Source organism: Corynebacterium sp. MSK071 (assembly GCF_030232125.1).
Classification (GTDB): Bacteria; Actinomycetota; Actinomycetes; order Mycobacteriales; family Mycobacteriaceae; genus Corynebacterium; species Corynebacterium kefirresidentii.
This window is the reverse complement of sequence record NZ_JASPJA010000003.1, coordinates 153,268-209,647: the sequence shown is the minus strand read 5'-3', so window position 1 is coordinate 209,647 and position 56,380 is coordinate 153,268. Positions and strand designations below refer to the sequence as shown.

The following is a 56,380-nucleotide window of genomic DNA, read 5'->3' as shown; positions in this document are numbered from 1 at the left end:
GCTGGAGACGCAGCGCTCGCCGGATACCTTCTCGGCCGCACCGCTGGTAAATCTCCGGCCGCAAGCCTTGCCCGATCCGTAGCCTACGGGACCGCGGCTGCATCCAAGCAAGGCACGCAATTTCCTCGTCCTGAAGAAATAGATATCGCTAATACCACCGTTAACTCGCTAGCCTAAGGAGCGCCCCAAAATGGCTTCCGAACTCATTACTACGGAACTTGTCGCCCTTGACGCCGACTTTGGCGACAGTGTTGACTCCGTCATTACCAACCTAGCCACGCTAGTCCACGACACCGGCCGAGCCACCGACGTCGCCGGATTGGCCCAACCCGCCATCGACCGCGAGGCTAAAGCCGGCACCGGCGTACCCGGCGGTGTTGCCATCCCGCACTGCCGTTCCGAGGCTGTCACCGAACCAACCCTCGCATTCGCCCGCCTAGGCCGCGGTGTAGATTTCTCCGGCCCTGATGGAGACGCCCAGTTGGTCTTCCTCATCGCCGCTCCGGCCGGTGGCGGCAAGGCTCACCTAAAGATTTTGTCCAAGCTAGCCCGCGCCCTTGTCCGAAAAGACTTCCTCGAGGCACTGCGCAGCGCCCCCACCAAGGAAGAAATCGTTCGCCTTGTCTTGGATGTAGTCAACGCAGAAAAGCCAAAGAAGAAACCGGCCACCGAGTCGGCTGCCCCCGCCGCTGGTGCCGCCGGTACAGGCTCCTCCGCCGCCTCCAACGGCTCGTCCTCGGCCGCGACCCCAACTACCGCGGATTCTTCGGACAACGTCACCCGCATCGTGGCCATCACCGCCTGCCCTACCGGCATCGCCCACACCTACATGGCGGCCGACGCCCTCACACAGACCGCGGCCGAACGCGATGACGTAGCGCTGACCGTAGAAACGCAAGGTTCGTCGAATAATGAGTCCGTCTCCCAAGCCGCCATCGATGCGGCCGATGCGGTCATCTTCGCCACGGACGTTGGCGTACGCGACCGGGAGCGATTCGCTGGCAAGCCGGTAATTGAGTCTGGTGTCAAGCGCGCTATCAACGAGCCTGGCACCATGCTCGACGAGGCCGTCGCCGCCGCCCGAAACCCCCACGCGCACAAGGTATCCGGCACCGCTACCCGGGCCGATGCAGAAGAAGAGGGAAAGTCTCTCGGTTGGGGCAAGCGCATCCAGCAGGCCATCATGACCGGCGTATCCTATATGGTTCCATTCGTCGCGGCCGGTGGTCTTCTGCTTGCCCTTGGCTTCCTTTTTGGCGGCGCCGATATGGCAAACGGTTGGCAGGCACTGTCGACGGACTTTTCACTAGGCAATCTTCCTGGTCATGACGTAACCGTGGACGGCGAACTTATGCATTTCGAGCGCTCCGGGTTCTTGCTGTATCTCGGCGCTGTTCTTTTCGCCATTGGCCAAGCAGCGATGGGCTTTATCGTTGCTGCTCTTTCCGGTTATATCGCCTACGCGCTCGCCGGCCGTCCAGGCATCGCCCCAGGCTTCGCGGGCGGCGCGATCGCGGTTACCCTAGGTGCTGGTTTTATCGGTGGCCTGGTAACTGGTCTTCTGGCGGGCTTCGTCGCTTTGTGGATTGGCAATTGGAAGGTACCACGCTGGCTGGGCTCGCTTATGCCAGTTGTCATCATCCCACTACTGACCTCGCTCGTCGTCGGCCTTGCGATGTACCTACTGCTGGGCGCACCGCTGGCAGCCATCATGGATGGCCTGCAGAATTGGCTTTCGTCGATGTCCGGTTCCTCGGCCGTGCTCCTAGGAATCATCCTCGGCTTGATGATGTGCTTTGATTTGGGCGGCCCTGTCAATAAGGCGGCTTATCTCTTCGCTACGGCCGGACTTTCTACCGGCGACGAGTCCTCCATGCAGATCATGGCCGCGGTTATGGCCTCCGGCATGGTTGCACCGATTGCGCTCTCCCTGGCCACGTTCATCCGCAAGTCGCTGTTTACTCCGGCCGAGCAGGAAAACGGCAAGTCCGCTTGGTTGCTGGGCCTGTCCTTCGTCTCGGAGGGTGCCATCCCGTTCGCCGCGGCCGACCCCTTCCGCGTTATCCCTTCGATGATGGCCGGCGGCGCGGTGACAGGCGCGGTTTCGATGGCCTTGTCGGTCGGCTCTCGAGCTCCACACGGCGGTGTGTTCGTCCTCTTCGCCATCGACCCGTTCTGGGGCTATCTCGTCGCTATCGCGGCCGGTGTGGTTGTCTCGACCGCAGCGGTGCTGGCAATGAAGCAGTTCTGGCCTAATAAAGCCGTCGAAGAAGCTGCTCAGAACGTGGCGGCATAAACCAAACACTCGTACACTGGATTGCAACAATCCCCATAAGAAAGGATCTTTTCCATGGCTTCCAAGACTGTAAAGGTAGGTTCCTCTGTAGGCCTGCACGCACGTCCCGCCTCCATTATCGCGGACGCAGCTGGCGAGTTCGACGAAGACATCTTCCTCAACCTCGTTGGCGATGACGATGAAGATGAGACCGATGCGGCCTCTTCTTTGATGATTATGGCTCTTGGCGCAGAACAGGGCGATGAGGTTACTGTTACTTCCGACAACGAAGAAGCGGTAGAAAAGATTGCTGCCCTCATCGAAAAGGATCTAGACGCTTCCTAAGCCCTAAAACGGTTCGCTTTAAAGCTCCCCGCCTGTGTGGTGGGGAGCTTTTCGCTTGCCGACGCCACCTATCCCCACGGTGGCACCCAGCTCACCTGCCCGTTTATCCGGGCCAGCCGTCCTCTGCGAGGTGGGGCATTGGGGGCATCGTCATTGACTCCATTATGGTAGGGACAACAAGTCGCGAGGTTGCTAATTGGTGGATTAGTGTAAACCCTTTAGGGGATAGCACCTGCCCTGCCCGGCCCCACCGCCCAAGGGTGCAAACATGCAGGTGGGAAATGCGATTTAAGGCGTTGAACGACCGCCGGTGGTGTGTGGGTAAGGGCTAACGCTTCTCAGGCGCCCGTAATCTAGCGGCATGGCCGAGATTATTTCCCTCATTGCTGCTTTATTGAATGCAGGCGTGAGCCTGTTCGACAGATTTACCAAAAACGATAAAGCCGACAACAGTGACAAAAAAGACCGATGGGCCGAGGACAAAGAACGAAACCTCGACCGTGAGCAACGCGAACGGGATCGGCGCGAACAGTTGAGGCGCGAAGATTGGGCGCGGCAACGGAAAGCGGTGAACAACTGCGTGGCAGTTTTCCGGGAGGATTTCCCTGAACTTGGTAACTTACGTATAGGCATGGGGTTTACCGTAGAAGACGCTGACGCGGGGTTTCCAAGATACATAACAAAAGGCAAGCAGTTGCTTACCTTTCATCGAAAGATAATTAGTAGCCTCGACTCAGCGTTGATTGAGGTTTCAAACCCAAGGGTCAAAAGGGCAATTGACCAACTAATGGAGGCAACCAGAAAGGACTACGCGGAACTGATTAATGCTGAACGCCATTCAGAAGGCGAGGTTGGGCATTACGCCATGACGACCAATGCAATAGGCCCTTCAATGGAAAAGGCGCTTACTAATTTGATTGAAGTTGCCAATCAGCAATTTCAAAACCACATCACCTAAGACATAGAACACCGCCCCGGTGCTCGTACGGTAAGCACCGGGGCGGTGAGGGCCTTGACAATATAGTTGGCTAACCAACTACGCCCTTATTTTATCAGTAATCAAAGCCGGGCAGGCCGAACGTGCCTGTGACGTAGTAGTTCGTGTCTCGGTTATCGGCGGTCTTAATTCCCTCTACGCCGCTGCCTCCATTGGCGATACGGGCACCGATAGCGTCGAGGTCGTCCTCTTGCCCCGCCTCGTCGAGGTGGTAGGCACCGGGGCCGGGGCGTGACTCATTTAGCCGCCACGGCCGAGACTCCTCCTCTTCATCGGCGGGGTCGTCCTGTTGGTAGCTCACAACCTCCCCGTGGGTGGGGTTGTAGACGCGGTGGCCGAGGGCGTCCAATTCATCGTTCTGGCCATAGACACGGCCGCCTAGTTGTGCCGAGTCTGTTTCGTCACAGCGACCATAAATACGGGCGCCTAGTTGTCCGGTCTCGGTGTTGGTGCTGCGCCCATAAACGCGGGCGCCAATCTCGGTTAGTTCATCTCTGTAGGCCATTAGCTGTGTTTCCTTTCTCTTTCTTCCCCAGCATGGATACGCCTAGCAATTTCACCCCGGTAGGCCTTTCGCTGTGCAATGAAAATGTCGATGTCACGTTCACGCCGGGCAAAAAAGTGGCCGGGGTGTCCACTCAAGTTGTCGATATAACGCTTGGTAAGACCGCCATAGCTTCGCCCCGGTTTGAGTGACTTCAACACGTCCACCACTTCACCCCGGGCGGGCATGTCAGGGGCCCCTGCAACCCGGCGGGCTAGTTCAAAGCACCCTACAACCTCTCGAGGCTCAATATGACTACGGGCCGCGGCTGCCACACGTGCCATATATTGCCTGTGCTGTTTTATGCGTGATTGCTTAACGTGGGCGTTCTTTCCCTCTTTATCCCACGCCGCTAGGGCCTTAGCGTCCTCGTCGTCTACAGGCAGCCCCATAGCTTTGTGAGCTAAGGCCCTCTGCCATGAGCCGTGCGGGTGGCACGGCCACACATTCAGGTCGAGGCCGTCCATGGCATTTAGTTCTCGTAGGGGTCGTCTACCGCGTCAAGGTCATAGTCGTCGGCGTTGTCGGTCTTGTACTCAAACACCGTCGGGCGAAATTCCTTGAGCGCCGCTAGTGATTCCTCGGGGGTGGACATGCCGTAACGCTCATACGGCTCGTGCCAGCCTTTTCCACGGTAGCGGCGGTCGCCAACAGTGCGCTCACGGTAATCCAGCCACGCGCCCACCGCATTAATAGCGCTAATGCGGTGTTCAAGCTCGGGTAGGTCGTCGCCAAGCGGGTCGGCCAGCGGTGCAATACGACCAAGCCCCTTGCATACCGCCTCAATATCGCCCATGCCAAGCGCGCGTAGTGCACACGTTTGAGCGTCGAACATTAAGGCAGTGTAGCGCGCCCGGTTGCTAGTCATTTCGTCCAAGCGGCGGAGCACGTCACGCTCGGGGTTAGGCGTATCGCTTACATCGTTGAAAGCCATAGCGCGGGCTAGTGGAACGTGTGCCCCATGGTTATCTACTATCTTCCATGCTCGCACGGCCCGGCGGTAGGCCGTGATAGTGGCCTCGGGCGTGGTGGCCGGGTCAATCAACTCAAGAATGGCGTCCATGTTATCGCCGGGGCTGGCGGTCTCACGGGCCTTGTCGTCTAGTGCTTCCAAGGCCTCGGTGTATTCCGTTGCCAGATTGTCGAACCACGCACGCACGTCAGGCTTGCACGATTCAATTAGCGCCTCGGTGGAATAGTCGGGCTTGTCATATTTTGCAATAAGTCCATTCAAGACGTGCTTGCGCGCTGTAGCTAGGCGGCGGGCCTCGGGGGTTGAGGCAACCTGCGGTCGCCACTCATGGCCCCACGAGGTCTTAACCGATACTGGCACGGTGGTGTTTTCGGTAGGGGTTGGGGAAAGAATGAGCTCGTCTAGGTCTTTGAAACTTGCCCTGTTGAGCTTCACCCACTTGGCGGCCGCGGCCTGTAGCTTGTCGTCGCTTGCCTTATTGGCGTAGTGGTCGTCAAAGTCGGCCATGCGGGCGGAAATTTTTTCGTCCGCTCGTGCCATAGCCTCGGCGGCGGCCGGGCGGGCACCCGTCATGCCTAGCGCGGCCGATACAGCGGCAACGCGATTAGAAAAATGCGTAACTGGCTCGGTAGCCATAGTGTCAATGTCCTTTACTCGTTAAGAAACGGTTGTTGGTCATGGCACTTTGGGTCGGGTCGGGTCGGTATCGGGGCGCACCACTTGCCTTTTATTGTGAGCTGCATTAGCGGCGTTGGCAAGAATTAGAAAAGGTACTATCCATGCTGGAAATGGGTACCTTTTCGGCATTGTCCAAGGTTAAATAACATGACTGTGTTTATGTCGCTGGCACGACCGGGGGTAGCAAACGGGGGTGTTTCACAGCTCTGGCACCAAGGCAAGCACCGCGGCGAGAGGTACTAGGCGGCCGTGGGTCGCGGCGGGTTGGCAGGTGCTTGACCAAGCTCGGCGCGGCGTGTCTGCATAGCAAAATACGCTTGGGCAGCGGCCACCTCGGGCTTATTCGGGTCGCCGTTCATGGCTACAAGGTAGGCGGCCATGCGGTCAAGGTGTACGTCTTTTCGCTCGGTGGTGCCGCCTTGCAAGCGTGGTTTGACCTCACAGACGTCTGTGAACTGGCTGGTCAAGCCGGTATTATCGGCGGTCTTTCGTACACGGGTCACGGCGTGCGGTTGGGCTAAACGGGCTGTGTGCCCCTCTCTCGCCCTGTAGGGGCGTGGCTGGATAAGTTATACCGCCGAGGCGTGAAAGGCCGTCTATGGGCGCGCTAGGCGTTGATTTCGCGCTGTTTGGCCCCTCGGCGTGGTCTACCAGTCCAACAAAGTAGGTGGATTAGGCCCGCGGCGGGAACGCCGCCCGTCGCCACGAGCGGAGTTGCACGAGCGGTGCGCGGGTTTTACCTCTCCCATGAGGTCACCGCCTTGGCTAAGGGGAACAAGGTGGTCGAGGGTGAATGCCCGGCCGTGCTTGGGCGGCAGGTTCATGTCGATAGCGCCACCGCACAACCAGCACACAGCTAAAGCGGGGTCGCGCTCAAGTTTGCGCCTCCACATGGTGACTTTTTTGCGCCATGAGTGGGAAAAGGCATAGGGGGCGTTGGTCTTATTGCGCTTTTTGCGGGGTGCTTGGGGGCTTGTCACGGCTGTTGTTCCTTTCGCGTTGGTGCTCTAGGGCCATTTTATGCACGTTTTATGCACCGCATGAGGGGGTTTATTGTGTATCGGTTCCGAGCATTTGGGTTACGCGGTACAAGTTTCCATATACCGGGGAGATAGAGAGGCCGGGGCCGAGGGGGGACACCCCCCACCCCGGCAGGAGACCGGAGATATGGCCAACGGAAATTATACGCGAGGTTTCCACTTATACATTTCCATTTTCCGTTGACGTTGCTCACTACGCGCGGCCGCGGCGTGAGACATGTTCACACAGCCGGTTCAAACCTCTTTATTTTTCCCTTTGATTTCACATCGGTTTTGGTGTCCTTGGTGTGTGTCTCTCCCCTAAAGGAGAGAGACACACGGACACAAGCGCATCATTTTTGTTTATAGACACACACCCAGACACACATCACGAGGGCTCATTTATATTGTTTGAGCTGCGTTAATGGTGTCTTTTTCTTGTGTCCCGGTGCATGTCTGTATGTAGTTAAATCTTGTGTCCCAGACACAACATCGGAAACTACATCGGGACACAAGAAATGGGTACTAATTTGAACACTATTCAAGGGCCTCGACGGCGTCCTTTTCGGCGTCCAATTTGATGTACTCAACCAAGGCTTGGGCAGGCGCGGATACGGCTGCGCCGGGGGCGCATACCCAAGCACGGCTACCGCGTTTCTTTCGGGCAATAAGGCCTTTATCCTTGGCCCGGTTAAGGGCCGTGGTAAACCTCTTCGCGCCGCCCGTGGTGCGCGGTGATAGTTCTTTCCACAGGTTCTTGAGGCGAACCTCTGACAAACCGTCGCCGTCGCCGTAGGTGGCGACAATGGCATACACAATCTCGTGCAGGCTTGGGCGCTTTTCGTCACCGAGGCCGGTTAGATAAAGGTCTACACGGCTAACGGCACCGTCGGTAGCTGTGGCCTGCTTGGCGCGCTTGGTGTCCTCATGGGGCGGGTCTACAGTCACCGAAAGACCGCCGCCTGTCCCGTCCACGGTCACTGTTGCCACGCGCGCTTGGCGGTGCTGGTTAGGGGTCTCTGCGAACTTTCGCACGCCGCCGCCTTTATCCTTGCCTATGTAGACCTCGAGGGTGCCCACCTTGCCTTGGGCAGGCGGGGTGAGCACGTCCACGGTGTAGGCGGCGCCGGTAAGCTGCCCCATCTTCTGATTCGAGCCCACTGCGAAACGCCCGCCGGTGCCATTTTTGACCACGTGGTCTACCACGACGACGGCCGCGCCGGTGGACGTGGCTAGGTAGTTGACCACTTTGCCAAACCACTGAACTACGTCGTCGCCGTCATTTGAGTTCAGCCCCGCGTCCGATAGCGCCGTGGTTACACCGTCAATTACAACGAGGCCATAAGACTGCCCGGCCATGTAGTCCAGCCCCTCTGGCTCTACGCAATTGCCGCCCGCGGGCTCGGGGTTCCAATAGTCCAACATGGATAGCGTCGCCTCGTCCGGTGTTCCCATCGCTCGCAAACGGCCGACAACGCTAAGGGCGGTGTCCTCATAGTCAAGGTAAAGCACGCGCTGCCCGGCGGTAATGAGCTTGGCGGCTAGTGCCTGCATGAGTAGAGACTTGCCAGACTCACTTTCGCCATGCACGCTGTGCGAGCGGCCGGGGTAAAGCAGATTTTCGCCGTCGGTGCGCGTCCACATGGTTGGCGTGGGAGGAGTGTAGTCGTCGGCCAAAATGACGCTTAGGTCTACCTTGCCCCGCGGCTGTGCGGTCTCTCGGCTAGTGTCGCTGCCTCGTAACTCGGTGGCGCTAAGCGCCTGCCCTCCGGTGGAATAGTCAAGCCCTAAAGCCTCAAACGCGGCCGAGGTGTCGCCGTCGTGGTGCATATAGGTCACATAGTCGAACTTGCTAACCCTCTTGCCCTTGTCCTCTATAACGTCCATAAGCTCTTGGGGCGGGTTATCTGTCCATACGGCAAGCGCGCCGCCGTTGTTGGATAGCTCGCACTGTCCGGTGTGTGCCGTTGCCGATTTAGCGCTTGCATGGGTGCCCGGTGCTGTATAGATGTCACACCCACAACTGTCGGTGTCGCCGGTGTTAATCCAATCGTCGGGGGTTAGTAGCTCTTCCCAGTCTGTTTCCTGCGCCCACTGGTCAATGCTGGTTACCGAGCTCTTGCTGGTCTCTCGCGTGGTCTTGGTCTCGGGCTTGTCCACCCGGCGTGCAGCCTCAATAACGGCACTGCCTTGCACGCTGCTATAGACGGCGCCCTGTACTACGTAGGCGGGCTGGTTAGGGTCGGCCACGTCGGTGCGCACGCTGCCTGGTAATACAACGTAGCGGTCGCCGGTCATTACAGTGGCGGTGCCTGCTTTGGACTCTTTGAGCTGCCCAGCATTCTCGGCGTCAATCCACCAATGGCCGCCGCCATGGTGCGCTTGGGCGGTGCCCGGGGTGACTACGGTAGCCCGCGGCATAGAGGTGGCGTGGTCTTTCTGCCAGTCCTGCCAATCCTTAACCTCGGCCGGAGTATCGGCGTCCACCACAACAATCCCACTGGCACCGAGGTTCATTCCCAGATTGCAGCCGGTGGAATACATGGCGTCAAAGGCTGCCGGGTCGGTCGTGGCACCATGTACGCCGTTGGGTGTCGCTGGTAGCTTTTCCCCGGCCCTAAGCGGCAGCACCGCTACTCCCTCGGCCTGTAGGGCGTGCACGTAGTCCAGCACCAAGCTACGGTCGTCTAAATCTACCCGCGCGGCGTTGGCAAGAATGTCCGTTAACCGTTCTGCCCGGCTCAAACCACGCTGTGCGGACTGTGTGGACTCAAAATTATCGGTTACCATAGTAACTGTCACTTTCTTTGTTGTTGGTGGTGGCATGGTGGCCCTCGCTGTGAGTCCTTTCGGCGGGGGTCTTTTCCATGCGTGATTTCTTGCCGTGATACCAAGGCAGGACAAGGCCTACTTCCACCCACTTTTGATTAGAGGGGGCAGGCTTGGGCCGCTGCCTTAGATTGTTGGGTAGTACTTCACCTTTTGGTTCACCGCGGTTGCCCAGGCGGCGGCGTAGTTGGCGGCGCTCTTCGAGGGTTTGCGGGCGGTCGGTCCAGAACGTCATGTGGGGCGGCGGTTCGGGAACGGTGTAATAGATTCTCGGAGGGGTGGCAATGGTGAATAAGTCTTCCAATATCCACCCGGCGCCGGTGTGCTCCCATACGCCCACGACGGTGCCGGGGTGCAGGCATATCGGTTCCATTTACACCACCGCCTTATTAGCCCGGTAGATGGACGTTAGACGGTCTAGGCGCTCGGGGCTCAAGGCAGGCGCGCGGCGTGCCTCGTCGGCGGCGGCGAGGGTGTCCATCGTGGCGAAAGAAAGACGGATATATTCGGCGCGCTGCGTAGGCGTCATTGCAGGTGCGGTCACGGCTATGCACCTACCTTGGACAAAATGGCGGCTACATCGTCAATGTGAGCTTGGGTGAGGGCAGGTGCCTCGGCCATGACCTTGTGGGCGTATTCACTGATACGGCACGCGGCAAGGTCTTGCTCTAAGGCGGTGGTGTCGGCGCCGGGGTGCCAACGCTTTTGCGCGTTGAGGCGTCCAATCCGGCGTTGAATAGCTTGTGATTCTTTGGGGGCCATGTCGGCATACCTTTCAGGCCTTTCCCGGAAGAAAGGTTGTTAGGCCACCGTTTAGGCAGGGTATGGAGGCTCCCCGCGGCTTAGTGTGGTGAATACCGTTTACCCACTCTCCAAGGTGGGGTTGGCTCGTTTAGTGGACCACGCCGATCAAGTTGTGCTTTAAGTATAGGCGATAGGCGCTTAAAGCTCAACCGAGGGGGTGCCCCCGTTGAGATAATCGCCCCACCATGCGGCTAGTTGCTCGCTATCAATGACGTGCACGCGCTGGCACTTGGTGCACTGAATACGCTGCGTTTCAATCGTCCACGGGAATGCCCCGGTAGTTGTGGTCTCAACAACCACAGCGTTGCGCACCGCCATGGTGAACGTGCCCCCGCCCCCGCGATTGTCATGGGCACCGCGCTTAAGCCACATGAGGTTGGATACCGGTCGAGGCGCCCCTTGTGGCGTAGGCCGACACTTACATTTAATTTTCAGTACGCGAGAGGCCATGGCTACACCTTCCAATCTACGGTGACAAACTTTGGATTGAACTTAGATTGCGGGCCGCCGGTGTGCTCTATGGTGATGGTCATTAGCGCTCGGATAAGTTCGCGCTTTAGCTCGAGTGTGGCTGTAACCTACCATGCTCGAACATCGGCAACCCCGGCGACCTCGGATAAGACACCGCCCGCGCCTGCCAGCTCTACAAGCTCGGCGTCGATAGCCTCGAGCTGGTCTGTTAACGCTTTGTTCATACGGCCAAACTGATCCATGCCCACGTTTCCTAGCGTGGCTTGTTGCTCAAGGTCAGCTATACGGCCTCGCACCATATCGCGTGTCGTGGTCAGCTCGGCGCGGCGATCTGTATCCACACCGGCGGCAAGCTCGCCCACAATGTCGCTTGCCGACAGGCGGGCAAGCACAAGGTCGGTTATATAGCGCTCCAGCGGCTCGGCTATACGGGTTGGGTGCCCGCCACCGCGTCCCTTGCACCAATAGACACGCTTGGGCTGTCCCTCGCCTTTTTTCTTGTACCACTTTTTACGGCAGGACATGGGCGCGCCACACTTGCCACACAGCGCAATTCCGCTAAGCAAGTGTTGCGGGGCGTTGCCTACACGGTTGGTCGTGCGAGCCGGGTTGGTCAGATGTGCCCACAACGCCTGCCATACCTCGGGGTCGAGCACCGGCTCCCAATTGCCGCGGCCAATGATTCCGAGCTTGTCCCACGCGCTCAACTTCTCCCACTCGGCGGCGGTGTAATCCTTTTTCTTTAACCCGTAATGCGTGAACCCACCCATTGTTGGCGTTAGCAAGCTCTTACGTAAGTTCTGTGCATTGGGGCGCCCGCCGCTGGTTGTGGTAACGCCCTTGTCCTCCCATTCACGGGCAATGCGACGTAGTGACTCCCCTGCCAAGATACGGGTTGCCGCGTCACGTACAAGGGCCGCCTCGGTGGGGTGAGGCTCACCGCTGCGGGTGTATCCAAACAGCCGGTTGGGCTTGGTGGGATAGTCCCCACGGCTGCGGTGCTGTGCAAAGGCCGCGGCTACACGGGTGGACTTAATCGCACTTTCCCACTGGCTCACACCCGACAACATGGTGCTAATAAGGTCGGCGTTGGGGTCGTCTAGGGCTTGCTCGCCGCCATTGACGTAGATAAGGCGGCAATGCGTGTTCTTAAGCGTGGCCTTGAATAGTTCGTACTCACCCACATTGCGGCTAATCCGGTCGGGTGCGAACGATAGCACCGCGCCTATCTTGCGTGCTTTAACGTCGGCTAAAAGGTTAATGAAGCCGGGGCGGTCTTTCCCTGAGTAGGCCGAAATTGAGTTATCGGAATATACGCGGGAGACCTCAAGGCCGTGCTCGGCGGCCAATTTACGGCACATTTCTTCTTGGCGCTCAACACCGGCGCCGTCGTGCTTGTCTAGGGAAATGCGCACGTAGATACCGGCGGGCAGCGCGGTAGGGGTGGTCTTTGTGGTCATATAGATAGTTGTACACCAATTCACCCACAAGGTTCGCAGCGTTAGTCTCACCGCCGTGCTTCCACGCCTTCAGGTGGTGGACCTGGCATTCATCCGCGGGAAAATTACAGCTCTCCCACGGGCACACCGGGTTTAGCGCAGCCGCCATCAGCCGCTGCTTGTCGTTGGCTAGCCGCGAGGTTCGATAGAGGTTTACCGGCCCCTCGTGCGGGTGAACGAGTGTGACATAGCCGTGATCGCTTAGTGTCCGCGCCACGAGCTCCGCTCCCGTCATTTGAGCGCCATTGGTCAACTGCAGGGTAATTTCTTCGCCCCCACCGTCGACTATTCGGTCGAGCTCATCGAGGGTGAGCACTACCTGTGTCGTTACCGTCGTGCGTGCTGCATTCGCTTTCCCGAAAAAGAGGTCTTTGGCAGATTCCAGCGGCTTATTGGCATCCAATGCGGCGTGCATATCTGCTACATCGGCTGAATCCCCAGTAATGGTCAGCGACCACGGGCCGCCGGAACGACGGGTAATGCGCACGCCTTTTTCCGGTGTGCGGCGCGGGCGCAGCTCGCGGACTAAGGCCCGAGCACGCTTTTCTAGTGCTGTAGCACTGCCACGAAAGGCACACAGTTCGCAGCGTAGGGTCCAGGCATCTCGCTGCGTCGGCAAGCGCAGGGCGTATTTTTCAATGAGCAGCAGCACGTCGAGGGAATGAGTAGTCTGTCGCGCTGCTCGCTGTTTGGCAGAAAAGCCGCACTTGCCAAAGTAAGTATCGCACAGTCGTAGCAGGTCACGCGCGGCAATGTCGGAAGCACCTTGCGCGATGAGCTCGCGATCACTGAGCCCTTGAGCGGCGGCGACGATATCCATTCCGGCGCTCATGGCGTCTAAGTATGCGTCCAATGCGGTCATGCCGCTGAGTTAAACAGCCTGCGCAAGCCCATGCGAGCCAGGCACAAGAGCGGTGTGGATAACCCGCGTTGCCCCGTCAACAACATAGCCCGCCGCGGGCGCGCGGCGGGCAACTATCCACAGCAGAAAAATTAGTACTTGGCGGCGTGGCCTTCGCCGACGGAATCGTATAGCTTCTTCATGATCGGATAGGCGACGATAATGCCCACTGAACCCCACGCGATGCCTTCCAGGGAAACCCCACCAACGCTGAGAGTCAGGTTGCCGATACCCGCGATGAGCGCCACTGCGGCCGCGGTCAGGTTAACCGGGTTGTTGAAATTGACCTTATTGTCCATCCAAATGCGCACACCCAACATGCCGATGAGCCCGTAAAGCACGATGCAGGCCCCACCAAGAACGCCGGTAGGAATGGTGAAAATCAGCGCGCCAAACTTCGGCACGAAAGCCAGAAGGATGGCGGTAAATGCTGCTACCCAGTACGCGGCGGTGGAATAGACGCGGGTAGCGGCCATCACTCCAATATTTTCAGCATAGGTCGTGGTGCCAGAGCCGCCGAAGCCGCCAGCGAGGGTAGATGCGAGGCCATCGGCGATAAGGGCGTCACCGGCCAAGTCATCGAGATCGCGCTTTGTCATCTCGGAAACGGCCTTGACATGGCCGACGTTTTCCGCGATGAGGACCACCAGCACGGGAAGCGCGACGGCAATGGCGGAGACGTTGAAGGAAGGTGCGTGGAATTGCGGCAGGCCCACCCACGGGGCGGCATCAATGGCCGCGACGGCGTCATCGCCGAGGTTGCCGGTGAGAGCGGCGAAAATCCAGCCCACGACCACGCCGAGGAGAATGGACAGGCGCGAGACCATGCCGCGGCCGGCGACGGTGGCCAGCAGGATTACCAGCAGCGTCACTGCCGCCACGAGCGGCTGAGAGGCGAAGTTCTCGGCCGCATTCGGCGCCAAGTTCAGGCCGATAAGTGCCACAATCGCACCGGTTACGGCCGGTGGCATGACGGCGTCCAACACGCGGCGACCGGCGAACTTTACGGCGACGCCCACCGCGGCAAGGACAAGGCCAGTAACCAAAATGGAGCCGGCCTGCGCGGCGATGCCGTACTGCTGCGACGCCGAAAGAGGTGCGATGAACGCGAACGAGGAGCCGAGGTAGGACGGCAACCGGTTGCGCGTGATAAGCAGGAACAAAATTGTGCCGAGGCCGGAAAAGAGCAGCGTCGTATTGACGGGGAATCCGGTCAAGGTGGGAACCAAAAGCGTAGCTCCGAACATGGCCACCACGTGCTGCATACCGATGCCGATGGTGCGGCCCCAGCTGAGTCGTTCTTCCGGCGCCACCACCGCGCCTGGGGCAATCTTTTTACCGTCTCCGTGGACGGTCCAACCTTTTAAGCTCACGAGCCTTAATTATGGATCACCGGAGCTGGTTTAGGAAACTTCCTCCACGATGAATTCAGCGAGTTCACGGGCGGTGGGTGAGGGAAGGCGGACGTCGACAAGCGTGCCATCGGCCGTATACTCCTCGTGGCGCACCGTGCCCTCGGCGTGCACGCGTGCCACCACATCCCCGCGCGTGAAGGGAACCTGCAGCTTAACGTGACTATCGCGGGAGTTGAGGAAGAGTTCCACACGCGCGGTAAGCTCGTCGATTCCCTCACCGGTACGGGCAGATACATAGACGACGTCCTCATGGTCAAGGACGTGGCGCAGCTCAGCAAGCACCAGCGGATCGGCCTGGTCGATCTTATTGATCACGATAATTTCGGGCGGGGCCTGCTCCCCTGTCTCAGAGACGATGTCATAGATGACCTGATTGACCGCCTCAATCTGTTTTAGTGGGAACGGGTCTGAGCCATCGACCACGTGCAGCATAATATCGGCGGCTAGTACCTCTTCCAGGGTGGATTTAAAGGCCTCGACCAGCTGCGTGGGCAGGTGGCGGACGAAGCCGACGGTATCGGTGAAGACGACCTGGCGGCCGTCGGCAAGCGTGGCACGGCGAGTGGTGGGGTCCAATGTGGCAAAGAGCGCGTCTTCCACCAATACCCCGGCGCCGGTCATGGCGTTAATGAGGGAGGACTTTCCGGCATTGGTGTAGCCCGCAATAGCTATCTGCGCAATGGTTGAGCGTTGGCGCTTGGAGCGCTTTACTTCACGTGCGGTCTTCATGGCGCGCAGTTCCTTGCGCAGGCGGGCCATCTCCGTGCGGATACGTCGACGGTCTGTCTCAATTTTGGTCTCACCGGGACCACGCAGGCCCACGCCGCCGTTGGAACCAGCGCGGCCGCCTGCTTGGCGCGAGAGGTTGCCACCCCAACCACGGGTATGCGTATACAGGTATTCCAACTGCGCCAATGAGACTTGGGCCTTACCCTCTTTTGATTTCGCATGCTGGGCAAAGATGTCAAGGATGAGCATGGTGCGGTCAATGACCTTGGTGTTAAGCGCACGCTCGAGTGCGGTGAGCTGGCCGGGGTTAAGCTCACCATCGCAGACCACGGTATCGGCACCGGTGGCCTCGACGATATCGCGCAATTCCTTCACCTTGCCGGAGCCGATGTAGGTGCCGGAGTCCGGCTTATCGCGCTTTTGGTAAATCATCTCCACTACTTCGGCGCCGGCGGTTTCGGTAAGCGCGGCCAGCTCGTCCATGGTGGCTTCCACTTCGGCCACGGTGCCTTCGGTCCACACGCCGACCAAAATGACTCGCTCGAGGCGCAGCTTTCGGTACTCCACCTCGTAGCCATCGGTAGTGTCCTCGGCGCGGATGGTGGTCTCACGGGTAACGCGGCGGAAGGCATTGCGCTCTGCCAGATCGAGGTCACCGGTGGTGGGCGTCGCCTCCGGCGTGGCCGGGGCGTCGTTATCGCGAAAGGCGCGGGCGAGGAGATCGTCGTTATTATGCTGGGAAAATTCGGTCATACTACCTTTCATTTTTGCATGTTGCGGCCGAAAGCGGGAATTTCGGATTCTTAGCTGGGTGGACAAGGCGATACAATGGCGGGCATGAACGTTAAGGACACTGGGGTGAAGCAGAATACCGAGATGCAGGCCATTGGCCTCAATTTCGAGCGCTGGCAGGATGCGGTCGAGGCGGCCATCGCCAGCGACCGCTTAGCCGTTACCGGTGAGGTGCGCGGTGGCCAGCTCATTCAGTTCACCGATCCGTCGGGCGCGCAGCTTAATATCCTCGCGGTAGAGCCTTTTGCCACCTTCATCGGCTTCGATGCCGTCACGCAAGGGTTTGCCCACGTGGAGATGGTCAACGATGTCCTGGCCCTGCTGGAAATCATCGATCCTTTCGGCACCACCATCGCCCAGGCCACCGCAAACCTGGCGCAGGGGCCTTTGCTTGTCGACGAACCCTTACAGCAGTGGCAGCAAATTTCCCTAACCGCCATGGGGCTGGATGTGCGCACCTACGATTCCGCCGCTGCCTATGAGGCGGCCGAGGGCGAGTTCCCCGCGCTCTTCGAATCCGCGGGGGCCAAGGTTATTTCCTCCGGCTCCGGTGCCAAGGTCCCGACCCCTGCCGCCTCCTTTGCCGCACGCGTCATGGAATCTGAGTGGCGCACCAACGAGCTGACCGGGGAGAAATTCGCTCACTTCGTCATGGATGGCCTATTCCCCTTCGATCTCTGCCTGCCAGTGGGAGCCGGCGAGCTGCCGGCGAAGGACTCTATCGTGGCCGGTACCGCGATGCTTACGGCGTCTATTGAGCTGCCCAGCGGCGGTTGCGGCGATGGCGCTGGCTGCGGTTGTGGCTCCGGTGGCTGCGGCTGCGGCGGCCACTAGAACGGACATAAAGGCCTGGTGAAATAGCTGTGTGGATGCCCTTCCCTGAAAATGCGAGGAACCGGCGGGTAATGGTTCTCGTGCTGATCCTGGTGGGATCAGTGGCGGTTGTGGCAACCCTGAAAGTCCCCGGGGTTTTCATTGCAGCGCTGCTCATCGCGGCGGCACTGCTTATGCTGCATACCCGGCCGGATGCCTCGGAGCAGGCAGCACTGCGCAGTTCTATTCGCCTTTCGGCGGAAGACATCGAAGACGTCCTGGCGGAATACGAGGACTTCCGCTCCTCCGCGGCCGCCGAAAAAATGGCGGACCGCACGCTCTACCGGCCGGCGCTTTTAGATTTGGATTGTTCCGACCCCACCATCCAAGCCTTCCATTACGAGCTTTCCGGCGTCCGGCGGTTCCTGCGTCGGTTGAACTTGCGCGTTAATGCGGAAGAAATTAGCACCAACGAGTTGGAATCTTTGCTCAGGGTCACCGATGAGCGCGCCCGCGAACTGAAAGAAACGTGGTTGTCTGCCCGCCGTGCTGCCTTCGCGCTCGGGCCGAAGTATGAAAAGAACGAAGTAGAAAATCGCGCGCTGCGCCGCCAAGAACTCGAAGAGCAAGCCTTCGAGGAAGGCGAAGGGCGCAGCGCCTAAACACTAGCCAGACACGAGGCGGTCTACAGCGAGGTCTCGCCGGTAGCGACGATCGCGGAAGGTCCGGTCAAGCGCGAGCCGCCCTCGTAAATATCGACGATAACTTCCCCGCCCGGTACGTGTACGTGCACGGTGCCGTGGGGGGTGCTGGTGTGGTCAACGGCGGCGTCGGCAAGCGCGGCGGTCGCTGCCGCCACAGTGCCGGTGCCGCAGGAGCGAGTCTCTCCTACTCCGCGCTCGAAGACACGCATGTGCACGTGGCCGTCGCACAGTGGAGTCACCAGCTCGACGTTTACGCCATCCGGGAAGAAAGCCGCATCGACAACGGGTTGCTCCAGCGTCTTTGCCGCGAGCTCCTTAGCCTCCAGCCCCGGCAACACGGCCGCCAGGTGGGGATTTCCCATGTCTACGCCCAAACCGGCATATTTTTCCCCCGCCATGGATGCGGTGGACACGCCAATTACTTCGGCCGGGCCCATCTCCACCGTGACCTCGGCCGCGTGTGCATCACACGAATGGACAGTAACGAGCTTGGCGCCCGCCCGAGTGCCGATGGTGAACTTATCTTCGTCCACTAGGCCGCGCGAGCGCAGCCAGTGGGCGAATACGCGGGTGCCGTTGCCGCACATTTCGGCCACGGAGCCATCGGCGTTGCGGTAATCCATGAACCAATCATAGGGCGCAATGCCCTCGGCCAGTTCGGCGATTTCACCTGCTGCGAGCAAAGCATCGGCGCGCACGACGCGCAGCAAACCATCGCCTCCGATACCGGCGCGACGATCGCACAGCGCCGCTACGCGCTCGGGACTAAGCGGCGTGGCAGCCGCGTGGTCTTCCACGATGACGAAGTCATTTTCAGTTCCATGACCCTTGGCAAATTTCATGTTCCCTACCCTAGCGCGCGCAACGCCTGGGCGGCCGTATCGCCTGCAGCATCCAGCCATGTAATGCGCTTATCGCGGTTGAACCAGGAGCGCTGACGGCGCACATACCGCCGCGTCCCGGTAATGGTGCGCTCTACAGCCTCATCCCACGTGAGTTCGCCGCGCTGGGCTTGAAATACCTGGGCATAGCCGATGGCGCGGCCAGCGGTGGAATCAGCCACCAAGCCTTGTCCTTGGAGATTCTCCACTTCCTCGATGAGCCCACGTGCAAACATCTGGCGCGTGCGCAGTTCAATGCGCGGATTCAACCAGTCCGCGGTGGTGCGCAGCCCCAAGAGGCGGGTTCCCCACCGCGGCGGGGCATCCTTCGGCGGCTGGCTGGCTTTAAAGGGCTTGCCGGTTAGTTCAATGACCTCGAGCGCGCGGACGGTACGGCGCGGATCCTTATCCTCGATAATGGCGGCTGCGGCCGGATCCACCTGCGCCAGCTCCTCATGCAGGGCATCGGTACCGATTTCCACGCGCCGTGCCTCGTACTTGGCACGAACGGCGGGGTCGGTGGGTGGGAACTGCCAGTCGTCGACAAGCGCTTGGGCATAGAGCATGGAGCCACCGACCAGAATAGGCGTTTTGCCGCGGTCCATGATACCTTCCACGTCCGCGATAGCATCGCGCTGGTAGCGCGCCACGGAAGCGGTCTCGGTCACCTCCCACACATCGAGCTGATGGTGCGGGATCCCCTCGCGCTCGGCCGGGGTGAGCTTGGCGGTGCCAATATCCATGCCGCGATATAACTGCATGGAATCGACGTTGACCACCTCTCCGTCTAGTTCATGCGCAAGCGCCAGACCTAAGGCAGATTTTCCGGAGGCGGTGGGACCAAAGACTGCAATCGGGTGCATTAGACCTCCCATCCTGCGACATAGCGGCCAACGCCCAAGGTGGCATCGGTGGCCAAAAGCTGCGCTTTCTTTGGCCGCAAGCCCGCCAATTCCTCCCACAGTGCGGGTTCTATGACGCCGCGCTGGGAAAGCCACTCACCTGCCCTGCTTGCCGACGCCCCCATCAGCACCTCCTCGCACCACTCGTGCGCCGCCTGGGCGTCTGGAACAAGCGCCAAAGGGGCGCGCTCGGTTAGGCCTGCACTGCCATCTGCCACGACGATGGTCAGCGCCGCTGGATCCGGCTGGCCGATAGCCTCCCGACTACCGCGGACGCTAAGCTGCGGCACGCTGTGTAGTACGTAGCGCGCCATTATCTCGGGCAAAAAATTGCCGCCGCCCAGGTCCGTGGCTGCTCCCCAGGCCTGTAAACTGCCGGTATGGGCGGTATACCAGCGCTGGTCTTGGCTGCCAACGATATCCACGGCTGTGATACCGGCCGCGGCAGCCTCCACCGCAAGGGAGCGAGCAGCGGCGAGCAGTGCACGAGAGGCAGCGTCATGAGCGGAAAGCTCCACGGCCAGCGCTGGTGAGGCTGGCATTACCATGAGATTGAACATTATTTCTCCATACTATCTACCCAAGTGGAGGTAATTAAATAGAATCTGGGCGCGCGCGAGATATTCGCGGTAATGTATCCAATGATTTTATCCGGCAGCCGTGACGCGCGGCGATCTATGCATAGGAGGGCTTGTCATGTCTCCCATCCCTACCCCAGGTTCCATGCCCAAAAAGGGCCCTCGCCCCACCGCAAAGCCTGTTCCCGTTCAGGCCCCACGCAACAATGACCCGGCCAAGTGGGGCCGGGTCGACGCAGATGGTTCCGTCTTCGTTTCTGCTCCAGAGGGCGAACGCAAGATCGGCGAGTGGAAAGCCGGTACCCCCGAGGAGGGCCTTAAGCACTACGGCGCGCGTTATGACGATCTATCTACCGAAATCGAGCTGCTCGAGGCACGCCTACGCGCCAATCCTGATGAGGCCGTCGGCATTAAAAAGACCGCAGCGCAGTTGCGCGAAACCCTAGCTACTGCTTCGGTCATCGGAGACATCGCTGCCTTGGATCGGCGCCTTAGCGCGGTGATTGAACACTCGGTAGAAGCCGGCGAGCAGGCGCAGGCCGATAAGGAGCGTCGCCGCGAGGAAGCTATTGCTGCCAAGGAGAAGCTGGCGGCGGAAGCAGAAGAGATTGCCGAAAACTCCACCGAATGGAAGGCCGCCGGTGACCGCATCCGCGCCATCTTGGAAGAGTGGAAGCAGATTAAGGGCATTGATCGCAAGACCGACGATGCCCTGTGGAAGCGCTACTCCCGCGCCCGCGACTCCTTCAACCGCCGTCGGGGCTCCCACTTTGCCGAGCTGGACCGCGCCCGTGCGGTTGCCCGCAAGAAGAAGGAAGAACTCGTCGAGCGTGCCGAGGCCATCCAGGATTCCACCGAGTGGGGCCCCACCGCCCGCGCCTACCGCGATTTGATGACCGAGTGGAAGGCCGCCGGCCGCGCCCCGCGCGACGTGGACGATAAGCTTTGGGCCCGCTTCCGCGCCGCCCAGGACAAGTTCTTCAATGCCCGCAATGCCGTCAATGACGAGCGCGACCGCGAGTTTGCAGAAAATGCCAAGGCCAAGGACGCCTTGATTGCGGAATACGACGGCCAGATCGACCCGTCCAAGAGCATCGAGGGTGCGAAAGCCAAGCTGCGCGAGCTGCAGGAAAAGTGGGAAGAGGTAGGGTTCGTTCCCCGCAAGCAAGTACGCGAGTACGAGTCCAAGATTGAGGCGTTGGAGCAGCGCGTCACCGAGGCTGAAAAGTCCGAGTGGCGCCGCACCGACCCTGAGGCGCAAGCACGCGTGGCGCAGTTCCAGGCTAAGGTCGATGAGTTTAACTCTCAGGCCGAGGCAGCTGAGGCCAAGGGCAATGCGAAAAAGGCCGCTGATCTGCGCGCACAGGCCGAGCAGTGGCAGGCTTTTGCCGACGCCGCCGCTAACGCCGTCAACGATAAGTAGTGCACCTCGTCCACATTGCTCGGCCACCGCGGCCGCACTCGCCTACCGCCCACGCCCGGCCCAGCGAACCTGCGGACTGCATTCGCAGCTTCGTCTTTTGGGCCAACTTGGCGGCCCAAGAAGCAAGCGGTGATGCCGCGGCATCGACGTCGCCGGGCCGCGTGGTCCAGCGCCTGCAGGGTTCTAGCGAATCACAGACCCATCTTTTTGCTGTAGTGGACGGCGACTCCACTCTTGGTGAGGTTTCTGAGCTGGGACTGCCACAGATTCCCGCAATAGAACCCAGCCCGGAGCTGGATTTCCTCGGGTTCATCCACATTAGCCTGCCGCTTTTAGAAGAGCGCGAGGCAGCAGAGATTGAGTGCGTGCTGTGCGATTTGCCCCTCCCTGGCGAACAGCTCGATGAGGAGGGGCGCAAAGTAGCCGAGTGGATGGGGACAAAGGCGCTGGAGCTGGCCCAGAAACTCGGCCGCACCGTAGCTCACGTGGGGCTATTGCACCCGCCGGGCGCGGACCCAGACTACGACGCTATGGGCACCATCTACCGCGAGTTGGGATTTACGCAAAGGCATGCGGAGCACCAGCTGGTAATGGACATCCCCGAAAGCCCTGTCGCAGCACTGCTCCCGGCGGGAATCACCGCCCGAGTCTGGCCGGATTACGACATCCCTGAGGGCTACCTCGACGAGGTCATGCGCCTGCTTAGCCTAGCGTCCACAGATGCGGAAACTGGTGATCTGACGGTGGAGCCCATTGTGTGGACGCGTGCTCGATTGCGCGAAGCGCACAGCCGCCTGCGCTCTCGTCGCGGGCACACGCTTCTTATCGCACTCACCGCCGAGGACGGGAGCATTCTCGCGCTGACCGAAATGGCGCGGCACGAGGACGCGAATCCTGAGGTATGTGAGTGGACCCTGACTGTGACCGATCGCCCGCACCGCCGCCGCGGACTTGCACAGCTAGCCAAGCTCACAGCGCTGCATGAGGTGGCAGGCTATTGGCCGCGGGTGCGACGCTGCTATTGTTCCGTTGCCGCCAAGGACGCGGCCATGAATGCCATTTACCGTAGCCTGGGTGCCCGGGAACTCTCCCGCTCTTCTGCGTGGGAGTTGCGGCTGGGAGACTAGTGGCGGTAGGACTACTACTCGCCGCGCTGGGCGCGGTGGCGTTCGGCGGCTTGCTTGCGGCGATTGTCCTCCAGTGGCTCGTGCTGCGGTACTGCGTCAATCCTGGATTGGAATTCGCCCACCGCATCGAGCTGTCCGGCGGTGGCGCGCACACGGGCTTCGGCGGCCTTCTGCTCTGGGCTGCGGCGCAGCGCCACCATGCTATAGGCCAGAAATGCTAGGAAAGTAGCCAGCATTCCGACCCACATTCCCAGCGACGCCCCGTCGGCGGTAGAACCACGGAACCAGAAGCCCCATAGGTTGGCAAAAAAGGACACCGTCACCAGCATCCATGCAACCAGCCCAGGCGTGGCGCGGCGGGTGAACAATGTCACCGGAGTAAGAATGCCCAACCCAATGAGCGCGAGCCACGCAGAGACGGTTTCCATGATGGAAATCCTGACACCACTTGACGTGGTGCCGAACGTCAATGCCTCCCAACCGTGGGCTGGACCGGCGTAGGGCAAAATCAGGTAGAGGAGATAGGCCACCACTGCAATGCACAGCGTGACCTTGTGACCGCCGAGGTCCATTGTTTGTGCTGCTCTACGCTCGGCGTTAGCTGCATTATGGGCTGCGGTGGTCGAATGTTCCTCAGTCATGGCTCCCTAGCCTACTCCCCCTGCTAGCAACCGCAGGAATCGCCAGATTCGGCCGCCGCGGGCTTGCCAATCGACGGCAATCCCAGACCGACGCCGATGGGTGCGGTGGTAGGCGTTTCGCCGGCAGCAGACATGTCCCCGGCCTTGGTACGGGTGTGGGAGGTAACGGCGGCGTCGGCAAGCAAGAAGAAGGAGCCCGCACCGGTGACCTGGGTATGCACCACATCGCCAGGGCGAATCTCCGCCGAAATATCCGTGCCATCCGAATCAACCGGGGCGAAATGCACCAGGCGGCCATCGCGCGCACGGCCGGTCATGCGGTGGGTTTCATCGTTTTTGCGGCCGCCTTCGGCCTGCACCAAAAGCTCCACATCCGTGCCGATGAGCTTCTTGTTTTCCTCTGCCTGAATGCTATCTTGCAGGGCAACGAGACGTTCGAAACGATCCTGGACGACTTCCTTGGGAATCTGGTCCTCCATTTCCGCAGCCGGGGTTCCCGGACGCGGCGAATACTGGAAGGTAAAGGCCGAGGCAAAGCGAGCGCGGCGCACAAGCTCCATGGTGTCTTGGAAGTCTTCCTCGGTCTCGCCTGGGAAGCCCACGATGATATCGGTCGTGATTGCGGCGTGCGGAATCTTGTCCCGCACTTCATCCAAAATCCGCAGGAATTTCTTGGTGCGGTAGGAACGGCGCATGTCCTTCAGGACCTTGTCGGAGCCAGACTGCAGGGGCATATGCAACTGCGGGCACACAGCCGGGGTCTCGGCCATGGCATCGATGACGTCGGAAGTAAACTCCGCCGGGTGCGGGGAGGTAAAGCGCAGGCGTTCAAGGCCTTCGATCTTGCCGACCTCGCGCAGCAGCTTAGAAAAGGCGAAACGGTCGCGTGGCATATCGGGATCGGCGAAATTGACGCCATAAGCATTGACGTTTTGCCCCAGCAGGGTGACCTCGGATACGCCCTGGTCCACCAAGGCTTTAACCTCGGCCAAGATATCGCCGGGCCGACGGTCCTCTTCTTTACCGCGCAGGGAAGGAACGATGCAGAAGGTGCAGGTGTTATTGCAGCCTACAGAGACAGAAACCCAGCCGGCATAGGCAGACTCACGCTTGGCCGGCAAGACGGACGGGAACGCCTCGAGGGAATCGACAATCTCCACTTGGGCTTCATCGTTGTGGCGAGCGCGCTCTAGCAGGGTCGGAAGAGCCGCCATGTTGTGGGTGCCAAAGACGGCATCGACCCACGGGGCATTATCAAGGACGGTGTCTTTGTCCTTTTGCGCCAGGCACCCACCCACGGCAATCTGCATGCCTGGGTGGTTTTCCTTGGTTTTCTTCAAAGCGCCCAAGGTGCCATAGAGCCGCTTATCGGCATTCTCACGCACGGCGCAGGTATTAAAGACGATAAGGTCTGGCTCTACACCTTCGCCGGCGGCCGAGTAGCCTGCCTCCTCCAAGAGGCCGGAGATGCGCTCGGAATCATGCACATTCATCTGGCATCCGAAGGTTCGGACTTCATAAGTACGGGTATCTGCGATTGTCTGCTCCACGTCGGCATAGTTTAGCCATGTAGTTAGGCATCTCATAACTGCCGGACTTGGCCATTCCGGCGCTACCCTTCCTCGGCCGTATCAGTCCTCTGCGCGCAGTTCCGCGCACCGCGCGTCAAGCGCTGCGATTGCGATCTGCAATGACATTCCTTCATTGAAGCCGCGGCGTGCCAGCACACCCACGATGCGGCGTAGGACCTTGTCGCGCTCCTTGCGATCCGGCGGGACAGTCTTAATGGAGCGAGCCTTCTTTTCCGCAAGGGCCTGCGCCATGGCTTGTTCATCGGCAGGGTCAATTTGCTCGAGGGCCTCAGCACGGTCGGCCTCGCTCACGCCCTTTTCCCGCAATTCCCTGTTGAGAACCGAGCTGGACTTGCCGCGCCGCTTATGCCGTTGGCGCACCCACTCGTGTGCAAAGGCTGCGTCATTCACCAGCCCCGCGTGGGCTAAATCATCTAGCACGTCCTCAACGACATCTGGCTCAAACTCGGCCTTTACCAGACGATCATAGAGCTCTTTCCGGGACCTAGAACGCTGATCCAAAAGGCCCAGCGCCCGAGAGCGGACCTTGGCCTTGGCTTCCTCTGCCTCTCGATCAAAAAGCCCGCCCCCAGCTGCTCCATTCTCATAGGCCTCGAGGGCCTGACGGAGTTGGGCGAGCTTTTCGGGGGCGGGCTGATTCATGATGCAGATTCAAATGGTACGCGGTGTGCGGGTGCGGGTTAGACGATTCTAGTCGTCGTCAAAATCGACGTTTGGAACGAGATCAACGGACTCATCGGTCAATGGGTCATCGGCGCCAGGAACATCCATCGCGGCAGCCTCTTCACCCTCGGCCGCAGCCTCGCCGATGCCAAGCTTCTGGAAAATCTTCTGCTCGATTTCATTGGCAAGGTCCGGATTATCCTTCAGGAAATTACGCGCCTTCTCCTTACCCTGGCCCAGCTGGTCGCCTTCGTAGGTAAACCAGGACCCGGACTTGCGGATGAAGCCGTTTTCGACGCCAAGGTCGATGATGGACGACTCGCGAGAGATGCCTTCGCCATACATGATGTCGAACTCGGCAATCTTAAATGGTGGCGAGACCTTGTTTTTTACTACCTTGAGCTTGGTGCGGTTACCGATGGCATCCTGGCCATCTTTTAAGGTCTGGATGCGGCGGATATCGCAGCGCACGGAAGAGTAGAACTTGAGCGCCTTACCACCGGTGGTGGTCTCTGGCGAGCCGAACATCACGCCAATCTTTTCGCGCAGCTGGTTAATGAAGATAGCGGTGGTACCGGAGTTGTACAGGGCACCGGTCATCTTGCGCAGCGCCTGCGACATCAGGCGGGCCTGGAGGCCGACGTGGCTATCGCCCATTTCACCTTCAATTTCCGCCTTCGGGGTAAGTGCAGCAACGGAGTCAACGACAATGATGTCAATTGCGCCAGAGCGTACCAGCATATCGGCGATCTCCAAGGCCTGTTCGCCGGTATCTGGCTGGGAAACCAAAAGGTTATCGGTATCCACGCCAAGCAGGCGAGCATACTGCGGGTCGAGCGCGTGCTCGGCGTCAATAAACGCGGCAATGCCGCCGTCCTTTTGTGCAGATGCAATGGCGTGCAGCGCAACAGTGGTCTTACCAGAAGACTCCGGGCCATAAATTTCTACGATGCGCCCGCGCGGGAAACCACCAATACCCAGAGCAACATCGATTGCGGTATTACCGGAAGAAATGGCCTTAATCGGTGGGCGGTTGTCATCACCCAGGCGCATCACAGCGCCTTTGCCGTAATCCTTCTCAATCATGGCCATTGCGGCATCGAGGGCCTTTTGGCGGTCATCTCCCTTAGAGGTGGCAGAAGAAGACTTCTTTTTGGTTGCCATTAACTTTCATCCTTATCTTTAACGACGATGTACTAACGCATTATTAGACTGCCGTGGAACTCAAACGGTTCCCTCCGTCAACGCCATCCCACTGTAGACGACTGCATCGACACCTCCGCCATATTACATACATCTGTTCGAATTTTGAAAGTGAACACGCCAGTCCGCCAAATTCGACGGCGCTATAAAGTAGGGTAATCGACCCCCAACCTGCGCTCCTTCGGTACATCAAAGTCATCGCACAGGCTCAGCCAGACGCGACGCGGATCGACGCCGCGTTCGATAAGCTCATCGGGCGTTGCCCCGAGGTCGGGCAAGACATGGGAGTGACTAATCCACTTTCCCTTAGACTCGCCAAATTCGTCCACAATGAGCTGGTGATACTCAGTCAATCGCATGCGCGCCATCCTACTCAGCACTAAAGCACGGGCGCCAGCGGTCCAGAAAGTGTCGATTGGGAGCCCGCCGCAATGGCCCCACCTCACAATAATCAGCCTCAGATGAACACCGTTCAAAACCCTCAATTGTCTGCAGTTTTCATGCAGTGCTAACCTCTTGAACATGAAAAAGAACTCTCTGGCAACGACCATTGCCTATGTTGCCGTGTTTACCGCTCTCGTCATCGTCCTTGCCTTCGTGTCCATTCCCATCGGTTCGGCCGGCGTGCCCATCGTGTTGCAAAACGCAGCGCTGATCCTCGCCGGCCTTATTTTGGGTAGCAAGCGCGGCGGTTACGTGGGACTCCTCTTTTTGTTCCTGGGCCTTGCCCTCCCAGTTTTAGCAGGTGGCGGTACCACGCTGCGTGCCTTGGCAGGCCCAACCGCGGGCTACATCATCGGCTATGTTCTTTCGCCAGCGGTTGCAGGTGCAATTGCCTACCGCTCCCCTAAGAACAAGGGTGGCATGGCGGTCATACTTGCCATTGCTGCCATTGTCGGCCTTGCCGTCCAATACATCTGCGGCGCCTTTGGTCTCATGATCCGCTCTGGCTTGGAAATTGGGCCAGCCTTCGCAGCCCAATTGCCCTTCATCCCTGTCGATGCCGGAAAGCTTGTCGTTGCCGTCATCATCGCTCTCGGTGTTCACTCGGCCTTCCCCGATCTGATGGGACGAAAGGCCGCCTAGTGCCCACGATCGAATTTTCCTCGGTTTCGGTAGCTTTTGATGATACCGTGGTGCTCGAGGACATTAACCTCACCCTCACCGAACAACGCATTGGCATCATCGGCCAGAATGGTGGCGGAAAATCCACCTTGACCAGGCTCATTAATGGGTTGGGCGAGCCTAGTGCCGGTACGGTGACGGTGGACCAGATGGACGTCGCCAAGCAGGGCAAAAAGGTGCGCGAAAAGGTGGGCTTTGTCTTTTCGGATGCCGAAAACCAGATTGTCATGCCCAATGTGCGCGATGACGTCGCCTTTTCGCTCCGCCGTTTTAAGCTGCCCAAACACGAGCGCCTCGCCCGCGTGGATGCTGCCCTCGAGCGCTTCGGACTCGCCGAATTTGCTGAGCGCTCACCGCATACGCTCTCCGGCGGACAAAAGCAGCTCCTCGCGCTGGCAGCGGTCATGGTCATCGACCCGATTCTCATCATCGCTGATGAGCCCACTACCCTGCTGGATCTGCGTAACCGCGATCGAGTCAAAAGAGAATTCGCGCGATTGGAACAGCAACTAATTGTGGTGACGCACGATCTGGAATTTCTGCGCGATTTTAATCGGGTCATTTGCATCGATGACCACCGCATCGCCGCGGATGGCCGACCGGCGGAGGTCATAGATTTTTACCAAGACCTCATGGCCCAGCGGCCGCTGTAGGGAGAATTGTCATGCAACGACGCACGAATCTCCCACTTTCCGTCTATGTTGATGGCACCAGTTTTGTTCATCGCATCAAACCCAGTTGGAAGATCGCATTCCTCTTAGTCTTTATCCTTGTTACCAGCATCTTTTTCAAGTCCATTCCGTGGGCAGCAGGCGGGGTCATCTTCGTTGTCATCCTTTATGCTTGCGCTCGGATCCCACTGGGCATTGCGTGGAGTCAAATCTGGCCGCCTCTCTTTTTCCTAGTCCCGTTGGCAGGCTTTCAATGGTGGGCAAAGGACTTCGACTATGCGGCGGTGATGTTCCTCAATGTCTTCGCCGCTATGATGGCTGCCTTCTTGCTCACGCTGACCTCCACGGTAGATGAAATCATGGAGTCGCTGGAAGAGTCGCTGCAGCCCCTAAAGCGACTAGGAATACCGGTAGAAAACATCAGCTTGGCTATGTCACTGACTATTCGGCTCATCCCGCTGATGTTTGAAACCGTCTATGAAGTCCTAGATGCCCGCAAAGCGCGCGGTGCCGGGATGTCCCCGCTGGCGTTTGGCACCCCCGTTATTATTCGCTCCATCCGGCGAGCGCGCGCGATGGGGGAAGCGTTGCAGGCCCGCGGCGTCGGTGACTAGCAGCGTAAGTTATCGCCTCCCTTGCACCACCAAATGATGGCCAAGGGAGGCGATAACTTTTTAAAAGACAGTCGAGGGTTTTACTCCCCACGCAACTCACGCAGACGGGCCTGTACAGCATCGTTGTTGGCACTGCCTGGCTGGGCAGCGCTGTCGGCAGCAGAGCCAGAAGCTTTATTGCCCTCAATGGCCTGAGCCTTATTGGCTTCCACGGACTTAGAGGAGTTCATTTCACTGCGAATCTGCTCCAAGCGGGAATGACCGGCCATCTGTATGCCCGCCTGCTGAACCTCGGCCATGCGGTTTTCCACGGAGTTCTCAGCAAGCTCGGCCTGGCCTAGCGCCTTGGAGTAACGGCGCTCAATCTTATCGCGCACAGCATCCAGAGACGGCGTATTGCCATTGGCAGTTAGCTCGTTCATGGAGTTCAAAGACTCAGAGACCTTTTCCTGCATTTTTGCCTGCTCCAGCTGGGAAAGCAGCTTGGAGCGCTCATTGACCTTTTCGCGCAGCGCGGCGTTATTACGCTGAACCGCATTCTTGGCCTTTTCTGCCTGCTGTAGTGCCTGGTCGTGCAGCTTCTTGGTATCCTCCACGGACTCCTCAGCCGTAACCAGCTGGGCGGCGAAGGCCTCTGCCGCGTTCTCGTACTCCACGGCCTTATTTTCATCGCCCTTAGCACGGGCCTGATCAGCCAATTCCAGAGCCTGGCGAGCATTGCCCTGCAGCTTTTCTACCTCTGCCAAGCGGCGGTTAAGCTGCATTTCCAGCTGACGCTGGTTACCAATCACGGCGGCCGCCTGCTGAGACAGCTCCTGGTGCTGGCGCTGAGCATCCTCAATAGCCTGCTCGATCTGCACCTTCGGATCGGCGTTTTCCTCGATCTTATTATCGAAGAGTGCCATCAGGTACTTCCAGCCCTTAACAAATGGGTTCGCCATGGTGTGCTTCAACCTTTCTAGGTTAAAAATGTGCGTAATGTTCTGCTGTTTATACTAGCGAAGCGCTGTTTCCACCGCTTGCACTCCCCGCGGTCGCGGGCGCTTGCCGACGCCCCCCTTAACCACCACAGCCGACCCTCCTCGCGAGAGAATAGGCCGGCTGTTGACATAGACCGCTGTGTGCTAGAGCTCTGATGCGGCAGGTGCCGTATGGGCTAGCTCCTCATCCATAGAGGGCAGGGCCATGTAACCGGCTGCTTCAATCAATACGTCAGAGACCGAGCAATCTAGCGCGTGGCACACAGACGCAAGGAGCTCAGAGGAGACCTCCTTGCGACCGCGTTCGAGCTCTGAAAGGTAACCCGGCGACACGCGGGCCACCCCGGCCAATTCGCGCAGGGTCACTCCCTTGTCCGCGCGGAAGGCGCGCAGCGTCAACCCAAGAGCCTCACGCAAAAGCGGCTCAGGAGTACGAGCAGTGGCGGGCGCCGCTGGTGCAGTAGCGCCGTTTACCGAGTGTTCGAGGACTGCAGTAGAAGTGTTCATCACTATGGTCAACGCTCCTTGTCTCGCTATTGTTCCCGCAGTGCCGGATTTTCTTCCACAGTTGCGCACAGTAGACGAAAGGCGGCTGCGACCGTGGCCTCTCTAATTTCGTTGCGCTCCTTGCCCAAACCGGATAGCAGCTGGGAGAAAGCGACTCTACCAGGAGAATAGATGCCGATATATACGGTGCCCGCCGGCTTGCCTTCTTGTAGGTCTGGTCCTGCCACTCCGGTAAGGCCTATTCCCCAGTCCGCAGCGGTTTCTGCCACCGCTGCGCGGGCCATTGCAAGGGCGGTCTCCCCAGAAACCACTCCGGCAGCTTCGATATCGGCTACCGGTTGGTGCAAAAAGTGGGATTTCACCTCGGTGGCATATGTTATAAGCCCTCCGCGCAATACAGCCGAAGCTCCAGGGACAGAAGCGACCGTGGCGCTGGCCAACCCAGCAGTAAGTGACTCACAAAAGGACAAAGTCTCGCCGCGCTCGGTGAGCTCGGACACGAGGCGGGTTGCCATGGTGCTCATGAACTACCTAGCTATTCTGCTTCTTGCCGTCAATGAGGTACTGGACGCCGGTAACTACGGTCACCACTGCAGCCAACAGCATCACTAGGAAGGTAGGAACGTTCATCCACTCCGGCAACGGCCACAGATACAGCCCGACTGCCAAGGATTGCAATACAGTCTTCAGTTTGCCGCCCTTCGAAGCAGGTACCACCTTGCCGCGGCGCAACAACACCATACGCCAGATGGTGATACCGAACTCACGGATGAGAATGACCACGGTAATCCACACTGGCAGCACCCCGATGATGTTGAGGCATACCAGTGCGGTAGTCATAAGCGCTTTGTCCGCGATGGGATCAGCAATCTTGCCAAAATTGGTGATAAGGCCACGGGCACGTGCGATGTCCCCGTCGAGCTTATCTGTGAGCATTAAGGCCGTGAATAGGCCAAAAGCCCACCATTCATGGCCGGCAATGACCAGCCATGCGAAAACCGGAATGAAAAGAATGCGCAGGCTGGTGAGAATATTTGGCAGGTTCCAATTGGACACCTGCGGATTCACATCCGAGGATTGCGCTGACTGTGTTCCGGGTTGATTCACGTTATACATACTACCTGTTAGCACCAAGCACCTGCGCTTGGATGCCCCTGCATTTTAAAATGCGAAGCATGAAGTATTTTGCTGTTAGCTACGACTACAACCCCAATAATCCTGAGATTGCTAAGGCTCGCCCCGCGCACCGCGAGTTTACCGCGCAACTTTTTGAGGAGGGCACCATCATTGCCACCGGCCCCTTGACGGACTCCAAGGGCGGCGCACTCATCATTGTGGGGCTGGCCGACGACGCCGTGGTCGCCGACGCCATCGCCCTCATGGACAAAGACCCCTTCTACCAAGCCGGCTGCATCACCGGCCGCAGCTTCCGCGAATGGAATCCCGTAAACGCCCGCTTCTAGTGTGGTAGCTCTTCCTTGGGCAGGTCTTCGGCCTTGCCCAAGAATTCGCCCTTCTTGTTCCGGACGATCTTATTGCCCTCCTCGTCCCAGTCGAAGTGATTGTGCGATACCGGTACTCCGCCTTGGTTCTCATCGCGTTTGTTTTTAATAATCGAGGCGATAACCGTAATAACCAGGACGCCCACGATCACGATAAGTGAGGTGATGGTGGAAAATTCTGGGATCGACTCCACGTTCTCGCCGCCGTTGACAAACGGCAAGTTATTCTCATGCAGCGCATGGAACATGAGCTTTACACCGATGAAGCCCAAAATGATGCCCAAACCATAGGGCAGGTACACCAAGCGGTCCAGTAGGCCATCCAGCAGGAAATACATCTGGCGCAATCCCATGAGGGAGAAAGCATTCGTGGTAAAGACCAAGAACGCTTCCGAGGTAATACCGTAAATGGCCGGAATGGAGTCGAAGGCAAACATCACGTCGATAAGGCCGATGGACACCAACGCAATAAAAAGCGGGGTGAACGCGAATTTACGCTTGCCCGAAGAATCTTCCACGCGGTGCGTAAGCTTATCGCCGTGGTAGCGCGGGGTGACGTGGACTACCTTGCGGATCAGCTTGATGATGCCCATGTCATTGGGATCGGTTTCGGGGGCGTCCCGAATCTCGTCGACGATGAGCTTGATCGCTGTGTAGATGAGAAATATCGCGAATAGGTAGAAGATATCGGACCATGCCGCGATGACCGCAGCACCCAAAAGGATAAACACCAGGCGGCATGCCAAGGCAATAACGATACCGATGAGCAATACCTTTTGCTGGTACTTACGCGGGATCTTGAAGGCGCCCATGATAAGCGCGAAAACAAAGAGGTTATCTACGGATAGCGCCTTCTCTGTCACGTAACCCGTGAGGTATTGGATGCCGTGCTCGTGGTCCCATACGGCCCACACACCGGCACCAAAAAGTAAAGCGATACCGACATAGAATAGGGTCCAGAACCCGGATTCCTTCAGCGTCGGCTCGTGCGGGGTGCGCACGTGGGAGTAGAAATCAAAAACAAAGAATCCAAGAATGACGACGATGGAAATCGCCCAGATCCACAATGGCACATGCATTGGTACATCCCTCCGGTCGAAGATACAACAAAGTGACCGGAGGTCTCCCCCGCCCGGCTAGATAGCTGCAGCCCGGCCGGCACGACCGGGAGCATAACGCTTCCGTGCTGACGATCGGTGCCGAAGGATGGGGTACTCCCCTCCAAGACCCGTCCAACTCTACACGATGTTAGAAGGCACCTGTCGAAGGGTTATACGTTGCCTGGACGGTACGTGTGTCCTCGGCGTCGCCCTGCGGGGAAGAATCGGAGCTTGGAGAAGAGTCGGCATCGGAAGTAGCGGCGGCATCATCCTGCTCCTGCTGTTGCATCTCCTCCTGAATCTCCTTCGGAGCTTCGGCAGGGTCGGCGCCCTTGATCATCCAGATGATGGTATCGAGCTCTTCCGGCTTCACTAGGACCTCGCGAGCCTTGGAGCCCTCGGACGGTCCGACGACGCCACGAGATTCCATCAGGTCCATGAGACGACCGGCCTTGGCAAAACCGATGCGCAGCTTGCGCTGCAGCATCGAGGTCGAGCCCAACTGGGCGGTGACCACCAGCTCGACGGCCTCGAGGAGGTCGTCCATGTCCTTGCCAATTTCCTCATCGATTTCCTGCTTGGCCTCGGATTGCTTCTCTTCAGTCACGCCCTCGGTGTAGTTCGGCGCGGCCTGCGACTTGGCGGCATCGACAACCGCCATGACTTCATCATCCGAGACGAATGCGCCCTGCATACGCACTGGACGCTTGCCCTGCGGGATAAAGAGGCCATCGCCCATGCCAATAAGCTTTTCAGCACCACCTTGGTCCAAGATGACGCGCGAGTCCGTCAGCGAGGACGTTGCGAAGGCCAAACGCGATGGAACGTTGGTCTTAATCAGACCGGTGACCACATCCACGGACGGGCGCTGGGTTGCCAGTACTAGGTGAATACCAGCGGCACGCGCCTTCTGAGTGATGCGGACAATGGAGTCTTCAATCTCCTTCGGTGCGGTCATCATCAGGTCTGCCAGCTCATCGACGACGCAGACGATGTACGGGTACTGGCGAACCTCGCGTTCGGAACCTGCCGGTGCCTGGTATTCGCCGGAGACCACCTTGCGGTTATAGTCCTCAATCTTGCGCACGCGAGCAGCCTTCATATCCATGTAGCGCTGCTCCATCTCCTCCACCAGCCATTGCAGGGCTGCTGCGGCCTTCTTCGGCTGGGTAATGATGGGCGTGATCAGGTGCGGAATGCCCTCGTACGGGGTAAGTTCCACCATCTTCGGGTCCACCAGGATGAGGCGAACCTGCTCAGGGGTGGCCCGGGTTAGCAGCGAGACCAACATGGAGTTGACGAAAGCGGACTTACCGGAACCGGTAGCACCGGCGACCAGCAAGTGTGGCATCTTTTGTACCGAGAACGAGGTGTACTCGCCTTCGATATCCTTGCCCAATCCAATAAGCATCGGGTCAGGAGAGCTGGTCATGCTGGGCGCATCAAGCACCTCACGCAGGTGTACCATCTCGCGGTCTGGGTTGGGAACCTCAATGCCAACAGCTGACTTGCCGGGGATAGGCGTCAGCAAGCGCAGGTTGTCCGTGGCTACGGCGTAGGCGAGATTGGACTGCAAATTCGTAATCTTGGATACCTTGACGCCTGGCCCCAGCTCGATTTCATAACGGGTCACTGTTGGACCACGGCTGAAACCGGTGACTTGCGCATCCACCTTGAACTCTTCAAAGACATCAGTAATGGCCTCGATAATGCGGTCATTAATCTCCGTGCGCTCCTTGGCTGGGGTTCCCGGAGTCAACAAATCCGTAGAAGGAACCGCGTAATTCTCGTTGCCAAACTGTGCGGCGGGCGCGGCAGCGGGCGCCTCAGCTGGCGCGGGCGCACCGGCACTACCCGTTCCCGCTCCTGGTTCGGCCGTCGGTTCAGAGCTATCCACCTGCGCGCCGGTCGTTGCATCGCGTCCAGAACGTTCACGGAAGAGCTGGCGAGCCTTCTCGTGCGCGGACGATGCTGCATCCGCGCCTCCTTGTGCAGCGGACCCAGCGGCACCTGCGGCAGCACCTGCTACCGCGGCTCCAGCGGCTCCGGCAGCACCGGCACTTGCAGCCTTAGCTGCGCCACGTGCCGCCCCTGCAGCTCCCGCAGCGCCAGCGGCTGCCCCCGCAGCCGATCCCACAGCGGAACCGGCGGCGGTACCCGCTGCTGAAGCAGAGCGAGCAGAGTCAAATGCGGAGCGCTGGCGAGCGGTGCCCAGAACGCGGGTCGGCTCCGAATCTTCGGAGTCTGGCTGTGCCGGCGAAGACGCAGCAGGATCTTCTACGACTGGAATCTCATCGGTATCCTCAATATCGCGCGAAACTGGCTTCTCCGCCGGAGTGGACACGGACTGAAAGCCGCCACGCGTTGGCGCGCTAAAGGTACGGGTTGCTTCGTCCTCCTCCGCCGCAGCGGGGGACTCTGTGGGATAAGAGGAACCACGCGGAGCGGAGCCTTCAGTGCGGCCTCGGAAAGCGCGCAGGCTTCCACCGCGTTCAGAGGTTCGGCGCTTGGCAGCAGGTCGAGCTGGGCGGGTGCTGCGCTCACGCCCTTCCGCAATATCATCGATATCGCCGGTGACGTGTCCATAGAGGTCATCGCCTTCGTCTTCGTAATAATCTTCATCCGCACCGCCAAAGCGAGAGAAAGCTGCAGCGATGGCATCGGCCACCAGCTCATAGGCCTCGCGGATGGTGATTCCGGTGACCAATAGGGCGCCGTAGATAATGACGAGGAAAAGCAACGGCACTGCAACGAAGGAGGTAAAGGCAGTCTCCAACAGGCCACCAATGGCATAGCCGATTACTCCGCCCGCGCCACCGGCACTTTCCGGGGTAAAACCAAGTTCAGGGGTGCCAGCAAAGATATGGATCAAGCTGAGCATGGCCAATACAATGACGCTAATTCCGCCCACAATGCGCGGCTTAAAATGCCCCGCCGGGCCGGAGATATCCATCATCAAGGCAATGGCCAAAGCCACTAAGGCCACTGGCAGCACCCATGCGCCCGCACCAATGACATAGCGCACGATATTGCCCACCCAGGCACCTACTTGGCCAGCGACGCCGAACCAGACCGTAGCCGCGAGCACGATGGAAATACCTATGAGTACGAGCGCCACCGCATCGGGATTTTTCACCTGAATGCCGCGCGACTCAGACTCACCCAATTCCATGGTCGAAGGGTGTTCTTCCGCTGCTACATCATTGGCACGAGTAACCTTGCTTTTCTTTTTATTCTCCCCGCGTGCAGAAATTTCTTCCGGCTCCCTTGTCGTCTCGTACTCCTCAGTGTCATATACATCTTCGCTCGGCTTCAGCCCGGCCATTCCATGGCTTACACCTCGCGCCATGTTTCCCATGCCGCGCGCCGTGGCACCAAACACTGCGCCCAAGCCCTTGCCGACGGCCCGGAACGCACTACCGGTGCGCTCCTGTGAGGTCGCTGCAGCACGCCGATGCGAGGACGTCATAGCCAAGGTTTCCGGCATGCCAGCACCGGACCGGCTGCGGCCAGATGGCCGTGAACGATTCGTCTTTCGGCGCGTCCCGCGCGAAGAGGCATTTTTGACAGACATGCCTCTACCTTAACCGGGCCACCCCATAAATCACATTAGCCACACGCGTTTCCCCCGAGGCCTAGGGTCATAATCTAAAGTCACACCTCCAACGACGTATGACGATTGCGATAATAGCGCTAATTCAAGGTTAGAGCCTTGACCGCACGGCGGCTTTGGCATCTCCCTCGAGCGTGACTTCGGCAGCGTCACGTCCAAAGGACCACAGAATCAGTTCGCCTACCTCCCCCGATACTCGGACTACGGCATCTCCCTTATCCGCCACGCCGTGCTTATCCGCGGCGACAATGCGCGGTAATCCTTCGGGCTGCATAATGACCGGGCGAGTCGAGTTTCGCAGGGCCACCTTAGCTAAGAGCTTCAGGTAGCTATGCATCTGCTGTTTGATTCGTGCCGAGAAATCTCGCGGACCCATGCCATTAGCCCGGCGAATGTCCTCGTGGTGAACAAAATGCTCTACAAAGTTTTGCTGTGCATCCACGAAACGAACGGGGTTATAGGTAGCCGGTCCCCTCCCCCAGTCATCAACGAGCTCATCAAAGTCGCGTTCAGCAACCTTCCGCGATTCCTTTTCAAGGTGGCCGGACAATGCCTTGACAAAAAGTCCAGCGGCTGCATCGGGGCGATTTTCCCGCACCCACAGATGTACGGCTAGGTCACGGGTAGTCCAACCCTCGCACAAAGTAGGGGCATCAGGACCAAGCTTATGAAATAGCGCGACCATTTTGGCGCGCTCAGCAGAAGAAAACGACATAAGCCCCAGCATACCGAGCTAGCTGGCATGCTGGGGCTGCGTCTGCCTTTATACGAAGAACCCTGCTATTTACAGGGACTCACGAGAAGCATCTACGTCTTCATCATCGGTAACCAATGGGCCGGAGTTGGTCGGCACGATGGTCGGCAGAATGACCGGCTCGCGCTTGTACTTCGAATCCATAAGTTTAGATACCTTGCTGCGCAGTTTCTGCACCATGCGGTAGGTATCGTTCTCGCCCTCTGCGGCGAGATCATTCATGGTGTTTTCCACCATTTCTGCGACCTCCGGCACGATGCCGCGGTCATCATCGGAAAAGCCTGTGGTAGATACCGTTGGGTGCTCCAATAGGCGCGAGGTGCGGTTATCGATCACGCACGTGATAGATACCACGCCACCAGTTCCCAGGTTGGTGCGGTCGGCCAAGGTATCGGCATCCACATCGCCCATGGACACACCATCGACGTAGAGGTTGCCCACCTGCATCTGGCCTACAACCTCGGCGCGGCCCTTGCGCAGATCCACGACGACGCCGTTTTGCGCCAGCACCGTACGATCGCGGTCCACACCGGTGGAAATGGCCAGTTCCTTATTGGCACGTAGGTGGCGCCACTCGCCGTGCACCGGCATAGCGTTGCGCGGGCGCGCTGCGTTGTACAGGAACAGCAGCTCACCGGCATAACCGTGGCCCGAGGCGTGCACCTTGACGTCTTGGTTAGTAATGACATTAGCGCCAATCTGAGACAGCATATTAATCACGCCGTAGACCGCTTCCTCATTGCCCGGGATAAGCGAGGAGGAGAAGATGATGGTATCGCCATCACGTACGGTAATTTGGCGGTGCTCGCGACGAGCCATGCGCGATAGAGCGGCCATTGGCTCACCCTGCGTACCGGTGGTGATGAGCATGGTCTTGTGCGGAGCCATCTTGGCAGCCTCATCAATGGGGATAATGGTGCCGCGAGGGACCTTCAAAAAGCCCATCTTTTCCGCGATTTCCATGTTGCGCATCATCGAACGGCCGTTGAAAGCCACCTTGCGGCCATTTGCCACGGCAGCGTCGATAGCAGCCTGCACGCGGTAGACGTTGGATGCGAAGGAAGCCAAGATAACGCGCTGCTTCGCGCCGGCAACGAGACGCTTAAAATTGGCGGGGATATCACCCTCAGATGCAGATACACCAGGCACGGTGGCATTGGTGGAATCACACAACATGAGGTCAACGCCCTCATCACCGTAACGAGACAGGGCTGGCAGATCGGTTGGACGATTATCCAGTGGGGTCTGATCCAGCTTGATATCACCGGTATGGATGATATTGCCCGCTGGGGTTCCCAACATGATGCCCAAGGCGTCCGGTACGGAGTGGTTAACTGCCCAGAAGCGAACCCGGAATGGTCCATAAGTCACGTCGGATTTTTCATTAACCTCGACGAACTTCGGCTTCTGACGATGTTCCTTACACTTCGCGGCAATGAGCGCGATGGTAAAGCGGGAAGCAACAATAGGGATATCCGGGCGCAGCTTCAGCAGCCACGGAATAGCTCCGATGTGATCCTCGTGCGCGTGAGTAACGACGAGGGCCTTGACCTTGTGGATCTTCTTCTCGATGGGGCCAAAGTCAGGCAGGATAAGATCCACGCCCGGCTCACCGGAAGACGGGAAGAGCACACCGCAGTCAATGATGAGGAGGTCATCACCGTACTCGAAGACGGTCATATTGCGACCGATCTCCGAGATTCCGCCCAAAGCATAAATGCGGAGTGCATCCTTCGGCTGCTTTGGTGGCTCTGGCAAACGCTTGGTTAGATCCGCACCCTGCATCGACTTGGGCACGTTGCGGCGACCACGGTTATTGCGGCCGCGGCCCTTACCGTTGCCATTTTTGTTGTTGCCGCCATGGTTATTATTTCCACCATGGTTATTGGCGTTGCCGTTACCACCACGGCCACGGCCGCGGCTACCACGGGAACGGGAGCGGCGGTTGTTACCGCCGCCATCATGGTGGTTATCGGAAGAATTCTTTTTGCCAGAGTTGTCCTTATCGCCCTTAGCCGGCTTATCCTGTGCGGAATTGCCAGCATCAGTAGCTGGGGCTTGGAAAACTGGCGAAGCCGCCTCGTTGGAGGCGGTTTCGTTTTCCGCCGGTGGGCCCGCCTTGCGGGTCACCTTGCGGGAACGGTTACGGGGTTCATTCATTCTTAAAGGGCTCCAGATTGTTCCAGATCACGGCGAAGTACCTCGCGTTCCTCCTCGCTCGCAGCGGTAATAGGAAGACGGGTATCGCCAACTTCGATGCCCTGCAGGCGCAGGGCTTCCTTTGCAAACGTCGCTCCGCCCAACCGTGCTTGTGCCCGGGTAAGCGGAAGGAGCGTTGTGGTATTGATTTCTCGGGCGCGGGCCATATCGCTCGCGTCGAAAGCTTCATAAAGTTCTGCCAAGGCACGCGGCACAACATGGCCGATGACGGAGATGAAACCAGAAGCGCCGAGGGAAAGCCACGGCAGGTTAATCGGATCATCACCGGAATACCAGGCCAGACCGGTTTCTTGGATCAGTTCTGCGGCCGCAGGAAGGTCGCCCTTGGCGTCCTTCACGGCTTGGATATTCGGCAAATCCGCAAGGCGGCGGAGGGTATCCGGCGCCACTGGGATGCCCGAGCGGCCAGGAATGTCATAGACACAGATTGGTAGATCCGTGGCTTGCGCGACTGCGGCGAAGTGCTCATAAACCCCCTTTTGGGAGGGCTTCGAGTAGTACGGAGTCACCACCAATAGGCTATCTGCCCCCGCATCCGCGGTGGCCTTGGCCAACTTGATGGAAGCTGCGGTGTCATTCGTTCCGGCACCGGCGCATAGCTTTGCGCGGTCTCCGACTTCTTCCTTTACGGCTTTGAGCAGCTCCAGCTTCTCTTCAACCGACGTGGTCGGTGATTCGCCCGTGGTTCCACCTAGGATGAGCGAATCAACGCCATTGTCTACGAGATGAGCCGCTAGGCGACGACCTGCTGCAACGTCCAGCGCACCGTCACGGTCAAACGGGGTAACCATGGCGACGCCGATGCGTCCAAAGGTGTCGACGCCAGTCTTTGCTGTCATACCTGTGCTCATAGGCGTCAAGATTACCCTTTTGGCTAACAATTAGCCGCATCGGGGTCTCGCGCGTGTTAGGCGTAGGGGCTTGCCGCCATCTGGGTGCCATCAGCCAACGTGGTGATATTGAAGTCATTAAAGAGCACCGGCGCCTTGCTCTGCAGCAACTTCAAGCACTCTACCGCGACGTGGCGCAGCTCTTCATCGGCCTGTTCCGCGGCACGTGCACCGATAAAATGCCGCCACGCGCGATAATTGCCGGTGACAACGATGCGGGTTTCTGTTGCGTTGGGAAGCACGGCACGGGCCGCCTGGCGAGCCTGCTTTTTACGCAGGAGTGCATTAGGCTCATCCAGTTTCTCTTCGAGCGCGCTAAGCAGCTCGTCATAGACAAAGCGAGTTTCATCTACAGCCTGCATGACCAACCGGCTAAGCTGCTCGTCTTCGGCCACCAATTTAGGCAAAACCACTTCAGTTTCATCTGGGTGGACAAAGCGCTGGGAAAGCTGCGAGAAGGAAAAGTGCCGGTGGCGTACAAGCTCATGGCTCGCCGAACGCGACAGCCCCGTGATGTACATCGTTGCTGTGGCATGCTCAAGCAATGCGGTATGACCTACCTCCATGATGTGGTGCAGATAGGCTTCATTCGTTGCCGTGCGGGGATTTGGTTTGTCAAAAGACTCGTAGCACGCTCTTCCAGCAAACTCGACTAGAGCTTCCCCATCTGAGGCCGAATCATCCGCGGTCCAGTCCACAGTGCGCGGGGCGTGAAATTGCGTTGCGGCAATGAGCTGAATGTCTAGCTCACTTGCTTTAGCCATAGCTTAAAGCCCCAAGTACTTATCTAGGCCGACGACCAAACCTGGGTGTTGCGCAATCTGGCGCACGCCCACCAGTACGCCCGGGGTAAAGGACGCACGGTCATAAGAATCTTGGCGAATAGTCAGAGACTGACCTTGGGCACCGAAAATAACCTCTTCGTGTGCGACCATGCCGCGAGTGCGTACCGCGTGTACCGGGATGCCGTCGACATTGGCTCCGCGTGCACCGTCCAGTTGCTTTTCCGTGGCATCCGGCATCTCGCCTAGGCCTGCCTCCTTGCGAGCGGCTGCAATCCCTTCAGCGGTATGGATGGCGGTACCGGACGGCGCATCCAGCTTTGTCGGGTGGTGGAATTCAATGACCTCTGCAGTTTCAAAGAACTTAGCGGCCTGCTTTGCCAACACCATGGTGAGCACAGCGGAGATGGCAAAATTCGGCGCAATCAGGACATTGCCAGCACCGTCTTGCTTAGTCCACTCCTCTACCTGCGCCAAGCGTTCCTTATCAAAGCCAGTGGTCCCCACCACACAGTGAATGCCTTGGGCAATGCAGAATTCCAGATTTCCCATGACGGAGTCCGGCTGAGTAAAGTCCACGATGACCTCCGCGTGGGCGTCGACAAGCTGCTGCAAATCATCACCGCGGTCGATTTCTGCCACCAGCTCTAGATCATCTTCTGCGTTTACACCTTCGACGATTGCTTGACCCACGCGCCCGTGAGCACCTAGTACGCCAACCTTGATAGCCATGGTGTGTTCTCCTTATTTCAGCCACATCGTTAATACTTTTCTCCCCATCCTAACGCGCATGATAGCTGCGCAATTCCTCGCCTGCTGCAAAGAACGTGTTCTCCTAAACGGTGCCCGAGCTTCATCACTAGGATGGCCTGCATGCAGATATATCGCTTCCGTTCCCGTAGATGACGTTGCACGCGCTCACGATTTCTATGTCAACACGCTAGGATTCCGCGTTAAGGATGACGTTACCCACGGCGATTTCCGCTGGCTTACCGTCACCAATGCCGATGGCGAGGGAGACACCGAGCTACTTCTCGAGCCGAAAGGCCACCCCGCAGCAAAAGACTATGCCGCGGCGCTAAAGGCCGATGGAATTCCGGTCACCCAATTTCTCTCCACGGACATAGAAAGCGAATACAAGGAGCTCAGCGACAAGGGCGTGCACTTTACCATGGAGCCCACCGATGTTGGCCCCTCCATCATTGCCGCTTTTGATGACACCGTGGGAAACCTTATTCAGCTCGTGCAGTTAAAGAAGTAGGCCTACTTCCCGCTTCCGCAACGTGCCTCTTAGGACGTTTAACAATTGCATCACTTTCTAACCCCTGCCCCATCAGCCTCAGTAGGATGAGGCTATAGCACGGTAAGCACCAAGGAAGTGATGAACTTGTCTCGTTCAATTTTCTCTCGCACTCTCGCCCTAGCCACCAGCGCAGGTTGCGCATTAGCGCTTGCCGCTTGTTCCGCAGAGGATTCCACGCAGCAAAGCTCACCGGCGCTTAGCGAGGTTCAGTCAACTGTCGACACGGCTGAAGCCGAGACCAACACCGCCGCACCTACTACTTCCGCCCCGCAAAGCACCTCAGCGGCGGATGCTGGCCAGCAATCAATCCCACAAGTCGCGTCCCCAGTTGCGTTTGCGGGCATGGGCACAGCCTCGCTCGAGGACCAACAACATATGCCGGAAGGACTTGGAAACCTCATCCCCACGGGTGTGCGAGTGGGAGCTCATGATGGGTTTACGCGCGTTGTTATCGACTTGGAGGGCGAAGGTGAACCGGGGTGGTTTACCTCCTATACCGATGCCCCCGCCCAACAGGCATCCGGCAAGCCAGTTGAGGTTCAGGGCACTACCTTTCTAAACCTAGGCATTGAGGGAACGCCATGGCCTTCAACCCCTGGGCTCAAGGAAAAATACATGTCCCCAGGCACTACTCTGGGTGCCGGGGTGGTGAGCGAAATCAACTACACCACCACATTTGAGGCACAAACCCAGCTCATTATCGGCCTTAAGAAAAAGACTCCCTACTCGGTGACTTTTCTGCAAGAACCATCGCGCGTGGTGATTGATTTCCAGAATTAAAGTTCTGACATCACCGCTCGGGGTACGCAAACATCAAGAAAGGCCCTGACTTCCAGTGGGTGAACTGGAGCTCAGGGCCTTTTAGGCTTGAGGATTAATCCTCAACCGGAACCAGGGAAATCTTGCCGCGGTTATCGATGTCAGCGATTTCTACCTGAACCTTATCGCCAACGTTGATGACATCTTCTACCTTTTCGATGCGCTCATCGCCACCCAGGTTGGAAATGTGAATCAGGCCGTCGCGACCCGGGGTCAGGGAAACGAATGCGCCGAACGGAACGGTCTTTACCACGGTGCCTAGGAAGCGCTCTCCTACCTTCGGCAGCTGCGGGTTAGCAATGGAATTGACCTTTTCGATGGCAGCATCTGCAGCTTCACCGGTAGCAGCGGAAACATAGACGGTTCCGTCATCTTCGATGGAGACATCTGCGCCGGTCTCCTCGGTGATCTGGTTGATGGTCTTGCCCTTTGGCCCAATGAGCTCACCAATCTTATTGACCGGGATCTTCACAGAGGTGATCTTCGGGGCGAGGCCAGACATCTCATCCGGCGTATCGATGACCTCAGCCATGGTTTCCAGGATGGTAGAGCGGGCATCACGAGCTTGCTCCAATGCCTGAGCCAAGACCTTAGACGGGATACCATCCAGTTTGGTGTCTAGCTGCAGGGCGGTGATGTACTCGGAAGTACCTGCGACCTTGAAGTCCATATCGCCAAAGGCGTCCTCGGCACCGAGGATATCGGTCAGGGCGACGAACTTCTCCTTACCGTTGACCTCACCGGAAACCAAGCCCATTGCGATGCCGGCTACGGGTGCCTTCAGCGGAACACCGGCGTTGTAGAGGGACAAGGTAGAGGCGCATACGGAACCCATGGAGGTAGAGCCGTTGGAGCCCAAGGCCTCAGAGACCTGACGGATGGCGTATGGGAAGTCCTCGCGGGAGGGGATGACCGGAAGCAGGGCGCGCTCGGCTAGTGCACCGTGACCAATCTCGCGGCGCTTCGGGGAACCTACACGGCCGGTTTCACCTGTGGAGTATGGCGGGAAATTGTAGTGGTGCATATAACGCTTGGATTCCACTGGGGTCAGGGAATCGATCTGCTGCTCCATCTTGAGCATGTCTAGCGTGGTAACGCCCAAAATCTGAGTTTCTCCGCGCTCAAACAAGGACGAACCGTGAGCGCGTGGCACCAAATCCACCTCAACGGAAAGGTCACGGATATCGGTAACGCCGCGGCCATCAATGCGGAAGCCCTCAGAGAGGATCTTCTGGCGCACGATCTGCTTCATCAGGGCGTTATACGCGCCACGGATCTGCTTCGAGGCGTTGTCCTCATCCAAATCTTCGAACTGGTCCAAGAGCTTTTCTTCGACCTGCTCCATGTATTCATTGGTAGCATCGTCGCGTTCCTGCTTGCCCGGAATAGTCAGCAGCTTCTCTAGCTTCTTGGTAGCAGCGCTTTCCACAGCTTCGAAGACGTCATCACTATAGGCTGGGAAGAGGGGGAATTCCTGAGTTTCCTTGGCGGTACGCTCCGCCAGACCGTTCTGGGCCTCACACAGGGTCTTAATGAATGGCTTGGCTGCTTCCAGGCCTGCAGCGACGGTTGCTTCCTGCGGCGCAGGGGCGCCTTCAGCAATGCGCTCTGCAACGCTGGTGCCGGCACCGGCCTCGACCATCATGATGGCCACGTCGTCCTTGCGGCCCTTCTTTACCATGCGGCCGGCAACAACCATCTCAAAGAGCGCGCGCTCGTGCTGCTCGTGGTTCGGGAAAGCCACCCACTGGCCTTCCGGGTGCTTATCGTCGGCGATAAGAGCCATGCGGACGCCGCCTACAGCACCAGAGACGGGCAAGCCAGACAGCTGGGTAGCGGCGGAAGCGCCGTTGATGGCAACGACGTCGTAGTACTCTTCCGGATCCTGGGACATGACGGTGACGACAACCTGGACCTCATTGCGCAGGCCCTTGACAAAGGTCGGGCGCAGCGGGCGGTCGATGAGGCGGCAGGCCAGGATAGCCTCAGAGGAAGGGCGTCCCTCTCGGCGGAAGAAGGAGCCCGGAATCTTGCCAGCGGCGTACATTCGTTCTTCTACGTCAACGGTCAAGGGGAAGAAGTCGAATCCCTCGCGCGGCTGGTTAGAAGCGGTGGTGGTGGCCAACAACATGGTGTCATCGTCCAAGTAGGTGGTCACGGAGCCGTCTGCCTGGCGGGCTAGCTGGCCGGTTTCAAAGCGCAACGTGCGGGTACCAAAGTCACCATTGTCTAGCGTGGCAATGGCTTCGGTAATGCCAAAGTCCTCGTCAATGTTGAACTCGACGGAGTTCTGAACGCTCATTAAAAAATGTCTCCTTGAGTGGTTTAGGCGATCGTCGGTGCCGCCTGGTCAATTTTGTCTACGACAACGCTGTCAAATTCTAACAGAAAAACCACAAAAAGCCCCGCCTAAGGGCGGGGCGAGAGGGCCAAAGCTGAGCCGAAATTAACGACGCAGGCCCAAGCGAGAGATCAGATCACGGTAGCGATCGACATTGTTCTCAGCCAGGTACTTCAGCAGGCCACGACGGCGACCAACCATCAGCAACAGACCACGACGGGAGTGGTGATCGTGCTTGTGGAACTTCAGGTGCTCGGTCAAGGTATTGATGCGGGAGGTCAGCAGGGCAACCTGTGCCTCGGGGGAACCGGTATCGGTTTCGTGCAGGCCGTACTCCTTGAGGATTTCAGCCTTCTTCTCAGTGGTCAAAGCCATGAGTATTTCTCCTTTATTTCAGTCCACATTATCGTGACGCATAAGCCTGCGCGGTGCGCGGGACTTGTACGTGCCGCAACTGCTGTGAACCGCAGTCGCTAAGCCAAAGAAACACCTTACAGCGTTCGGACACAGAAAATCAAAACCACCTGCCCCTTAAGTCTGGCTTGCTAGAGCTCGCTAAAGAGGGTTTCCAGTAGTTCTACAAACTCCCGCACAAAGCGCTCGCTATCTACACCCACAGCTACTTTCGCGGTTGCCGGTGTCGAAAGCCGGGTTTCGTCTGCGATTGTCCGACCGCGGGTAGGGCCGGTGGTATCGGTCTTGAGGTTTATCGAAAGGACGTCGACAAGCGAGGCATCTGCCGCCACCGCCACGGCCAGTGGATCGTGCAGGCCGCAACCGCCCAAATACGGCGACGTAGTGGCATAGGCACCAATATAATAATCGACCATATCCGCGAAGATGCGGCCGGCACGGGTACCCGAAGCGCGCCAACGAGCGGATTCCTCCGCAGTCAACAACGTGCGCAAAGTGACATCCAGGCCCACCATGGTGATATCGCCGGCATGGCGGAATAGGTAATCGGTAGCCTCCGGATCCTGGGAAATATTAGCCTCAGACCACGGGGTGACATTTCCAGGTACTGTGAGCGCCCCGCCCATCATCACCAGGTGCGCGTTCGCGGCAAAACTGGGGTCTTGGCGCATTGCGGCCGCAATCGTGGTGGAAGGACCGGTAGGAATAATGACCAAATCAGCGCCATGCTCATGGACGGCTTGGATGAGGAATTCTGCCGCGGGTTGAGACTGGACCTGCCCGGTTGCCGGCGGCAGGAGGACCTCGCCTACGCCGTTGCGGCCATGGATAAAAGAAGAAATCTCGCTCGGCCGAAAGCCATCCGGGCTGGGGCCGGCAAAAACCGGAATATCGCCTTTACCCAGCAGCTCCAGGAGGGCAAGTGTATTGCGCACGGCCAAGGGCACAGTCACGTTGCCGTACGTACAGGTCACACCGATTAGCTCCAAGTCTGGATGGGCTATGGCATACGCCAGCGCCAAGGCATCATCAATGCCGGTATCGAGATCGAGAATGGCCTTCATTTATTTCTCCCGTAGGAAATAGTCTTTGGCAGTCCAGCCTTGTGCCTTAGCATCGGCGGCAAGCACCTGGCGCGCCTTGGCTACGTCATTGGCCATGGCCTCTAGCAGCTCATCCACGGAATTAAATTTCACCATATCGCGAAGGTGACCGACGAAATGCACCGTGGCCTCATATCCATACAGATCCGCATCGCGGTCGAGCACGAAGGACTCGATGGAGCGCTCCTCGTCACCAAAAGTGGGGTTGGTGCCCACGGAAATAGCAGCCGCGTAGGCCACGCCAGGGCGCATGTCGCCGTCTATGGAAGCGTCAGAGTGAACAATAAACCACCCTGCATAAACACCATCGGCCGGGATGGCCACCGTATCCGGGAAGTACTGATTGGCCGTAGGAAATCCCAGTTCCTTTCCTCCCCGACCCGCGCCGCGTACCACGGGCCCAGTCACGGTGAAATGGCGGCCGAGCGCCCAATTAGCGGATTCAATGTCCCCGTTCGCAAGACACTCGCGAATATGGGTAGAACAAATCCGCACGCCGGCATCATCCAGCAACGGGACGATATCTACGCTAAAGCCAAACTCGGCACCAAAATCTTGCATGGCCCGGGCGGTTCCGGTGGCGCCAGCGCCAAAGGTGAAGTTCTCCCCCACCACTATGTGCTGCGCATTGAGCTTTCCCACCAACAGTTCTTCCACGTAGGGCCGCGGCTCCACGCCGGCTAGGTCTTTGGTGAAGTCGATGACAAGCACGGCATCAATGCCTAGCTCTTCGGCCAATTCCAGCCGGCGCTCAAAGCTGAGTACTGCCAGTGGGGCACGCTCCGGCAAGAATACCGACACCGGGTGCGGGTCAAAGGTCACCATGACAGGGCGCTCGCCATTGGCGCGAGCGTGCTCCACACAGGCGGAGATAAGCTGCTGATGGCCGCGGTGTAGGCCGTCAAAAACGCCGATTGTTACTGACGTTGGGCCTAATTCCGCAGGGATGTCATCGATTCCATACCAAATATCCACGCAGACCATCGTAGAGCATAGACTTAGAGGCTATGACTGATGCGCTCGCAAACTCCGGACTCGTCATCGTAGACAAACCCGCCGGTATGACCTCCCACGATGTTGTCGGCCGCCTACGCAGGTATTTTCACACCAAAAAGGTGGGCCATGCCGGCACCTTGGATCCCATGGCCACCGGCGTGCTTGTCCTTGGCCTGGAGCGGGGCACCAAGTTCTTGGCCCACATGGTTGCCTCCACTAAGTCCTACGACGCCACTATCCGGCTCGGCGCCGCCACCACCACCGATGACGCCGAGGGGGAATACTCCTGGGGCGCTGGCGCTGCAGGCGTTGACCGCCCTGCAATTGACGCTGAAATTACCAAGCTCACTGGCGATATCATGCAAAAGCCCGCGGCCGTATCAGCCATTAAGATTAATGGCCGCCGCGCCCATGAGCTCGTACGCGAGGGCCACGAGGTAGACATTCCCGCGCGTCCGGTAACGGTGGATACATTCGACGTTCTCGCACAGCGCCGCGAGGGCGACTATATCGACTTAGATGTCACGGTAGATTGCTCCTCTGGCACCTATATCCGCTCCCTGGCCCGTGATTTGGGCGAGGCGCTTCAGGTAGGCGGGCACCTTACTGCTTTGCGCCGCACAAAGGTGGGCCCTTTTACGCTTGCCGACGCCCTCTCGCTCGACGACCTTGCCGATTCCCCGCGCCTTTCCTTGAGCTTGGACGAAGCCTTGGCTCGCTGCTTCCCGGTTCTATCCGTCACCGAGGATGAGGCGGCGGCTCTAGCTATGGGCAAATGGCTCGAACCCCGCGGGCTTAAAGGCGTGCATGCTGCCGTGGCTCCCAATGGTCAGGCGGTCGCGCTCATCAAGGAAAAGGGCAAGCGCCTAGCCACCGTGTTTGTCGCACGGCCTTCTACCCTTTAATGGCTAAAGTCTAGGGCCGGAACCGATGTGGACACGATGACGTAGCCATCTCGAATCACCCAGCGCCCAGTGATAAACGGCACCGGAGTGGGCCGGGCCAAAATATAGGAAATGAGCGTGCCATCCTCGCGCAGATCAATTTCAGCTTGATCAAAGTCGAGCCAGCGGAAGGTCATGGGAAACCACGATTTATACGTGGCTTCCTTGGCGCAAAAGAGCAATCGGTCTGCGCAGTTAATCCCCGCCTTACTTAGCCGCAAGAGCTGCGGCATCTCCCCGGCTCGGGCAATCATGGCAAGAACATGATCCGGCAGCGGCTCGGCGGGTTCTGCGTCCAAGCCCACAGATTTTAGGGCGGAGGTTGGAGCAACCACCGCGGCCCGCATTCCCTCAGTATGCGTCATCGATCCGATAAAGCCTTCTGGCCATAGCGGCATGCCCCGCTCGCCGCGCAAAATCGGCGTCGCCGGGTTAGCACCCAATTCCTGCAAGGCTCGGTGCGCGCACCACCTAGCATCGCCGAACTCGGCCTTGCGCGCATCAACTGCCTGAGAAACGAGAGACTTTTCTTCAGCCGCAAGGTCTTCAAAGTTCGCCAAATCCGCGTAACTCGAATCCGTGCGCACATAGCAATATCGCGCACTGTCAGGAAATAGCTCTGGATACATCATGGTGTCCCCTCCTCCGCAAAGGAACGCAGTACCGGATAGGGCCACGCCTGGGCGGTCTCGCGGCCCTGCCACTCTCGGGGATACCCCAACGATGTCTCTATGTGGTCCACGCCGTCCACATTGATGCGGGAGGGCATGTGCAAGTGTCCATAGATTACGGATTCGGCGCTATAGCGGCGCGGCCACGACCGTGTATGCCGCGTTCCGCACCATAAGGCAATCTCGGGAAAGCGCAACAGCATCGTCGGCTCTTGCACCAACGGCCAATGGTTGACCAGCACCGTAGGACCATTCACGCGGGAAAGACGTTTAATGGAATAGGCCAATCTATCCCAGCACCACGCCCGAATGTCTACAAAGGGGGCAATGGCGAACTCATCCGTCATCATCAGTTGCTTTGCACGTGCCGCTGCAATAGCTTGGTCCACGCTAAGACCATGTGGACGGAAGCTATAGTCATACAACGTAAAAAGCGGCACGATAGTAGTCCCGTGGAATACCGGATACGGGTCTTCGGGAGTGATAACTCCGATTTCCCTACACCTATCTACTAGGTGCGTGTATTTGTCTCGGCCTTGATATTGCTCTTGTGAGCGCGAGAAAAGTTCATGATTGCCAGGCACCCAGATGACTCTGGCATAGCGGTCTTTGAGCTGGCGCAGAATACGAATGATGAGATCGGTGCGCTCTGCTACATCTCCAGCCACGATGAGCCAATCCGCGGGATCTGGCGGCGTGAGCTGAGCAATGCGCTCACTATTGGCGCTTACCGCACCATGCAGGTCAGAAACCGCCCACACTGTTGGCATAGGTTCTACCTGCCTTCCAAACAACTGCGCACTGCACGGAGACGTGCATCACCCGCGAATATCAATACGCCCACTTTAGCGCAGCTAGTTCTCTTGTACTACGGCCCATTTCATGGATCGGAACCGGTAGACCACGCCCACCATACGGAAAGCAATGAATGCAGCAAGGCCGCACCACACGCCAGTCAACCCTGTGCCCATAAAATGCGCCAAGATGACGCCTGGCAAAAATCCCTCCAGAACCGAAGAAATAGTCAGTGTGCGCAAGAAGGCTGCATCGCCGGCGCCAAGCAGTACGCCATCGAGCGCGAAGACTACGCCACCGCCAATGACCATGGCTACCAAGATCCACCACGGCTGGCCAATGGCATCGAGTACCTCCGGAGCGGAGGTAAAGATGCGTGGAATAATTCCCGCGCCGGCAGCGAAAACAGCGGCCAGCAGTCCCGAAAAAATCGTAGAGTACAACACGACCTTGCTGCCTACACCGCGTGCATGCTTAGCAGAGCCAGCGCCTAGGGCCGCTCCCGTCAAAGATTGTGCGGCAATGGCCAAAGAATCCAAGATGAGGGACATAAAGTTCCACAACTGCATCATGATCTGGTGACCGGCCAGAGAAGCGGTACCCACCCGGGAGACCACGGCCGTGGCGGTGAGGAAGGCCACCTGGAAGCTAGCCGAGCGCAGAATAAGATCGCGGCCCAAAATCAACTGCTCCCGTATTACATGCCATTGAATGTGCCAAGAGCCGGTATGTTCCTTGTGTAATTCGCGGACAAATAGCGCAGCAATAATGCTCATGCCCAGTACCGTGGCTATAGCGGAGCCGGCCAGCCCCCAGAAATGGACAAAGATGGGCACTGCAATCGCGCCGGGAATCATGCCAGCCAAGGTGAAATACAGCGGTTTCTTTGTATCTTGGACTCCGCGCATCCACCCGTTGCCAGCCATTTCCACCAATGTAACGGGAATGGCAAGTGCCGCGATGCGCAGCCACAACGCCGTTCCGGCAGCCGTGGCGGGATCACCAGTTAAAGCACGAGCAAATACGCCGCCGAAAATCCACATGATAACCGCGAGAAGCCCGCCTACTCCCAAGGCCACATAGGTAGCTTGTACGCCCTCAGCAACCGCAGCCTCGCGTTTTCCGGAGCCAAAGAGGCGAGCAGAGCGAGCGGTCGTGCCGTAGGACAAAAATGTCAACTGCGTAGTCACCACGGAGTGAATCGTGGTCGCTGCGGCCAGAGAAGCTAGCTCTTGCGCGCCAAGGCGGCCGACCACCGCAGTATCCAACAGAAGATAGAGCGGCATCGCCGCTAGCACGCCAAGCGCAGGAAACGCGAGGCCAAAGACCTCGCGTGCGGTTACTGTGCCGGCGGTGGAGCGATCCTGGGTGTTCAATCCATCCGTCTGCCCTGTACTCATTGAATAGCGGCCACCAATTCCTTAATGATTTCTTCTGGAGCTCCGTGAGCGGTATACCCTGCGGCTGGAACATGCCCGCCGCCGCCAAAGTTAAGCGCAACGGAGGAGCAATCAATCCGAGAGGAACGCAAGGATACCGCCCATACCTCCGGAGCCTGCTCTTTAAACACCACGCCTATGGTGGTTCCTTCTAGCGCACGGACGAATTCCACCAGTGACTCCACGGCCGAATCTGAGTGGCCGTGGATATCATCCCTTCGCGCGACAAGGATGCCTAGGGTGTGCTCCCCTGCTTCCTCAATACGCAGACCAGCCAGTACCCTACCAATCATCTGTAGATCGTCCGGTGTGATGGAATCCAAGAGGTCAGCGGCGATCTGCTTGGTATCGAGATCGTAATGCATAAGGCGGGTGGCAATATCATGCATTGCCGGCCTACCCCAGCGGAAGCTGCCGGTATCAGTCATCAAACCAGCATAAAGGCAGTGCGCGATATGGCGGTCAACTTGAATTTCTAGAGAATCCAGGATGCTCAGCAAGAGCACGGTGGTGGATTCACATTCGGTATCCACCACATTGATGGCACCGAATCCTGGATTAGAAGAATGGTGGTCAATGCACAGAACCCGGCCCTGCTGGGCTAGCTGCTCAATGTGGTCTGCAAAAAATCCCGTCCGGTCCAAGGAACCACAATCAACGGTGACATAAAGGTCGTAGCCTTCGGGCAGTTCGCGGCTGACGATGACGTCCTCGGCACCGGGAATGGTGTATAAGTTCCGGGAGATTTCCCGATCTTGGCCCACGACGGCGCACACGTCTTTGCCCTGTTGCCGCAACGCGAGCAGCAACGCCGCAGCAGAACCGATAGCATCGGCGTCCGGCCGCAGATGCGTGACAATGCAGATGCTGTGGGCATCCTGCAGGGCAGCAACGGCCGGCTGGTATTGCTTTTTAGTCACTTAAGCCTCGTCTTCATCGGAGGTCTTATATGGGTTTGCGTCCCCTGCGGGCTGGGCGTTTTCCTTCAGCTTCGCCAACTCCTCGTCGCGGGCACGGGCACGAGCTAATAGTTCTTCCATATGAGCTGAAGCTTCTGGGACGGTATCGACCTCGAAGGTCAGCGTCGGGGTAAAGCGCACGGAGAGTTGATCTCCTACAATCTTGCGCAGCTGCCCCTTAGCGCGCTTGAGAGCTTCTTCTGCTTGCTGGAAATCCGGCTCGGAGTCAATGTCTTTTCCGCGCACGGTATAAAAAACGGTGGCATCGTGCAGGTCGCCTGTGACTCGAGTATCCGTGATGGTCACCAGCTCAAGGCGGCGATCCTTAATCTGGCGTTCGATGGCGCTTGCCACGATTTCCTGAATGCGCTTGGCCATACGCGCTGCGCGTGCGTGATCAACCATGTGAACCTCCCAGCTCAAAAAGAATCCATCTTTAAAATTACCGCCAACCGGTATAGAAACCACCAGTTTAGTGCGCAATACCGGACAATGAAAACCCGTACCGCTTGCACAGGTACGAAGTGGGCCATGCAAAATCATCGCTATAAACAAGCTGCTAAAGCAAAAGGCCCACTTCCACTCTCCCCAATCCTCCCCACCTGTGTGCTGGAAGCACATTCAGTGGAGAGACGGTGAGTGTAGAAGTGGGCCTTGCGGCGGCGTCATTTAGTCGCGCGGAACCTCGACCTCTTCGTAGGCCTGGATGATGTCGCCTACCTGGATATCCGGGTAAGAGAGCACCATACCGCACTCATAGCCGGCCTTGATCTCGGTTGCGTCGTCCTTCTCGTGACGCAGGGACTCAATCTTGGCGTCGGCAGTGATGACGTTGTTATCGCGCAGCAAGCGAACCTTGCCGTTGCGGACAACCTTGCCCTCGGTGACCATGCAGCCGGCGATGGTACCCACTGCGGAGGACTTAAACAGGGCACGGATCTCGGCCGCACCGGTGTCGCGTTCCTCGTAAATCGGCTTGAGCATGCCCTTAAGCGCAGCCTCGACCTCTTCGATGGCCTTGTAGATGATCGTGTAGTAACGAATATCCACGCCCTCTTGGGTGGCCATCTCCGTCGCCTTGCCTTCCGCACGAGTGTTGAAGGCAATGATAACGGCGTCGGAAGCCGCAGCCAGGGAGACGTTGGTCTCGGTCACAGCGCCCACACCACGGTCGATGATGTTGAGCTCGACTTCGTCCTCGGTCTTGATATCCAGCAAGGCGTCTTCCAGTGCCTCGACGGAACCGGCATTGTCGCCCTTGAGGATGAGGTTGAGGGTCGAAGTCTCCTGCAATACCTTGTCCAGATCCTCCAAGGAGACGCGCTTGCGCTGCTTGGCCTGCAGGGCAGAGCGCTTGCGGGCGTCACGCTGGTTGGCAATCTGGCGGGCAACGCGGTCGTCTTCCACCACGAGCAGGTTATCGCCAGCGCCAGGCACACCGGACAGGCCTTGGACCTGAACCGGGCGGGATGGACCGGCCTCTTCGACATCTTCGCCAAACTCATCGAGCATGCGGCGGACACGACCGTGCGCATCACCGACGACGATGGAGTCACCAACGTGCAAGGTACCGCGCTGAACGATGACCGTTGCCACCGGACCACGGCCGCGATCCAGGTGCGCCTCAATGGCCACGCCCTGTGCGTCCATGTCTGGGTTAGCGGTCAGCTCCAAGGCGGCATCCGCGGTCAAGATGACCGACTCAAGCAACTGGTCAATGTTCTTGCCCTGCTTCGCAGAGATATCCACGAACATGGTGTCGCCGCCGTATTCTTCCGGAACCAAGCCGTATTCGGTGAGCTGGCCACGGATCTTGTCCGGCTGCGCTTCCGGCTTATCCACCTTGTTGACTGCCACGACTACCGGAATATCCGCAGCCTTGGCGTGGTTGATGGCCTCCACGGTCTGTGGCATGACGCCGTCATCGGCAGCAACCACGAGGATAGCCAAGTCGGTGGACTTAGCACCACGAGCACGCATGGCGGTAAAGGCCTCGTGACCCGGGGTATCCAGGAAGGTAATGGTGCGTTCGCCGTCCACGTCTACCGTGGTCTGGTATGCACCAATACCCTGGGTGATGCCGCCTTCCTCGCGGGCGCCCTCGTTGGTCTTGCGGATGGCGTCCAGCAGGCGGGTCTTACCGTGGTCAACGTGACCCATGACGGAGACGACTGGAGGACGATTCTCCAGCGCTTCCTCGCCGCCTTCGTCCTCACCGAACTGCAGGTCGAAGGACTCGAGGAGCTCGCGGTCCTCATCCTCAGGGGAGACGACCTCGACGTTGTAGTTAATCTCAGAGCCGAGCAGCTGCAGCGTATCTTCCGATACCGAAGCGGTCGCCGTCACCATTTCGCCAAGGTTAAACAGCGCCTGCACCAGTGCTGCTGGATCCGCACCGATCTTCTCAGCGAAGTCCGAAAGGGAAGCGCCACGACGCAGGCGGACGGTCTTGCCCTTGCCATCTGGCAAGCGCACGCCGCCTACGACATGCTTCTGCTGCTCTTCGTACTCATGGCGCTTCTGACGCTTAGACTTCTTGCCCTTGCGTGGAGCGCCACCTGGACGGCCGAATGCACCTGCGGTGCCACCGCGACGTCCGCCGCGTCCGCCGCCACGGAAACCGCCTGGACGGCCGCCACCTGGCCGACCGCCGCCTGGACCTCCGTGACCACCACGGCCACGGCCACCGCGTCCACCACCGCTCGGTGCCTTAGACGGCATCGATGCAGGGTTCGGATGGGAAGGCATCATCGCTGGGGATGGACGACGACCGCCGCCACCCTGGCGGCTATTTCCGCCCTCGTTTTGACCGCCGCGCTTGCCGCGGTTATCTGGCTTATTGCCGCCACGCGGGCCCTTAGAGCCGCCTGGACGTGGGCCCGGCCGGCTATCGCCGCCGCCCGTGGAGAACGGGTTATTGGCTACGCGGCGGGTACCGCCTGGCTTCGGCATCGGGCGAGGCATGGAATTGCCTGGGGTCGGGCGCTCGCCCGTCTTCTTGCCACCAGCCTGGCCGGGCTTAGGCGCGCCCTGGCCGGGC

At 58.7% G+C, this 56,380-nt stretch carries 57 protein-coding genes and 1 pseudogene (1 of these 58 cut by a window edge); 15 read left to right on the top strand and 43 right to left on the bottom strand.

The window, feature by feature from the left end; all coding sequences use genetic code 11:
• The 3 genes in view from QP990_RS03660 to QP990_RS03650 are tightly spaced (at most 54 nt apart) and all read left to right on the top strand, a layout consistent with a single transcriptional unit that may run on beyond the window.
• Positions 1–177, top strand: the end of a protein-coding gene (locus QP990_RS03660) for a 1-phosphofructokinase family hexose kinase (RefSeq protein ID WP_284798478.1). It extends 789 nt beyond the left edge of the window; the window shows 177 of its 966 coding nt (coding positions 790–966); its start codon lies off the left edge, out of view; the stop codon is at positions 175–177.
• Between the two features lie 13 nt (positions 178–190).
• Positions 191–2,296 carry a fructose-specific PTS transporter subunit EIIC gene (locus tag QP990_RS03655; protein WP_284798477.1) on the top strand — a complete coding sequence of 702 codons (2,106 nt, stop codon included), beginning with the start codon at positions 191–193 and terminating at the stop codon, positions 2,294–2,296.
• 54 nt (positions 2,297–2,350) lie between these two features.
• Positions 2,351–2,620 (top strand): HPr family phosphocarrier protein, encoded by a 270-nt coding sequence (locus QP990_RS03650; RefSeq protein WP_023021375.1) that lies wholly within the window; start codon positions 2,351–2,353, stop codon positions 2,618–2,620.
• Positions 2,621–2,688: 68 nt separating this feature from the next.
• Here QP990_RS03650 and QP990_RS03645 read toward each other — a convergent pair.
• A pseudogene (locus tag QP990_RS03645) lies at positions 2,689–2,817 on the bottom strand (HNH endonuclease); the annotation flags it as partial.
• Positions 2,818–2,981: 164 nt separating this feature from the next.
• Here QP990_RS03645 and QP990_RS03640 point away from each other — a divergent pair.
• Positions 2,982–3,578: a hypothetical protein gene (locus QP990_RS03640; RefSeq protein WP_284798475.1), complete on the top strand. Its 597-nt coding sequence runs from the start codon at positions 2,982–2,984 to the stop codon at positions 3,576–3,578.
• A gap of 94 nt (positions 3,579–3,672) precedes the next feature.
• Here the strand turns inward: QP990_RS03640 and QP990_RS03635 are convergent, their stop codons facing one another.
• The 13 genes from QP990_RS03635 to hflX all read right to left on the bottom strand — a co-directional run bounded on the left by QP990_RS03635 (position 3,673) and on the right by hflX (position 16,232).
• Complete coding sequence (locus tag QP990_RS03635; RefSeq protein WP_284798474.1) at positions 3,673–4,122, bottom strand: hypothetical protein; 450 nt, start codon at positions 4,120–4,122, stop codon at positions 3,673–3,675.
• Positions 4,123–4,633: 511 nt separating this feature from the next.
• Positions 4,634–5,770: a hypothetical protein gene (locus tag QP990_RS03630; RefSeq protein WP_284798472.1), complete on the bottom strand. Its 1,137-nt coding sequence runs from the start codon at positions 5,768–5,770 to the stop codon at positions 4,634–4,636.
• Between the two features lie 281 nt (positions 5,771–6,051).
• Positions 6,052–6,315: a hypothetical protein gene (locus tag QP990_RS03625; RefSeq protein WP_284798496.1), complete on the bottom strand. Its 264-nt coding sequence runs from the start codon at positions 6,313–6,315 to the stop codon at positions 6,052–6,054.
• Positions 6,316–6,459: 144 nt separating this feature from the next.
• Positions 6,460–6,792: an HNH endonuclease gene (locus QP990_RS03620; protein ID WP_284798471.1), complete on the bottom strand. Its 333-nt coding sequence runs from the start codon at positions 6,790–6,792 to the stop codon at positions 6,460–6,462.
• Positions 6,793–7,368: 576 nt separating this feature from the next.
• The gene (locus tag QP990_RS03615; RefSeq protein ID WP_284798470.1) at positions 7,369–9,621 is read right to left on the bottom strand and encodes a bifunctional DNA primase/polymerase; all 2,253 of its coding nucleotides are present in this window, start codon (positions 9,619–9,621) and stop codon (positions 7,369–7,371) included.
• The gene (locus QP990_RS03610) at positions 9,608–10,033 is read right to left on the bottom strand and encodes a hypothetical protein (protein WP_284798468.1); all 426 of its coding nucleotides are present in this window, start codon (positions 10,031–10,033) and stop codon (positions 9,608–9,610) included. Before QP990_RS03610 ends, QP990_RS03615 begins: the two co-directional genes overlap by 14 nt.
• Complete coding sequence (locus QP990_RS03605) at positions 10,034–10,204, bottom strand: hypothetical protein (RefSeq protein WP_284798467.1); 171 nt, start codon at positions 10,202–10,204, stop codon at positions 10,034–10,036.
• A gap of 2 nt (positions 10,205–10,206) precedes the next feature.
• Entirely contained in the window at positions 10,207–10,422 is a 216-nt protein-coding gene (locus tag QP990_RS03600; protein WP_284798466.1) for a hypothetical protein, read from the bottom strand.
• Positions 10,423–10,602: 180 nt separating this feature from the next.
• Positions 10,603–10,836 (bottom strand): hypothetical protein, encoded by a 234-nt coding sequence (locus QP990_RS03595; protein WP_284798465.1) that lies wholly within the window; start codon positions 10,834–10,836, stop codon positions 10,603–10,605.
• A 206-nt stretch (positions 10,837–11,042) separates the two neighbouring features.
• Positions 11,043–12,395 carry a recombinase family protein gene (locus QP990_RS03590; protein WP_284798464.1) on the bottom strand — a complete coding sequence of 451 codons (1,353 nt, stop codon included), beginning with the start codon at positions 12,393–12,395 and terminating at the stop codon, positions 11,043–11,045.
• Positions 12,310–13,296: an HNH endonuclease signature motif containing protein gene (locus QP990_RS03585; RefSeq protein ID WP_284798462.1), complete on the bottom strand. Its 987-nt coding sequence runs from the start codon at positions 13,294–13,296 to the stop codon at positions 12,310–12,312. The genes QP990_RS03590 and QP990_RS03585 overlap by 86 nt, the downstream gene beginning before the upstream one ends.
• A gap of 131 nt (positions 13,297–13,427) precedes the next feature.
• Complete coding sequence (locus QP990_RS03580) at positions 13,428–14,708, bottom strand: uracil-xanthine permease family protein (protein WP_023021373.1); 1,281 nt, start codon at positions 14,706–14,708, stop codon at positions 13,428–13,430.
• A gap of 30 nt (positions 14,709–14,738) precedes the next feature.
• Entirely contained in the window at positions 14,739–16,232 is a 1,494-nt protein-coding gene (gene hflX / locus QP990_RS03575) for a GTPase HflX (RefSeq protein ID WP_023021372.1), read from the bottom strand.
• A 75-nt stretch (positions 16,233–16,307) separates the two neighbouring features.
• On the opposite strand from hflX, the gene QP990_RS03570 reads away from it, so the two are divergent.
• Positions 16,308–17,105: a hypothetical protein gene (locus QP990_RS03570; RefSeq protein WP_239207610.1), complete on the top strand. Its 798-nt coding sequence runs from the start codon at positions 16,308–16,310 to the stop codon at positions 17,103–17,105.
• A gap of 35 nt (positions 17,106–17,140) precedes the next feature.
• Positions 17,141–17,746, top strand: coding sequence for a hypothetical protein (locus QP990_RS03565; protein ID WP_284798459.1), 606 nt, complete (start codon positions 17,141–17,143; stop codon positions 17,744–17,746).
• A gap of 23 nt (positions 17,747–17,769) precedes the next feature.
• On the opposite strand, the gene dapF is transcribed toward QP990_RS03565, so the two are convergent.
• From dapF to QP990_RS03550, 3 genes are read right to left on the bottom strand one after another with little or no spacing between them, the layout of a single operon-like run.
• Positions 17,770–18,630, bottom strand: coding sequence for a diaminopimelate epimerase (dapF, locus tag QP990_RS03560; RefSeq protein WP_239204174.1), 861 nt, complete (start codon positions 18,628–18,630; stop codon positions 17,770–17,772).
• Between the two features lie 5 nt (positions 18,631–18,635).
• Positions 18,636–19,532 (bottom strand): tRNA (adenosine(37)-N6)-dimethylallyltransferase MiaA, encoded by an 897-nt coding sequence (miaA, locus tag QP990_RS03555; RefSeq protein ID WP_239207608.1) that lies wholly within the window; start codon positions 19,530–19,532, stop codon positions 18,636–18,638.
• Positions 19,532–20,131 carry a hypothetical protein gene (locus QP990_RS03550; RefSeq protein WP_200288947.1) on the bottom strand — a complete coding sequence of 200 codons (600 nt, stop codon included), beginning with the start codon at positions 20,129–20,131 and terminating at the stop codon, positions 19,532–19,534. Before QP990_RS03550 ends, miaA begins: the two co-directional genes overlap by 1 nt.
• A gap of 136 nt (positions 20,132–20,267) precedes the next feature.
• Between QP990_RS03550 and QP990_RS03545 the strand changes: the two genes are divergently transcribed.
• Together QP990_RS03545 and QP990_RS03540 are read left to right on the top strand one after the other, a co-directional pair.
• Positions 20,268–21,572 carry a DUF349 domain-containing protein gene (locus QP990_RS03545; protein WP_239207607.1) on the top strand — a complete coding sequence of 435 codons (1,305 nt, stop codon included), beginning with the start codon at positions 20,268–20,270 and terminating at the stop codon, positions 21,570–21,572.
• Positions 21,572–22,699 (top strand): GNAT family N-acetyltransferase, encoded by a 1,128-nt coding sequence (locus tag QP990_RS03540; protein ID WP_239207606.1) that lies wholly within the window; start codon positions 21,572–21,574, stop codon positions 22,697–22,699. The genes QP990_RS03545 and QP990_RS03540 overlap by 1 nt, the downstream gene beginning before the upstream one ends.
• A gap of 14 nt (positions 22,700–22,713) precedes the next feature.
• Here QP990_RS03540 and QP990_RS03535 read toward each other — a convergent pair whose 3' ends face one another.
• The 5 genes from QP990_RS03535 to QP990_RS03515 all read right to left on the bottom strand — a co-directional run bounded on the left by QP990_RS03535 (position 22,714) and on the right by QP990_RS03515 (position 27,157).
• A complete protein-coding gene (locus tag QP990_RS03535; protein ID WP_239207605.1) occupies positions 22,714–23,340 on the bottom strand; it encodes a hypothetical protein in 627 nt (208 codons plus the stop codon).
• A 23-nt stretch (positions 23,341–23,363) separates the two neighbouring features.
• Positions 23,364–24,926: a tRNA (N6-isopentenyl adenosine(37)-C2)-methylthiotransferase MiaB gene (gene miaB / locus QP990_RS03530; RefSeq protein ID WP_239207604.1), complete on the bottom strand. Its 1,563-nt coding sequence runs from the start codon at positions 24,924–24,926 to the stop codon at positions 23,364–23,366.
• A gap of 45 nt (positions 24,927–24,971) precedes the next feature.
• Positions 24,972–25,574, bottom strand: a complete 603-nt coding sequence (gene recX, locus QP990_RS03525; RefSeq protein WP_284798455.1) for a recombination regulator RecX — start codon at positions 25,572–25,574, stop codon at positions 24,972–24,974.
• 48 nt (positions 25,575–25,622) lie between these two features.
• Positions 25,623–26,759: a recombinase RecA gene (gene recA, locus QP990_RS03520; protein ID WP_239207603.1), complete on the bottom strand. Its 1,137-nt coding sequence runs from the start codon at positions 26,757–26,759 to the stop codon at positions 25,623–25,625.
• Between the two features lie 182 nt (positions 26,760–26,941).
• Positions 26,942–27,157, bottom strand: coding sequence for a DUF3046 domain-containing protein (locus tag QP990_RS03515; protein WP_005325117.1), 216 nt, complete (start codon positions 27,155–27,157; stop codon positions 26,942–26,944).
• A 163-nt stretch (positions 27,158–27,320) separates the two neighbouring features.
• Between QP990_RS03515 and QP990_RS03510 the strand changes: the two genes are divergently transcribed.
• Genes QP990_RS03510 through QP990_RS03500 form a run of 3 tightly spaced genes read left to right on the top strand, consistent with a single transcriptional unit; the run spans position 27,321 to position 29,208 of the window.
• On the top strand, positions 27,321–27,884 hold the full coding sequence (locus QP990_RS03510; RefSeq protein WP_023021360.1) for a biotin transporter BioY: 564 nt from the start codon (positions 27,321–27,323) through the stop codon (positions 27,882–27,884).
• Positions 27,884–28,576, top strand: a complete 693-nt coding sequence (locus QP990_RS03505) for an energy-coupling factor ABC transporter ATP-binding protein (RefSeq protein ID WP_284798453.1) — start codon at positions 27,884–27,886, stop codon at positions 28,574–28,576. Before QP990_RS03510 ends, QP990_RS03505 begins: the two co-directional genes overlap by 1 nt.
• Before the next feature lie 11 nt (positions 28,577–28,587).
• A complete protein-coding gene (locus tag QP990_RS03500; RefSeq protein WP_023021358.1) occupies positions 28,588–29,208 on the top strand; it encodes an energy-coupling factor transporter transmembrane protein EcfT in 621 nt (206 codons plus the stop codon).
• Between the two features lie 80 nt (positions 29,209–29,288).
• On the opposite strand, the gene QP990_RS03495 is transcribed toward QP990_RS03500, so the two are convergent.
• From QP990_RS03495 to pgsA, 4 genes are all read right to left on the bottom strand, one after another.
• The gene (locus QP990_RS03495; protein ID WP_200288943.1) at positions 29,289–30,149 is read right to left on the bottom strand and encodes a PspA/IM30 family protein; all 861 of its coding nucleotides are present in this window, start codon (positions 30,147–30,149) and stop codon (positions 29,289–29,291) included.
• Positions 30,150–30,332: 183 nt separating this feature from the next.
• The gene (locus QP990_RS03490; protein WP_023021356.1) at positions 30,333–30,695 is read right to left on the bottom strand and encodes a helix-turn-helix domain-containing protein; all 363 of its coding nucleotides are present in this window, start codon (positions 30,693–30,695) and stop codon (positions 30,333–30,335) included.
• Between the two features lie 26 nt (positions 30,696–30,721).
• Positions 30,722–31,219 carry a CinA family protein gene (locus tag QP990_RS03485; protein ID WP_200288942.1) on the bottom strand — a complete coding sequence of 166 codons (498 nt, stop codon included), beginning with the start codon at positions 31,217–31,219 and terminating at the stop codon, positions 30,722–30,724.
• A 7-nt stretch (positions 31,220–31,226) separates the two neighbouring features.
• Complete coding sequence (gene pgsA / locus QP990_RS03480) at positions 31,227–31,811, bottom strand: CDP-diacylglycerol--glycerol-3-phosphate 3-phosphatidyltransferase (protein WP_200435528.1); 585 nt, start codon at positions 31,809–31,811, stop codon at positions 31,227–31,229.
• Between the two features lie 59 nt (positions 31,812–31,870).
• Here pgsA and QP990_RS03475 point away from each other — a divergent pair, with 59 nt between their 5' ends.
• Positions 31,871–32,158, top strand: a complete 288-nt coding sequence (locus QP990_RS03475) for a YciI family protein (RefSeq protein WP_204608652.1) — start codon at positions 31,871–31,873, stop codon at positions 32,156–32,158.
• On the opposite strand, the gene QP990_RS03470 is transcribed toward QP990_RS03475, so the two are convergent.
• From QP990_RS03470 to dapB, 7 genes are all read right to left on the bottom strand, one after another.
• A complete protein-coding gene (locus QP990_RS03470) occupies positions 32,155–33,276 on the bottom strand; it encodes a TerC family protein (protein ID WP_150851270.1) in 1,122 nt (373 codons plus the stop codon). The two genes, QP990_RS03475 and QP990_RS03470, sit on opposite strands and share 4 nt — an antisense overlap.
• 169 nt (positions 33,277–33,445) lie before the next feature.
• Positions 33,446–36,784 (bottom strand): DNA translocase FtsK 4TM domain-containing protein, encoded by a 3,339-nt coding sequence (locus QP990_RS03465; RefSeq protein WP_396127272.1) that lies wholly within the window; start codon positions 36,782–36,784, stop codon positions 33,446–33,448.
• Positions 36,785–37,001: 217 nt separating this feature from the next.
• Positions 37,002–37,637 (bottom strand): TIGR03085 family metal-binding protein, encoded by a 636-nt coding sequence (locus QP990_RS03460; RefSeq protein WP_239207600.1) that lies wholly within the window; start codon positions 37,635–37,637, stop codon positions 37,002–37,004.
• A 57-nt stretch (positions 37,638–37,694) separates the two neighbouring features.
• Positions 37,695–39,824: a ribonuclease J gene (locus QP990_RS03455; RefSeq protein ID WP_284798448.1), complete on the bottom strand. Its 2,130-nt coding sequence runs from the start codon at positions 39,822–39,824 to the stop codon at positions 37,695–37,697.
• Positions 39,825–39,826: 2 nt separating this feature from the next.
• Complete coding sequence (gene dapA, locus QP990_RS03450; protein ID WP_034655398.1) at positions 39,827–40,735, bottom strand: 4-hydroxy-tetrahydrodipicolinate synthase; 909 nt, start codon at positions 40,733–40,735, stop codon at positions 39,827–39,829.
• 56 nt (positions 40,736–40,791) lie between these two features.
• Positions 40,792–41,538, bottom strand: a complete 747-nt coding sequence (gene thyX / locus QP990_RS03445; RefSeq protein ID WP_049361193.1) for an FAD-dependent thymidylate synthase — start codon at positions 41,536–41,538, stop codon at positions 40,792–40,794.
• 3 nt (positions 41,539–41,541) lie between these two features.
• Complete coding sequence (gene dapB / locus QP990_RS03440) at positions 41,542–42,288, bottom strand: 4-hydroxy-tetrahydrodipicolinate reductase (RefSeq protein WP_049361192.1); 747 nt, start codon at positions 42,286–42,288, stop codon at positions 41,542–41,544.
• Between the two features lie 58 nt (positions 42,289–42,346).
• Here dapB and QP990_RS03435 point away from each other — a divergent pair, with 58 nt between their 5' ends.
• Entirely contained in the window at positions 42,347–42,817 is a 471-nt protein-coding gene (locus QP990_RS03435; RefSeq protein WP_023021345.1) for a VOC family protein, read from the top strand.
• Between the two features lie 120 nt (positions 42,818–42,937).
• Positions 42,938–43,639 carry a hypothetical protein gene (locus tag QP990_RS03430; protein ID WP_200288940.1) on the top strand — a complete coding sequence of 234 codons (702 nt, stop codon included), beginning with the start codon at positions 42,938–42,940 and terminating at the stop codon, positions 43,637–43,639.
• A 94-nt stretch (positions 43,640–43,733) separates the two neighbouring features.
• Here the strand turns inward: QP990_RS03430 and QP990_RS03425 are convergent, their stop codons facing one another.
• The 4 genes from QP990_RS03425 to QP990_RS03410 all read right to left on the bottom strand — a co-directional run bounded on the left by QP990_RS03425 (position 43,734) and on the right by QP990_RS03410 (position 48,520).
• Complete coding sequence (locus tag QP990_RS03425) at positions 43,734–45,980, bottom strand: polyribonucleotide nucleotidyltransferase (RefSeq protein ID WP_284798444.1); 2,247 nt, start codon at positions 45,978–45,980, stop codon at positions 43,734–43,736.
• A gap of 144 nt (positions 45,981–46,124) precedes the next feature.
• Positions 46,125–46,394, bottom strand: a complete 270-nt coding sequence (gene rpsO / locus QP990_RS03420) for a 30S ribosomal protein S15 (RefSeq protein WP_005278802.1) — start codon at positions 46,392–46,394, stop codon at positions 46,125–46,127.
• Positions 46,395–46,564: 170 nt separating this feature from the next.
• Positions 46,565–47,497: a nucleoside hydrolase gene (locus QP990_RS03415; RefSeq protein ID WP_023021342.1), complete on the bottom strand. Its 933-nt coding sequence runs from the start codon at positions 47,495–47,497 to the stop codon at positions 46,565–46,567.
• Entirely contained in the window at positions 47,498–48,520 is a 1,023-nt protein-coding gene (locus QP990_RS03410; protein WP_023021341.1) for a bifunctional riboflavin kinase/FAD synthetase, read from the bottom strand. It lies immediately after the preceding gene.
• A gap of 23 nt (positions 48,521–48,543) precedes the next feature.
• Here QP990_RS03410 and truB point away from each other — a divergent pair, with 23 nt between their 5' ends.
• Complete coding sequence (gene truB / locus QP990_RS03405; RefSeq protein ID WP_284798441.1) at positions 48,544–49,437, top strand: tRNA pseudouridine(55) synthase TruB; 894 nt, start codon at positions 48,544–48,546, stop codon at positions 49,435–49,437.
• Here truB and QP990_RS03400 read toward each other — a convergent pair.
• The 6 genes from QP990_RS03400 to infB all read right to left on the bottom strand — a co-directional run.
• Entirely contained in the window at positions 49,434–50,108 is a 675-nt protein-coding gene (locus QP990_RS03400; protein ID WP_284798439.1) for a 4'-phosphopantetheinyl transferase, read from the bottom strand. The genes truB and QP990_RS03400 overlap by 4 nt on opposite strands.
• Positions 50,105–50,917 carry a metallophosphoesterase gene (locus QP990_RS03395; RefSeq protein ID WP_284798437.1) on the bottom strand — a complete coding sequence of 271 codons (813 nt, stop codon included), beginning with the start codon at positions 50,915–50,917 and terminating at the stop codon, positions 50,105–50,107. Before QP990_RS03395 ends, QP990_RS03400 begins: the two co-directional genes overlap by 4 nt.
• 84 nt (positions 50,918–51,001) lie before the next feature.
• The gene (locus tag QP990_RS03390; RefSeq protein WP_284798436.1) at positions 51,002–52,342 is read right to left on the bottom strand and encodes an MATE family efflux transporter; all 1,341 of its coding nucleotides are present in this window, start codon (positions 52,340–52,342) and stop codon (positions 51,002–51,004) included.
• Positions 52,339–53,301 (bottom strand): bifunctional oligoribonuclease/PAP phosphatase NrnA, encoded by a 963-nt coding sequence (locus QP990_RS03385; RefSeq protein WP_284798434.1) that lies wholly within the window; start codon positions 53,299–53,301, stop codon positions 52,339–52,341. Before QP990_RS03385 ends, QP990_RS03390 begins: the two co-directional genes overlap by 4 nt.
• The gene (gene rbfA, locus QP990_RS03380) at positions 53,302–53,745 is read right to left on the bottom strand and encodes a 30S ribosome-binding factor RbfA (protein ID WP_023021335.1); all 444 of its coding nucleotides are present in this window, start codon (positions 53,743–53,745) and stop codon (positions 53,302–53,304) included.
• A gap of 264 nt (positions 53,746–54,009) precedes the next feature.
• Positions 54,010–56,380, bottom strand: a 2,371-nt coding sequence (gene infB / locus QP990_RS03375; protein WP_284798433.1) for a translation initiation factor IF-2, incomplete at its 5' end; no start/stop codon positions are given.

Coding starts and splice junctions, on each gene's coding strand:
- hflX (WP_023021372.1), bottom strand. CDS start 16,232: ATGACCGAATTTTCCCAGCATAATAACGACGATCTCCTCGCCCGCGCC.
- QP990_RS03595 (WP_284798465.1), bottom strand. CDS start 10,836: ATGTGGCTTAAGCGCGGTGCCCATGACAATCGCGGGGGCGGGGGCACG.
- dapA (WP_034655398.1), bottom strand. CDS start 40,735: ATGAGCACAGGTATGACAGCAAAGACTGGCGTCGACACCTTTGGACGC.
- QP990_RS03635 (WP_284798474.1), bottom strand. CDS start 4,122: ATGGCCTACAGAGATGAACTAACCGAGATTGGCGCCCGCGTTTATGGG.
- rpsO (WP_005278802.1), bottom strand. CDS start 46,394: ATGGCTTTGACCACTGAGAAGAAGGCTGAAATCCTCAAGGAGTACGGC.
- QP990_RS03465 (WP_396127272.1), bottom strand. CDS start 36,784: ATGCCGGAAACCTTGGCTATGACGTCCTCGCATCGGCGTGCTGCAGCG.
- truB (WP_284798441.1), top strand. CDS start 48,544: ATGACTGATGCGCTCGCAAACTCCGGACTCGTCATCGTAGACAAACCC.
- QP990_RS03475 (WP_204608652.1), top strand. CDS start 31,871: ATGAAGTATTTTGCTGTTAGCTACGACTACAACCCCAATAATCCTGAG.
- recA (WP_239207603.1), bottom strand. CDS start 26,759: ATGGCAACCAAAAAGAAGTCTTCTTCTGCCACCTCTAAGGGAGATGAC.
- QP990_RS03655 (WP_284798477.1), top strand. CDS start 191: ATGGCTTCCGAACTCATTACTACGGAACTTGTCGCCCTTGACGCCGAC.
- QP990_RS03455 (WP_284798448.1), bottom strand. CDS start 39,824: ATGAATGAACCCCGTAACCGTTCCCGCAAGGTGACCCGCAAGGCGGGC.
- QP990_RS03515 (WP_005325117.1), bottom strand. CDS start 27,157: ATGCGATTGACTGAGTATCACCAGCTCATTGTGGACGAATTTGGCGAG.
- QP990_RS03395 (WP_284798437.1), bottom strand. CDS start 50,917: ATGCCAACAGTGTGGGCGGTTTCTGACCTGCATGGTGCGGTAAGCGCC.
- QP990_RS03425 (WP_284798444.1), bottom strand. CDS start 45,980: ATGAGCGTTCAGAACTCCGTCGAGTTCAACATTGACGAGGACTTTGGC.
- dapF (WP_239204174.1), bottom strand. CDS start 18,630: ATGAAATTTGCCAAGGGTCATGGAACTGAAAATGACTTCGTCATCGTG.
- QP990_RS03585 (WP_284798462.1), bottom strand. CDS start 13,296: ATGACCGCATTGGACGCATACTTAGACGCCATGAGCGCCGGAATGGAT.
- QP990_RS03500 (WP_023021358.1), top strand. CDS start 28,588: ATGCAACGACGCACGAATCTCCCACTTTCCGTCTATGTTGATGGCACC.
- QP990_RS03615 (WP_284798470.1), bottom strand. CDS start 9,621: ATGGTAACCGATAATTTTGAGTCCACACAGTCCGCACAGCGTGGTTTG.
- QP990_RS03470 (WP_150851270.1), bottom strand. CDS start 33,276: ATGCATGTGCCATTGTGGATCTGGGCGATTTCCATCGTCGTCATTCTT.
- miaA (WP_239207608.1), bottom strand. CDS start 19,532: ATGCACCCGATTGCAGTCTTTGGTCCCACCGCCTCCGGAAAATCTGCC.
- QP990_RS03535 (WP_239207605.1), bottom strand. CDS start 23,340: ATGACTGAGGAACATTCGACCACCGCAGCCCATAATGCAGCTAACGCC.
- QP990_RS03460 (WP_239207600.1), bottom strand. CDS start 37,637: ATGCTGGGGCTTATGTCGTTTTCTTCTGCTGAGCGCGCCAAAATGGTC.
- QP990_RS03630 (WP_284798472.1), bottom strand. CDS start 5,770: ATGGCTACCGAGCCAGTTACGCATTTTTCTAATCGCGTTGCCGCTGTA.
- QP990_RS03485 (WP_200288942.1), bottom strand. CDS start 31,219: ATGAGCACCATGGCAACCCGCCTCGTGTCCGAGCTCACCGAGCGCGGC.
- QP990_RS03610 (WP_284798468.1), bottom strand. CDS start 10,033: ATGGAACCGATATGCCTGCACCCCGGCACCGTCGTGGGCGTATGGGAG.
- QP990_RS03390 (WP_284798436.1), bottom strand. CDS start 52,342: ATGAGTACAGGGCAGACGGATGGATTGAACACCCAGGATCGCTCCACC.
- QP990_RS03545 (WP_239207607.1), top strand. CDS start 20,268: ATGTCTCCCATCCCTACCCCAGGTTCCATGCCCAAAAAGGGCCCTCGC.
- QP990_RS03400 (WP_284798439.1), bottom strand. CDS start 50,108: ATGATGTATCCAGAGCTATTTCCTGACAGTGCGCGATATTGCTATGTG.
- QP990_RS03590 (WP_284798464.1), bottom strand. CDS start 12,395: ATGACCACAAAGACCACCCCTACCGCGCTGCCCGCCGGTATCTACGTG.
- rbfA (WP_023021335.1), bottom strand. CDS start 53,745: ATGGTTGATCACGCACGCGCAGCGCGTATGGCCAAGCGCATTCAGGAA.
- QP990_RS03600 (WP_284798466.1), bottom strand. CDS start 10,422: ATGGCCCCCAAAGAATCACAAGCTATTCAACGCCGGATTGGACGCCTC.
- QP990_RS03570 (WP_239207610.1), top strand. CDS start 16,308: ATGGCGGGCATGAACGTTAAGGACACTGGGGTGAAGCAGAATACCGAG.
- QP990_RS03510 (WP_023021360.1), top strand. CDS start 27,321: ATGAAAAAGAACTCTCTGGCAACGACCATTGCCTATGTTGCCGTGTTT.
- QP990_RS03650 (WP_023021375.1), top strand. CDS start 2,351: ATGGCTTCCAAGACTGTAAAGGTAGGTTCCTCTGTAGGCCTGCACGCA.
- QP990_RS03565 (WP_284798459.1), top strand. CDS start 17,141: ATGCCCTTCCCTGAAAATGCGAGGAACCGGCGGGTAATGGTTCTCGTG.
- QP990_RS03415 (WP_023021342.1), bottom strand. CDS start 47,497: ATGAAGGCCATTCTCGATCTCGATACCGGCATTGATGATGCCTTGGCG.
- recX (WP_284798455.1), bottom strand. CDS start 25,574: ATGAATCAGCCCGCCCCCGAAAAGCTCGCCCAACTCCGTCAGGCCCTC.
- QP990_RS03435 (WP_023021345.1), top strand. CDS start 42,347: ATGATAGCTGCGCAATTCCTCGCCTGCTGCAAAGAACGTGTTCTCCTA.
- dapB (WP_049361192.1), bottom strand. CDS start 42,288: ATGGCTATCAAGGTTGGCGTACTAGGTGCTCACGGGCGCGTGGGTCAA.
- QP990_RS03640 (WP_284798475.1), top strand. CDS start 2,982: ATGGCCGAGATTATTTCCCTCATTGCTGCTTTATTGAATGCAGGCGTG.
- miaB (WP_239207604.1), bottom strand. CDS start 24,926: ATGAGATGCCTAACTACATGGCTAAACTATGCCGACGTGGAGCAGACA.
- QP990_RS03495 (WP_200288943.1), bottom strand. CDS start 30,149: ATGGCGAACCCATTTGTTAAGGGCTGGAAGTACCTGATGGCACTCTTC.
- QP990_RS03430 (WP_200288940.1), top strand. CDS start 42,938: ATGAACTTGTCTCGTTCAATTTTCTCTCGCACTCTCGCCCTAGCCACC.
- pgsA (WP_200435528.1), bottom strand. CDS start 31,811: ATGTATAACGTGAATCAACCCGGAACACAGTCAGCGCAATCCTCGGAT.
- QP990_RS03410 (WP_023021341.1), bottom strand. CDS start 48,520: ATGGTCTGCGTGGATATTTGGTATGGAATCGATGACATCCCTGCGGAA.
- thyX (WP_049361193.1), bottom strand. CDS start 41,538: ATGGCTAAAGCAAGTGAGCTAGACATTCAGCTCATTGCCGCAACGCAA.
- QP990_RS03550 (WP_200288947.1), bottom strand. CDS start 20,131: ATGTTCAATCTCATGGTAATGCCAGCCTCACCAGCGCTGGCCGTGGAG.
- QP990_RS03490 (WP_023021356.1), bottom strand. CDS start 30,695: ATGAACACTTCTACTGCAGTCCTCGAACACTCGGTAAACGGCGCTACT.